This is a genomic window from Caulobacter sp. FV1ye6ST, assembly GCF_058681225.1.
In genome coordinates, this window is sequence record NZ_CM178733.1 from 2,009,856 (window position 1) to 2,067,526 (window position 57,671).

Genomic DNA, 57,671 nt, shown 5'->3' on the forward strand with positions numbered 1-57,671 from the left:
GGCCGCCTTGCCCAAGCACGAGGACGGCGGCCGCCTGGATACTCGCGCCCTGGCCGGCCTGGCGGCGGTCTTCCTGTGGATGGCCTTTATCGTGGCCCTGTGGGTCTATCTGGAGCCGTTGGCGGCCCAGGCTGGCCTGTCCCCGCGCGAGTCGGGCATGGCGATCGCTCAGGCGCTGGGCCTGCAAGTCCTGGGCGGCGTGGCCGCCACCGTGGTGGGCGATCGCGTTCCGCCGGCCCGGATGCTGATGGGCGTCGGCGTGCTCAACGCCATCATCCTGGCGGTGCTTTGGAGCGGACCGGGCCGCTTGCCGTTCGCCGCCTGCGTGGCGGCGTTCGGGTTCCTGTGGCTGTTCGCCCTGCCGTTCCAGACCCTGATGCTGATCCGCATCGATCCGACACGGCGCGCCTCGATGCAGCTGGGCGCGGCTCAGCTGCTGGGCAGCAGCGCCGGGCCATTGGCGGCGTCCATGGTCGTCGGCGACGGACCCGTTCGGAGAGCGTTGATCCTGTCAGCCGCTTGTCTGGTTCTGGCCCTGGCGCTGATCAGTCTTTTGAGGCCGAAGTCGCCCGCGTGAGGTTCTGGTAGTACAGCCCGACCATCCAGCAGATCTCTTCATTGATCTTGTCCTCGTCCTGGTCCGGCTCCTCCAGCACCATTTCGGTGGCGGCGTACATCATCTGGGTCGTCAGGCGCGTGGCCGTGCGCAGGCGATCTTCGCTGGCGTGCGGGTTCTCGGCCTTCAGGATCTCGAACAAGGCGTGGGCGACCATGTCGCGCGAGGTGGTTCGCACCTCCTGCAGCATCGGTAGGGCGCGCAGGGCCCGCAGGATCCAGTCGCCGCCCGGGAAGTCGCGGGTGATAGCGTTGACCTGCTTTTGCAGATCGCGGTTCTTGGCGACCGACTCTTCCAGCGAGGCGGCCTTGATACCGCCGTCCTCGAGCCAGGCCAGGACCACCTTGTCCTGGGCGTCCATCAACCGGTGCGCCAGCTCCTTCAGCAGCGCGTACTTGTTGGGGAAATAGCGGTAAAGCGCCGGCGGCGTCAGGCCCGCGCGCTCGCACACCAGGTTGGTCGTCAGACGCTCGAAGCCTACCTCGGCCAGCAGTTCGCCGGCGGTGGTCAGGATCACCTCGAACGTGTCCTTACCCCGTCGCCGCGAGGGGCGCGACTTGGTGTCCAGCGACGGCGCGGCGGTCTTGTTGGCGGGGGTCTTCGCGGCGGTGCTTCTTGCCATGCGATCCTGATAGCAAGATTGACCGCCGCCGACCAACTCCAGCTAGTAGTGATAGCGCAGGAAGACGCCCAGGCTGCGCGGGCGGTTCATGCTGAGCAGGTCCTCGCCCAGGCTGTCGATGTTGGAGATCGACACGACATAGGTCTTGTCGAACAGGTTGCGGGCGAAGGCTCCGGCCTCGATCTTCCGGTCCGGCGAGCGCCAGCTGAGCTCGGCCCCGGCGACCCACACCGCGTCTTGTGACAGGCGCGGAGCGTTGGAGTTGTCGAAATAGACCTTGGAAGAATAGTTGGCGTCGACATTGGCCACGATCGACGATCCGTTGGCCAGCGGGGCCACATAGGTGGCGGACGTGTTGAAGGTCACGCTCGGCGACTGCGGCAGCCGGTTGCCGGTGAAGTCCTGTCCTTCGCTGAAATAGTCGCCGTATTTGGCGTGCAGCAGCGAAACGCCGGCCGTCAAGGTCAGGGGCTGAATCGGTCGCGCGGTGATCTCGGCTTCGCCGCCATAGACTTTCGAGTTCGCGGCGTTGTCCAGCACCAGCACGGTCAGGCCATTGCGCAGCGCCTGGGCGAAGACCTGCTGGTTCTTGTAGTCGTAGTAGAAGCCCGACAGGTTCAGCCGCAGGCGGCGGTCGAAGAACTCGGACTTCATGCCGACTTCGTAGGCGTCGAGCGTCTCGTTGTCGTAGGGTTCCACCTCTTCGGGCGTGGTGGCCAGACCGCCGAAGAAGCCGCCGCTCTTATAGCCGCGATTGTAGGTGGCGTAGACGTTGGTGTCTGGCGTCACCTCGTAACGCAGGCCCAGGCGTCCCGAGAGCGCCGAGAAGGTCTTCGTCTGATCAGAGGTCAGCAAGACGATCAGGCCGTCCTCGATCTGGCTCTGGTAGTTCATGTGCTTCTTGTCGGCGGACCAGCGCAGGCCAACCGTGCCGGTCAGCTTGTCGGTGATCTTGTAGTCCGCCTGGCCGAACGCGGCGTAGCCCTTGGTCGTCTGGGTGTAGGGCCAGCCGAATACGGCCACGCTGTTTTCCGGGCTCAGACCTGTCGGATTGTCTGGCGTGGCGAATAGCGGTCGAAGGTCTCGCAGAGTGTCCTGACGGGTGTTGTCGCGGACCGTCTCGTCCATGAAGTAGCCGCCGATCACCCAGTTCAGGCGGCCTGACGGCGTGTCGGACTGCAGGCGCAGTTCCTGGGTGAACTGGTGCTGACGAGAGCGATAGTTGATCTCCAGCATCTGGGCCGGGCTGCCGTCGGTATTCTCGACGTCGTTGCGGTGGGCCCATTGCCAGGCGGTGACCGACACCAGCCGCAGGCCGTTGAAGGACCACGTCGCCTGGTTCGAGGCGCCGAACAGGTCGACCTTGTCCTTGCCTTCCAGGTTGGCGTCGATGGCGCGCGGGTTCTTGTCGGTGTCGGCATAGCCCAGGAGGTCGGCGCAGGCGCCGCTGGCATAGGCGTTGGGCGCGCAGAAACCGTCCGGACCCGTGGCGGCGGCGCTGGACGGGAAGAGGGCGCGGTGCTGCGGGGCGATGGCGTCGCCGCGGTTCACGTAGCGATTGACCTGGGTCAGCATCTCGAAATTGTCGGTCGGCGTGAACAGCAACGACAGGCGACCGGCCCAGTGGTCCGCGGCGTTGACGTCGTTCCCGGTGATCCGGTTGTAGGTGTAGCCGTCGTCCTTGACCCACTGACCCGCGGCGCGGAAGGCCAGTTTGTCGGCGATGATAGGGCCGCCCACCGCGGCTTCGGCGGTGATGGCGTTGAAGGTGGCGTACTCTAGAGAAGCATCGGCGCTGAAGCTCTGGGTGGGGCGCTTGGTGGTGATATTGATGGCGCCGCCATTGGTGTTGCGGCCGTAGAGCGTGCCTTGCGGGCCGCGTAGCACCTCCACCTGGGCCAGATCGAAGAAGCCGGCCATCTGGGCCAGCGGCGAGCCAATGTAGACGCCGTCGACATAGACGCCGACGCCGCTGGAGGCGTTGGGATTGAAGTCGCTGAGGCCCACGCCGCGAATATAGATCTTAGGATTGGCGGCCGCGTCATTGGCGCTGATCCGCATGCCGGGCGCCATGTTATTGAGGGCCAGCACGTTGTTGACGCCGCGGGCGGCCAGGGTGTCGGCGGTCAGGGCAGTCACCGAGACAGGGACGTCCTGCAGGTTCTCCGCGCGCTTCTGGGCGGTGACGACGATCTCGGCGATCGCGGTGTCGCCGTCGCTCGGCGCCGCGGTCCGGGATGACGTCGCCTGGGCCGAAGCAAGGCCCGGCGAAAGCGCCAGCATGGCGCAGCCCATGAACATAGCCGCTTTCATTTTCCAATCCCTTTAGCCCGGCACTTCGACCGTTGGTCACATTACGATAATAAAAACTATCGCAATGCAAGCGCGACGAGGGCAAGCGGTAGGCGTCCGACGAGCCCGCTCAAGTCGGCGCTGTATGCTTTGCGGGCTGGAGCGATGGCAAAGCGCTCAAAAGTGCTGGTCGGTCGCGGCATTCGCCTCCCGATAGACGGCGAGGCCGCGCATGGTCTTGCCGGTCGGATCTCGGGCGTTCCGGAGCGAAAGCAGCTCCTTAAGTCTCCCGCCGAGCTTCGTCGGAGATCCATTCCGCGAAGATCCTGACCGGACCTGCTGGCGCTCGCGCGTCAGGACGCAGGAGCCAGTACGCGGCCTTGGCAGAGCGCGCCACCGTCGCGAACGGCGCGACGAGCTGGCCCTTGGCGATCAATGGGTCCACGAGGCTCAATCGCCCCAAAGCCAGCCCCTCGCCAAGTAACGCCGCCTGGAGCACGACATTGTAGTCGTTGAGTTGCACCTGCCGCCGGACCGACAGGCCGAACCGTTCGGCCTCGGCCCAGACCTTCCAGTCGAAGGCCTTCTTCGCGGCGGAACAGGCCATGGTGGTGGGCGCCTTGGCCTCAAGCCTGGGCTTGTTGGCGCGAGGGGACCTGACGGGCCGTATCGAGGCCGAATTCGGCGGCGAATATTCGCGGATCAAGGTCGATTTCAACGCCGCCGTGGACAGCTTGCACGAGGCGATGAGCGCGATCTCCGGCGCGACCAGCGGTATCCGCGGCGGCTCGGACGAGATCGCCGCGGCGTCCGAGACCTGTCGCGCCGCACGGAGCAGCAAGCCGCCAGCCTTGAAGAAACGGCCGCCGCGCTCGACGAGATCACCGCGACCGTTCGGCGCAGCGCCGAGGGCGCCAAGCGCGCTTCGGCCGCGGCGACGGGCGCCAAGTCCGACGCCGAGAAGTCAGGGGCGGTGATGCGCGATCCAGGGGCTTGGTCAGAACATCGTTCATGCCGCCACGTCGGCCTTGCGTCCAGGGCGTCGGTCGCGGCCTTCGAGTTGTTCAGCACCATGACCATCGCCGCGAGAGGCTGGTCATGATCGCGCGCGGCGAGCTCGCGGATGCGCGCGGATCCGGTCGCCCAGCGCCTGAAGCCGCTCGGCGCGCGATGCCGCCATCGCCACGCCGCTCGTCAGGGAGAGGATGACGGCCGGGCCGCTCTGGCGACGTTCCTCGTCAGTTTCGGTTGCTCACACCCTGGCGATCAAACCGCATGACCACGGCGCGCCCACTATAGGCGACCGCCCGAGCAGGCATATCGGCGGCATCGACAACGATCACATTGAGTGTCCGCTGCTTGACCATGCCGGCGAACGCGCCGTGACGTCGACCCAAAGTCAAGGTTCGCGTCGCATCGTTCCAATTGAGGTCGTAGCGCGCCGATTGGCCTTTCTCATAGGCATAGGTCTCGTTGTCGTCCTCGTAGAGCGTGAACTTGCCGTCCGCGCCGGGATAGACGCGGATCTCATAGGGCGCATCCGGGCGCTCCGTCGCATATTGCACGACCGGCCCCATGGGGATGATCGCTCCGGCCCGGACGTAGAGCGGCATGACGTCGAGCGGCGCCTGTCGCGCCACGGTCTGGCCGCCGCCATAGCGCTGGTTGCTCCAGAAATCGTACCAGTCGGCGCCCTTGGGCAGGTAGGTGCGCATCGTCAGGTCGCGCGGCGCGCTCAGCACCGCGGCGTCCCGCTTCAGCTCGCTTGGCTTGCGCCAGACGAAACGGAACACCCGGCCGCCCTCGGGGTGGGAGAACTCGAGCCGGACCGGCAGCTTTTCGCCAGCCCGGAGCGTGCGACGCACCAGCCGCGTGCGGGTCGCCGCGCGGTTCCACTCGTCGACCACCGTCTCACCGCCCAGAGCGAGGCGCATACCGTCATTGCCGGTCAGCCCGATCTCATATTCCCCGTCTTCGGGGGCGATCAACTCGCCCTCCCAACGCGCGGAGAAATGGCTCAGGGAGGGCAGGTCGGGCGGAAGTTCCGCCAGCGGCGGGTCTGGCCAGGTGTGATCGATCTTCTCGTCAACGGCCTTGCCGCGCGGCGTCTCGAAGTTCTCTCCCGAGAAATACCGCACGGTCAGGCCCGGCTTGCCGTCGGCGGTGCGCAGCTGTCGGCCTGGGACCGTCGTCGGGGAAGAGGGGAGGATATTGTACATCGCCCGCGTGACGGGATGGACCAGCAGCGACGGGCCGAACATGAAGCTGTCGTTGATGTTGAAGGTCGCCTGGTCGGTCGGGAAGTCCATCGGCAGGGCGCGCATCAGGGTGTAGCGGTCGGCCGTGACCTTGGCGCTCAGGCTGTAGGTGTAGGGCAGCAGCCGGTAGCGTAACTGCGTCGCCTCGAGCAGCGTCTTGTAGACCGGCGGATCCAGCGTCTTGAACAGATAGGGCTCGCGCTCGACGCTCGTGCCGTGGACGCGCATGATCGGATTGAAGGCCGCGTATTGAAACCAGCGGGCATAGAGCTCGCGCCAGGCGGGGTTCTTCTCGCCGCCCGGAAAATCGGTGACGAAGAAGCCGCCGGTGTCCTGGGTCCAGTAGGGATTGCCGGTGATCGTGACGTTGACGCCGCCCGCCACCTGCTGGGCGAAGGTCTTCCAGCTGGCATAGATGTCGCCCGACCATGAGGCCGCGGCCGTGCGCTGAGCGCCTGCCCATGCCGAACGTGTCAGCGTGAAGACGCGCTTGTCGCTGGTCGCGCGCTGACCCTTGTAGGTCCCTTCGGTGGTCAGCAGCGAATAGGGGTTCAGATACCGGGTGAAGTCACCCATCGCGTTGCTGCCCAGCGCCTTGGTGTCGCGGACATTGTCGACCGGGTTCCACATCGCCGAGCTGACCTCGACCTCGGTCCCGTCCATCCAAAGCGCGTCGACGCCCTTGTCGAGCAGGCCCGACTTGATGTGCTTGAAATAGATTTCGCGGCCCTTGGGGCTGTAGGCGTCGTAGACGCGCGCCTGCTTGGATATCCAGTGCACCGGCTTGAAGCGCAGATTGTACTGGTCGAGTTCGCGCCCGAGCGCCGTGTCGTCGCCGACCGAAGGCCAGATCGAGACCATCAGTTTCATGTGAAGGTCGTGGACCTGTCGCGTCATGCCGACCGGATCGGGGAACCGCTTGGGATCCCAGGTCATGCCGGACCAGCTACCGTCCTTGTCGCCGCCCCAGTATTGCCAGTCCTGGACGATGTAATCGAGCGGGAAGCCTTCTCCGCGGAAGGTGTGGGCGACCTCCAAGAGACGCTCCTGCGTGGGGTAGCGTTCCTTACTCATGAACAGACCGAACGCCTGCTTGGGATACATCGGCGCATCGCCGGTTAGCCACCGATAGGCGCCGACCACGCCGTCCATCGTATCGCCGGCCATGAAGTAGTAGTCGACGCCGCCCGGCGCGCTTTCCGCCCATAGGCGCGCGCCTTGGTCGTCGTCCTTGAAGCGCATCTGCGAATAGGTATCCCAGAGCACGCCATAGCGCTCGGTGGACACCATCACCGGAATGATGATGCCGACGTTTGTCTGGACCAGCAGCAGGTCCTTGCCCCGGCGGTTGACCTCGTCGTCACCGGTGAAGCCAAGGCCGTAGACGCCTTCATCGGGCTTGAGCGTGAAGCGGTTCTCGACTTCATAGGTCGGCGCGTCGGCGATGACGCGTTTGTCGATCGACTGGGGCGCATCGGCCTTCTCGCGCGTCAGCAAACGGCCCGAGGGGTCATAGTAGGTCAGCGCGCCGCCGCGCTTGTCGATCACGACGCGCAGCTTTGGTCCGATCAGGTCTAGCGTATCGGCTGTCTCTTGGAGGGTGAAAGGCGCGGCCCCGGGCTGGCGGATCACCACGAGGCTTGGCGCGGTCCAATAGCTTTGGCCCAGGTTGGCGTTCACCCGCACGATCGTCGGCGAATAGAAAACCACCGACTTGGTGACGCCGTTCAACTGAAACTGCACCCCGTTGCGGAGTCTCGAAAAGTGAAAGGCCGCATCGCCAGGCCGCGCCAGGGCCTGGAATTGGCCAAGAGAATCCAGGCCGGTGGGCGGTGTCGCCGGCCGCGCGACCGCCGTGGTGGCGGCGAACAAAGCGACCGCCACGGTCGTGAGCGTCCAACGCGCCGTCACCATACGAGTATTGACCTTCGGCACGCGTTTCTTCCCCAGTCACTCTCCCGCGAGTTTCTTCAGCGGGGGCGATTTGGGTTACCGGTACCACAATGACGCGAGGCGACAAGCGATCCGTCTTGCGGGACCTCGCTCTCGGCTTAGGCCGCCACGCGCGCGCCGCCGGGCATCAAGGCCCCGACGATCAATCGACTGAGCATCCGGCCTTCCAGCGGAATGATCGCGTCGACGAAGAGGTTGCCGTCCGTGTCCATCTCCGGCGGGGTTTGAAGCAGCGCGGCGTCGACCATGAAGGTTTCCTGAACCGCATCGACGAGCAGGCCGACCATGCGGACGTCTTGCTGCACCACGACGATGACGTGGCGCGAGGAGGGCTCCGTGCGCCCCAGCCCCAGACGGTTGCGAAGGTCGAGAACCGGCATGACCGTTCCTCGCAGATTGATGACGCCGCGGATGTAGTCGGGCGTCTGAGGCATGGCGGTGGTCGGCGTCCAACCACGGATCTCCCTGACCACGCTGATGTCGATGCAGTATTCCTGGCCGCCGATCTCGAACGAAATCAGTTCAAGCTGGCCGGGATGGGCGAGGGAGGCTGTCAAAACTCCTCCCAATTCTCTGTCTTGACCGCGACGGCGGCCGAGCCTGGGCGAGCGCCAGCGAAGGCGGCGATCTTGCGCTGGGCGGCGTGAACAGGGCTCGCGGCGGCCGGGGCATGGGCCGGGGCCGGACGTCGGATCTGCGAGGCGGCTTCGGTCCTTCCAAACTGGAACTTGCCGATCAGGTCTCCCAGGGCCTGGGTTTCCTCGCGCAACGAGTGGGCGGCGGCGGTAGCCTCCTCCACCATCGCGGCGTTCTGCTGCGTGACCTGGTCCATCTGATTGACCGCGGCGTTGACCTCGTTGAGGCCAACCGCTTGCTCCTGCGCCGAGGTGGCGATCTCGGAGATCAGGCTGTCGATGCGCGCGACCTTCTCCACGATGGTCGTCAGGGCTTGGCCCGTGTCGCCGACCAGCTTGACGCCTCGGCCGACCTGGGCGGTGCTGCTGGCGATCAGGGTCTTGATCTCCTTGGCCGCCTCGGCCGAGCGCTGCGCCAGGGCCCGCACTTCCTGGGCGACAACGGCGAAGCCTCGGCCGGCCTCGCCGGCCCGGGCGGCCTCGACGCCGGCGTTCAGGGCCAGCAGGTTTGTCTGGAAGGCGATTTCGTCGATCACGCCGATGATCTGCGTAATCTGCACCGAGCTTTGCTCGATTTCGCCCATGGCTTGAACCGCTTCGCGCATCACCGCGCCGGATTGCTCCGCGTCAGCCCGGGTTCCCGATGCGGCCGAGGAGGCCTCCTTGGCGTTCTCGGCGCTGCGCTTGACCGTGGCGGTGATCTCGTCGAGCGCCGCGGCGGTCTCTTCCAGGCTCGCGGCCTGCTGTTCCGTTCGCTTGGACAAGTCGTCGGAGGAGCTGCGGATTTCGTCGGTTCCCGCGCGGATGGCCTCCGCCGTGCGGCCCACCAAGGTCATCGTCCCTTGCAGGGTTTCAAGCGCGCGATTGAAATCCAGACGCAACTTGTCCAGTTCGGGGGTGAAGGCCTTGTCGATCCTCTGCTCGAGGTCGCCCGTGGACAGGGCCGTCAGGGCCGCGCCAATCTCGTTCACCGCCTCGACACGCTTGGTGACATCGGTGGCGAACTTGACGATCTTCACGACCTTGCCGCTCGAGTCGAGGATCGGGTTGTACGAGCCCTGGATGGTCACGATACCGCCGCTCTTGGCCATTCGCGTGAACTCGGCGGCCTGGTACTCGCCGCGCACGAGGCGCGCCCAGAAATCAGCGTAGTCCTGGCTGTCGCGGTACGACGGTTCGGTGAACATGCTATGTTTGCGGCCGACGACTTCGGCCAAGGTGTAGCCCATGGCCTTGAGGAAATTGTCGTTGGCGTTGAGGATCGTGCCGTCGACGGCGAACTCGATCATCGCCTGCGAGCGGCTGATCGCGGCGATCTGGGCGGTGTAGTCCAGATTCAGCAGGCGTTCCTTGGCGTCGGCCCACTCCACCACGAAGCCGACGATTTTTCCGCCCTCGCGCTGCGGCGAAACCATCAGGTCGAACGCCAGGGCGCCCACGCGAATGGTGGCGTTGTGCCGATCCGTCAGCCGCGCGAGCATGCCGCGCTGATGGGCCGGGTTCTTGTGGAAGACGTCGATATTGGCGCCGATCAGCCCGGCGACGCTGAAGTTGGGCAGCTCCTTGCGGATGTCGGCCTCATTCTCCTGCAATAACGCTCTAACCGCGGGGTTCATGTAAGTGATGTTGAGGTTAGCGTCGGCAACCATCACGTTGGCGCGCAAAACTTCAAGAACTTGTTTCCCAGGTTGGGAGGCCTTACCCCCCATCAGCGACTTGATCATTTCTTTGCCCAATCGGCCTTTGGTTGTATTTTGGACTGATACGCGAGACTGGGAACGCGGTTCACTGAAAGTAGCGTGCGGCGGGTTAAGTTAATCAGAGCTTACCAATCGCGGTCGCCCGCTTGCGCTGGACGATATGACGCAACTCGGCGCTCCGCCGTCGTCGAGGATCCAAACCGCTTCCCGACCGCGTGGCTTGAGCAGACGCATACGGGCTTGGATCGGAATTCCGTCATCCAGGCGCGTGGGCCAGCTCCCGGCCAGGCTCGACTTGCCGGGGCGGTCCAAATCGTGGGCGCGCCGCCCGCCAAGGCTCTGGCCGACAGGGGCGGTGGCAGGGCTTGCGGGTGGCGATCAGACCCGCGCCCAGGGGGGGGGGGCGGCTAGAGCGCCACGCGCCGCGCGCGGAATGCTCGCGCAACGGCGGCGAACAGGACCGCGACATGCTCCGTCAGCCAACTGACGGGGTTTTCGCCTGGGCGCTGACGGCTGGTCACCCAGGTGGCGACACACACCGTCGCGAAAAGCACGGCTGGCCCTCCGATCGTGACGATCGCCGGAAGATGCGCCGCCGAGACCATGGCCTGGCCGAGGATCATAGAGGTCTCGAACAGGAACAGCAGAACCCCGCCGGTGGCCATGGCCGAGCCGGAACCCGCGCGCTTGGCGCTCAGGCCGAACGGAACCGCCAGCAGCGGCAGCAAGGGCAGGATCAACGCCCGCGACGACCGGGCGAAGAGCTCGGCCAGCAGGACCTGTCGGGGGAGCGCGGGCGTCGGCTTGCCAAAGCCCTGTTGGGCCAGCTCGATCAGAGTCAGCTCGCTGACCTCGTCCCCCCGGAGTCGCAGCAGCTTGGCCGACTGTGACAGGGGCAGGTCGAAGGCGAAGCGCGAGAAATTGGTGACATAGACCTGGGCCTCGCGGGTCGTGCTGACCTGTCGGCCGTCCCGCAGCTCAAGCTTGACGATCTGATCGCCCGCGCCCTTGCGGACCACCGCCGAGATCGCCGTGAGCACGTCCTCGCGTCCATCGGGGCCGATCTTGCGGATGAAGACGTGCTCGAGCCTGCTCCCGCTGGCGTCGGCGTCATCGGCGGTGAGAAAGACATCGGGACTAGCCGTGAGCAGGGCCTTGGCCCTGACATCGCCGTTCCATCCGGCGTTCGCGGCCGCGTGCAGGACCGCGTGATAGGCGTAGCGGCTGTAAGGCTGGATGAAGCCGAACAGCAGAATGCTGAAGACCATCAGCACGACGCCGAGGCCGACGAAGGGCGCGGCGAAGCGGCCCAGTGACGTGCCGCTGGCCAGGATCGCGTCGATCTCGGAGCTTTTGTTGAGGCCGTTGACGACGACGAACAGGCCGATGAAGAAACCGCCTGGCAAGGTCAGCCCCACATAGTGCGGGACGAGGTTGACCAGCAGCTCTGTCAGGAACTTGAAACCGTCCGTCGTCTGAGAAAGCAACTGGAAGGAGCGCATGAGGCGCTCCATCAGAAACGCCACCATCGTGCTGATCAGGACGGCTGACATCGGCGTCAAGGTCCGCTTCAGCAGATAGCGGTCGAGTATGGTCGGGAACATGTCGCGGCTGCGCCTCAGAGGACGGGCAGGCCGGCCGGTTGCGGCTCGACCAGGACGCCGGAGCGGCGCACGGGCGCGCGCGGCGCTCGGAGTACAGGGCGAGCGTCCAGAGCCTCGGCATAGACGTCCAGCACCTCGTCCAGGATCTCCGTCCAGCGATAGGCGGCGCTGCGTTCGAGCGCCTCGGCGCCAAGCCGCAGCCGCTCCTCGCGATCGACCAGCAAGCCCGACAGGGCGTCGGCATAGGCGGAGGGTTGATCCGCGCAGAGCAGGGCGTTGCGGCCATGGCGCAGCAGCGCGCGCGTGTTGGGCGCATCGGCGCAGACCATCGCCAGGCCCGAGGCCATCGCCTCCAGATTGACGTTGCCGAAGGTTTCCGTGGTGCTGGGATTGAGGAAGATGTCGCCACTGGCCAGGGCCGTGGCCAGGGCCTCGCCGGTCAGGAAGCCGGTGAAGACCGCCGATGGGATTCGCTCCTGGAACCAGGACCGGCCAGGACCGTCGCCGATCACCACCACCTGCGGGGCATGGCCCGCCGCCTCTAGTCGGCCGATGGTCTCGGCGAAGGCCGCCAGGCCCTTCTCCATGACGATTCGCCCGAGAAAGACGATCACCGGACGGTCAGGCACGAAGCCCTGGCTCAACCGCCAGGCCTCGCTGCGGCGTCCGGGATGGAAGAGCTCCGGATCGACGCCGCGCGCCCAGGTGCGGATGCGGGCTGGCAGGTTCTGGGCGCGAAGCTCGTCGCCGATCGCTTCGGTCGGCGCCAGCACATAGTCGCACGCGCCGTAGAATTTCCAGAGTTGGCGACGCACCAGGGGGCGCAGCCGACCAAGCCCATAGTAGTCGAGATAGGTGTCGAACAGCGTGTGCAGGCTGGCGACGACCGGGACCTTCAGGACTCGTCCAAACTTCAGCGCCGCCGACCCCAGAAGGTCCGGCGCTGACAGGTGGATCAGGTCGGGCTTGAACGCCTCGACATCGCGCCGCAAGGCGCGTGGCAGGCCCAGCGCCAAACGATAGTCCCGCCGGAATGGGATCTTCACGGACGGCACCGAGATCAGTTCGCCCATCGGCTCGAACGCGGGGTTCGGTCCGGTCGGAGAATAGACCCGCACCTGTGCGCCCACCGTGCTCTGCAGGTGGCCGACCAGCCGGTTCAGCGACTTGTTCGCGCCATCGAGGGTGTAGTTGTAGTTCCCCGAGAACAAGGCAATCCGCAACGGGCGCGCACCGTCGGTGTGCGTCAGCGCCTTGATATCCATGATTGTCCTTCCATGAGCACGCCCTGGCCCCCCGGCCACTACGACGACGCGCTTGCCCCACCACCACAAGGAATCTCGAACTGGATGAGACCTACACCCGCTCACGTCGTCTTTTTGTGAAGGTGGCCAGCCGCACGACCGTCATGGTGATGCTTTAACGGTGAGGGCGGACTATTTTTGGGAAACGCGATGCGGGTAGTGGATGTCGCCGAGTTCTATTCGCCCACTGGCGGGGGCGTGCGGACCTATATCGACCGCAAGTTCGAAGCGGCGGCCCAACTGGGCCACGAGCTCTTCGTTATCGCGCCGGGGCCGGAGGAAAGGTTCGAGCCGCGGGGCTCGGGCGGCCTGATCCAGGTTCGCGCGCCCCGTCTGCCGTTCGACGCGAACTACCACATGTTCTGGGATGCGAAGCCCGTGCATCGCTGGCTCGATTCGTTGTCGCCGGATCTGGTCGAGGCCTCTTCGCCCTGGCGCGGGGCCTGGATCGTCGCCAACTGGCGCGGGCCCGCCGCGCGCGTCATGTTCATGCATGCGGACCCCGTGGCGACCTATCCTCAACGATGGTTGGCCCCGGTCGCCAGCCCTGAGCGGATCGATCAGCTCTTTGAATGGTTCTGGAGCTATCTGCGTAATCTGACCGGACACTTCGCTTCCGTCGTCACCGGTGGCCACTGGCTCGCGCAGCGCTTCGAGCACCAAGGCGTGAAGGCCGTGAAGGGCGTCCCGCTCGGAATTGATCGAGGCTCGTTCTCCCCTCGATTCAGGGACGAGCGCCTGCGATCGGAACTGCTCCGGGCGTGTTCCTGCCCCGACGATGCGAAACTGGCCCTGGCCGTGGGGCGGTTTCATCCGGAAAAACGCTGGCCGATGGTGATCGAGGCCGTGACCAAGGCTCGCGTTGACGGTCCGATCGGGCTCGTACTGGTGGGCGATGGTATCGACCGCGCCAGGGTCCTGCGCGCGGCCGCGGGCAAGGCTCATGTCCATCTGATCCCGCCGATTCTCGATCGAGGCTTGCTGGCCGCTCACCTCGCCAGCGCCGATGTCCTGGTGCATGGCTGCGACTCGGAAACCTTCGGGCTGCTGCCGGCGGAGGCCCTGGCCAGCGGTCTTCCCCTCGTGGGGCCCGACCGCGGCGGCTTCGCCGATCTCGCCCAGCCGTCGACCTCGGAGATCTATCGCGCCGGCGATACCGAAGCGGCGGCCGCCGCCATCCGTCGATTGTTCGCGCGCGATCCAGGCGCTCTAAAGGTCGCCTCGGTCGAGGCCGCGACACGGGTCCGGTGCGACAAGGACCACTTCGCGGATCTGTTCGAACACTATCAGGCGGTGGCGGGCAGAGCCTGGTCGATCGCGCCGCGTCCAGCGTCCCAGCCGCTCGAAGCGTTCGGCGCGAGCGCTTGACCCGCGTGACTCAAGCCGACACCCCCGATCCGAACGGCGCGAGGAGCAAGACCGCGCGCTGGTGGACCCTGCTGGGCGGCATGCTGTCCATCGGCCTTGTCGCCGCCATCGTCCTGCAACTCGGCGGCGCGACGTCGGACGTGCTGAAGACGATCGGCCGGCTGCCGCCCCTCGTCTGGCTGGTGCTCCTGCTGCTCTATTTCGTTCAGACGCTCTTCGACTTCGCGATCTTCCGGCGTCTTTGGAATATGCCCCTGGCCGGCATCGAGGCGCTGCTGCGTAAGAACGTCATCAACGAAGTCGTGCTCGGCTATAGCGGCGAAGCGTTCCTGTATGTCTGGGCGCGGCGAGCGGCCGCCGCGGTTTCGGAGCCGTTCGCGGCCATCAAAGACGCCAATATCGTCTCGGCTTTGCTGGGCAATCTCCTGACCCTGGCGCTCGCGGCGGCCAGCATCACCCAACTGCGCGAGCTCGATTTCGCTGGGCGGCTCGGGCCGGCCCTGTGGTCGGGGCTTATTCCGCTGGCGATCTCGGTTGGCGTTCTGGCCTTTGGGCGTCGGGTATTCTCGCTGCGCCCGCGGCAGCTTGCCTATGTCGCGATGGTCTGCGGTCTGCGCTTGATCGTCTGGACCGCGCTCACGGTCCTGATCTGGCGCATGGCGCTGCCGGACGTCGCCCCGGGGCTATGGATCGTCCTCCTGGCGATCCGCTTCCTGGTGTCGCGCATCCCGCTGATCTCCAACAAGGATCTGGTCTTCGGAAACCTGATGCTGCTTCTGCTGGGAGCGCACTCGGCCGTCGCCGTGCTTCTGGCCGCGCTGGCGGTCGTTACGCTGGGTATGCATCTGATCGTCATCGTCGGGCTTGGCGCGGCCGATCTGGCGCGCGGCATGCGACGCGCCTCCGCTTCTCTGGCGCCGATCGTCCCGGCGGCCGTCGAACCCCAGGGCGTCCATGACTAGCTGGCGCGTGACGATCCCGGGGCGGGATATCTGGCGGGTCGGTCTCGTCGAAACCCCCATCGCCGAGGTCGCTCGGCGCGGCTTCTCGCCCGACACGCCGGTCCACTGGCTGCCCGAGGAAGGTCGGCTGAAGTTCCTCGCCGATCCGTTTGGCGTCTGGCATGACGGCCGCCTGCATCTGTTCGTCGAGGCCTATGACTATCGGACCCGGCACGGCGTCATCGAGCTGATCGAGCTCGGCGCGGATTTCTCGCCGATCGGGCGGTCGGTGGTGCTGCGGGAGCCCTGGCATCTGTCCTACCCGCAGGTCTTCGAGGCGGACGGCGCGTATTGGATGCTGCCCGAGGCCTACCGCTCTGGCGCGCTGACCCTCTACCGCGCGGCGGAATTTCCCCGTGTCTGGGAGCCGGTCGCGCGTCTGGAACTGGATACGCCGGCCATCGACGCGACACCGTTCCGCCACGATGGCCTGTGGTGGCTGGCCTATTCGCCGACAGGGCCGCAGAGATGGAAGCAGGGGAGGCTGCATCTCGCCTTCGCCGAGCGCCTGACGGGGCCTTGGCGGATCCATCCGGGCAACCCGGTCCGCAACGATCTCGCCTCCAGTCGCCCGGGCGGCACGGCGTGGATCGAGCATGGACTGCCGCGCCTTCCGATGCAGGACTGCACGCGCACCTATGGCGGCGGCCTCCGCCCTCTGACGATTCTCAGGCTCGACACCGGGGGTTTCGAGGCCGAAGTTGGCCCGCCCCTGGCGCTTCCGCGAGGCGTAGGGGCGTACGCGAACGGCCTGCATACACTGTCGGCCTGCGGTCCGGTCACCCTGTTCGACGTCAAGCGCATCGACCGGTCGCTGTGGTAGCGTCGCGTCAGACTCGGCTGGACCATCCTTCGCGGGAGGCGCCGCCATGCGCATCCTGACGTTCCTGCATAGCTTCGAGCCTGGCGGCGTTGAACGCGTCGCTTTGCGACTCGTGCGGCAATGGCGAGCCCATGACGTCGACGCGCCCCTGTTCATGGGCCGAACGGACGGCGACATGGCCGGTGATGTCGGCGCGGATCTTGAGTTCATCCTGCCGCCCAATGCCGGTCCGCATAGGGCGAAGATGGAAACGCTCTGGATGATCCGGACGCTTCCCAAGGTGGTGCGTAGAGTCCGCCCCGACGTCCTGTTCTGCTCGGGCAATACCTACGCCGTCGTCGCCGTGGCGCTCAAATTTCTGCTCGGCCGCGATTGCCCGCCCGTCCTGGTCAAGGTCAGCAACGACCTTGATCGCCAGGACCAGCCAAGGTGGTTCCGTTTCTTCTATCGCCTCTGGCTCAGGACCCAGGGACGCCATCTGGATCATTTCATCGGCATGGAAACGCCGATGGCCGACGAGATCGCCGAAAGCCTTGGCGTGTCCGCGGACCGTATCACCATCATCCCCGATCCGGCCTTGTCAAAGCCGCTGATCGAAAGGTTGCGGGCCGAGCGCGGCGCTGGTCGGGGCGAGGGCACCGGTCGACGCTTTGTGTGCATTGGGCGGCTGTCGGCGCAGAAGAATATCGCCTTGATGCTTCGCGCCTTCGCTCGCGGCGCGCGCGGCGACGATACGCTGACCGTGATCGGCGACGGGATCGAGCGCGCGAAGCTTGAAAGCATCGCGCGGGAGCTCGGGATTGAAGCGCGCGTAAGGTTCCGGGGGTATGTCTCCGAGCCGGCGAGCCTTCTGCCTTCGTTCGATGTCCTGCTTCTGTCTTCGAACTACGAAGGCGTGCCCGCCGTCGTTCTGGAAGCGCTCGCGGCCGGACTTCCCATCGTCGCCACCGATTGCAGTCGCAGCATGGCGACTCTGCTCGGCCACGGCGCGATGGGCGACCTTGTCCCGGTGGGCGACGAGCAGGCGATGGCCGAGGCGATCGCAAGGGCGCGACCGTCTTCCCAGGATCAGGATCTCAGCCTCGCGCAGGCGCGGCGCTTCACGATCGAGGACGCCGCCGAAGCCTATCTTCGCGTCAAGTCCCGCCTTTGTCAGCCGCGCGCCCGTTAGGCCTTAGCGGACAGGATCGCGCCGAGCGATGGGGCCAACGCCGAGCCGAAGGCGCTGGCGGTCGGGTGTTCGTCCCGCAGCTTCGAGCGTTGGAAGAGCATAAGCTTGCGCCGGATCGTCGGCGCGGTCAGCGGGATCAGCCTGATCTTGTCGGTCTCGTAGCCCCGCGCGTAGAGCCAGGGGATGACGCCCAGGGCCATGCCCGCGCCGACCAGCCCGAACAGCGAGCCGACCTGATCCACGCGGAAGCGCTGGGACGGCGAGAGGTTGTTCTGGCGCATGGCCGCCGAACTCAGTTCGCCGATACTGCCGCCGGTGAAGTGGACGATCTCGTCGCCCTCCAGGGCGCTCCAGGGCAGGGCGGCGTGCGAGGCCAGGGGATGGTCGACCGGCGCGGCCAGCATCATCTCATCCTCGGTGATCAGGCTGGCATCGACATCGTCCTCGACACGCCCCAGCACGCCGACGACGAGGTCGAGGGCGCCGGACCGCAGGTCGGCCATCAGGCTGTCGTTCTTGCCGTCGCGCAGATGAAAGCAGATGTCGGGGCGCTCCTGGCCAAGGCGCGCGATGGCCTCGGCGGCGGCGGGCACCACCGAGGGAATGACGCCGACCCGCACGACCGCACGACCGCGCGTGGCCACGTCCGTCATGTCGACGAAGGCGTTCTCGGCGGTGGTCAGCAGGCGACGGGCATGCGGCAGGAAGGCGGCGCCCGCGTCGGTCAGGGCGACATGGTGGGTGCTGCGGTCGAACAGGCGCAGACCCATATGGTCCTCGACCTGACGGATCGCGGCGCTGAGCGCGGGCTGCGACACCATCATCCGCTCGGCGGCGCGGCTGAAGTTCGCCGACTCGGCCAGGGCCGTGAAGAACCTCAGTTGGCGGAGCGAAATGGCCTGGGTGCGGGTGGCGGGACGGGGGAGCGTGGCGATCGAAGACGGGGGCACAGGGGGCTTCCAGCAAGACTGGATCGCGTTTCCGAAATGGCTATAAGCGCGATCTATAGCGAGATAATTACAAAGAATTTCCCTTTCTAAGGGGGCTCGCTAGCGTCTCTTCATCGCGCTTCCGCCCAGCAGTATAAATATAGGGCAGGGAAGATCGAAGTCGTGCTCAACGGAGTACGGATTCTGATCATCTCCACCTATCGGGGTGAACAACAATAAATAGAAACGGCTGGGGAGGGCTGTCGGCGGAGCGCGCCAACAACCAAGGGGGTTCTTCGATGTCGTCCTTTTCCGGTTCCGCGCTCGACGCGACCCACGGCCGCCGCAAGCGCGCGTCGTGGTTCGGACTAGCCTCCACCGCCGTGCTGGCCGCCGTGGCCTGTGGCTCCGTCGTCAGTGCCCAGGAAGCGCCGTCCGACCAGGTCGAGGCCATCGTCGTCACCGGCTCGCGCATCAAGAGCCCCGACGCCACCAGCGTCAGCCCGGTCAGCACGATCGGCGACAAGGAAATCGCCCGTCGCGGCGTCGTTCGGGTCGAGGACCTGATCAACACCCTGCCGCAGGCCTTCGCCGACCAAGGCAGCGGCAATCGCGGCGGCACCGTCGGCGCGAGCGGCACGGCGACGATCAACCTGCGCAACCTCGGCAATCAGCGGACCCTGGTCCTGATCGATGGCCGTCGCTTGATGCAGGGCGATCCGGCCCGCTCGGCGGCCCAGGCGGCCGACATCAACAACATCCCGGCGGCGCTGATCCAGCGCATCGACGTGGTCACGGGCGGCGCCTCGGCCGTCTACGGCTCGGACGCCCTGGCCGGGGTCGTCAACTTCATGCTCAAGCGCGACTTCGACGGCGTGCAGGTGGACGCTCAGGGCGGCCTCTACATGCACTCGAACGGCAACCCGATCGCTTCGGCGGCGCGGGCGGCCGGTCAGCTGCCGGCGTTCGGCCGCAGCTTCGACGGCGAGCAGCAGAGCTATTCGATCACCGCCGGCAAGAACTTCGCCGAGGGCCGCGGCAACGTCACCGGCTTCTTCAGCTACAAGCACATCTCCGGCGTCGGCACCAAGGATCGCGACTTTTCGACCTGCAACCTGTCGGCCACGGCGACCGGCTATGCCTGCTCGCTGTCCAGCGCCACCTATCCGGTGCAGTTCCAGCTGACCAACCCGACCACCGGCGCGACGCGGGGAAGCTACGCCCTGGAAGGCAATACGCTACGCACCTATCGCAGCACGGACGGCTTCAACAACGGCAACACCTACGACCTGCAGTCGCCCGACAAGCGCTACAACGCCGACCTGTTCGCCCGCTACCAGTTCTCGGATAAGGTCGAGGCCTATGGCGAGCTGATGTACATGCGCGACGAGGCGGACATCAAACTGTCGCCGACCGCCGTGTTCACCGTCTCCGAAAAGATCAACTGCAACAACCCGCTGATGTCGGCTCAGGAGAAGAACCTGATCTGCACCTCGGTCGGCCTGAACGACGCACAGAGCGCCAATGTCATCGTGTCGCAGCGCAACGCGCTGGGCGGCTCTCGCCACGACTACACGAACCACACCTCGTATCGCGGCGTGGCGGGTCTGCGCGGCGACCTGAACTCACACTGGCGTTACGACGTCTATGCGCAGTATGGCCGCACCGACTACAGCTCGCGCCTGACCGGCGACTACTCGCTGGCCAAGTTCGCCAAGGCCCTGCGCGCGGTGACCGACAGCAGCGGCAAGGTCGTCTGCGAGTCGGTGGTCAACGGTACCGATCCGTCGTGCGTGCCGATCAACCTGTTCCAGGTCGACGGCATCACCCCGGCGGCGCTGAACTACGTGCAGAACGTCGTCTATCGCGACGGCTACACCGAGGAGAGCATCCTCAGCGGCGCCTTGACCGGCGACCTGGGCGTGACCAGCCCGCTGGCGTCGTATCCGATCGGCGTGGCCATCGGCGCCGAATACCGCAAGGAAAAGATCAGCTTCCAGCCGGACAGCTTCTACAGCAGCCGCGACGTGGCCGGGAACTCGGGCGGTGAATTCCCGATCGCCGGTTCGTTCGACGTCAAGGAAGTCTACGGCGAGATCCGCGTCCCGCTGGTCGAGAACAAGCCGTTCTTCAAGAGCTTGTCGGTCGAGGGCGGCGTCCGCTACTCCGACTACAGCACGGCCGGCGACACCTGGGCCTACAAGGGCGGCGGCGAATGGGCGCCGATCAACGACGTGCGCCTGCGCGCCAGCTATCAGCGCGCTGTCCGCGCGCCCAACCTGGTGGAACTGTTCGGTCCCCAGCGCGTCGTGACCGCGGCGATCACCGACCCTTGCGAAGGCGCGACGCCCAAGGCGACCGCCGCCCAGTGCGCGCTGTCGGGCGTCACCGCGCTGCAGTACGGCTCGATCGCGCCGGCGGCGGGCCAGCAGTCGGGCGCCATGGTCGGCGGCAATCCGAACCTGGATCCCGAAACCTCGAACACCAAGTCGTTCGGCGTCCAGTTCACCCCGCGCTTCGTGCAGGGCCTGAGCGTCTCGATCGACTATTTCGACATCGACGTGAAGAAGCTGATCACCACGGTGCCGGCCAGCATCGAGCTGAACCAGTGCATCAACTCCGGCATCTCGTGCGACCTGATCAAGCGCAACGCCGCCACCGGCTCGCTGGTGACCAGCGGCTATGTCGTCACCACCAGCATCAACGCCGGCTACCTGAAGACCAAGGGCCTGGATTTCGCGGCCAGCTACGCCCACGACCTGCCGGAGTTGTTCGGTCGCAACACGGGCCGCCTTGGCCTGAACTTCGCGGGGACCAGGACCGACAAGTACGAGGTCCAGATCCTGCCGGGCCTGGCCCCGTATCGCTGCGACGGCTATTTCGGCGTCACCTGCGGCCAGCCCATTCCCGAATGGCGTCACCGCCTGGTGGCGGATTGGACCCTGCCCAGCGGCGTCAACCTTTCGACCACCTGGCGCTACATCGGCGGCACGAAGAACGACAAGTCGAGCACCTCGATCTATCTGGCCGGGACCTATCAGCCCTACGATCTGAAGATGCCCAGCGTCAGCTATGTCGACTTCGCCGCCTCGGCCAATGTCACCGAGAAGGTCACCCTGCGCCTGGGCGTGAACAACGCCTTCGACAAGGATCCGCCGGTGACCGCCAGCACGGGCGGCCAGACCTCGAACGGCGCCTTCTTCGCGGGGATGTACGACTCGCTGGGTCGCTACATCTTCGTCGGCGCCACCGCCCGATTCTGATCAAGTCCCGTTTCGACCCAGACGCGGGAGGGGCGTTCTTCCTCCCACGTCCAGGCCAAGGATCTCCCATGCTGCCCTGTCGCTTCTCCCCTTATTTGCGCCACGCAGCCCTTGGCCTGGCGGCGCTGCTCGCGAGCCAGTCGCTCGCGGGCGGCGCAACCGCCCAGACCGCTTCGCCCGTCAGCAAGGAGAAGGTCCAGATCTTCTTCGACAACGACTTCCTCGGCCCTGGCCAGAGCAACATCCAGTCGCTTATCCCGCTGCTCCGGGACGACCGGGTCAAGCTGCTGGGCATCGGCGTCGTCACCGGCGACGCCTGGCTGAAGGAAGAAGCCGCGCACGCGCTCCGCTTCCTCGAAATCGCCAAGCGCCCTGAAACCCCCGTCCACCTGGGCGCGCAGATGCCGCTGATCCGCACCCAGGCCGAGATGGCCAACTGGGAGGCCCGCTACGGCAAGGTGCCGTTCAAGGGCGCGTGGAGCACGCCGCGTCCGGGCCGCACCTATCACCCACAGGATCCCGACCTGATCCCGCCGATGCCCGAGGGCGAGCCGAAGCTTAAAGCCTCCGACGAGGATGCGGTCCACGCCCTGATCCGCAACGTCCGCGCCCATCCTGGCGAGGTGACGATCGTCAGCGCCGGCCCGCTGACCAACATCGCCCTGGCCCTGCGCATCGCGCCCGACATCGCGCCGCTGGCCAAGGAGATCGTTATCGAGCCCGGCAAGCTGGACACCGCCGTGGCGCGGGTGACCGGCAACACCGACTACGCCACCGACTTCAACTTCATCTTCGATCCCGAGGCCGCGCACATCGTGCTGACCGCGCCTTGGAAGAAGATCACCGTGATGGGCAACGTCACCGCCGCCGCGAAGGCGACACAGGAGGTGGTTGATCGTATCGGCGCGTCCGGCACGCCGGTGGCCACGTACGTCAAGACCTACGCCCGCATCGGTCAGCCCCTGTGGGATGAGATCACCGTGGCCGTCGCCATCGACCGCTCACTGGTCACCGAGGAGCTGGTAGCGCGGATGGACGTCGACACCTTCGCCGGCCCGTCCTATGGCCAGCCGGTTGTCTGGAAGTCGGACATGGCCCCCAATGCCGGCGAGCGCGAGGTCCACATCGTGCGGGCCATCGACGTGCCGCGCTTCGTCGAGACCTTCGTGGGCCTGGCCTCCAAATGAGCCGCCTTCACACCTTCCTCGACCGCCGCTTCGCCCTGGACGCGCGCGAGACGACGATCAGCCGCGAGATGGTGGCGGGCCTGACCAGCTTCCTGGCGGCCGCCTATCTGATCGTGGTTATTCCGTCGCTGCTGTCGACCGGCGGCATGGACCGAGGCGCGGCGACCACGGCGGCGATCCTGGTGATGGCTCTGGGCAGCCTCCTCATGGGGTTCTACGCCAACCTGCCGTTTATCGTCGGCCCTGGCATCGGCGGTTCGGTGATCCTGGGCGTGACCTTGGCCCACACCGAGCATGTGCCGTTCGCCACCGGCCTGGCCATCGCCATGACCTCCGGCCTGCTGTTCATGGTCCTGACCCTGACCGGCGCGCGAGAACTGGTCGTCAAGATGATCCCGCCGCAGATCAAGCTGGGCCTAGGCGCCTCGATCGGCCTGTTCATCGCCATGCTGGGATGCCGCGACGCCGGCATGGTCGCCGTCAACGCCAAGACCCTGGCCCTGAAGCTGGGCGACTTCTCCCAGCCCGGACCCGTGGTGGCCCTGATCGGGTTGGCCGTCGCCTTGGCGCTGCAGGCGCGCAAGGTCCCCGGCGCGGTGCTGGCCGGCATCGCCGCCGCCGCCGTGGCGGGCATCCCGCTGGGCCTGACCAAGCTGCCGCCGAGCCTGCTTTCGCTGCCGCATGGCCTTGGACCAGTCGCCCTGCAAGTCGACTTCGCCGGGGCGTTCAGCCTGGCGGCTCTGCCCTATGTCTTCGCGTTCTTCGCCGGCGAGTTCTTCTCGACCCTGGGCACCACCCTGGCCATCGGCGCCAAGGCGGGGCTGACCGACGCAGAGGGTAACCTGCCGGGCATCGAGCGGCCGTTCCTGGTCGATTCCTTCGCCGCCGCCGTGGGGCCGCTGATCGGCGTCCCGGCTGGCACCGCCTTGGTCGAATCCGCCGCGGGCGTCGAGGCCGGAGGCCGCACCGGCCTGACGCCGGTCACCGCGGCCGTGCTGTTCCTGGGCGCGCTGTGTCTGCTGCCTCTTGCCATGGCGATCCCCAAGCAGGCTACGGCGCCGGCGTTGATCCTGATCGGCGTCTCGATGCTGGGCACCGTCCGCCACCTGCGCGGCGAGGACGTCACCGATCTCTTCCCCGCCATGGCCATGGTGCTGCTGACCCTGATCTCCAACAGCTTCGGCACCGGCATCGCCGGTGGCCTGCTGGTCCACGTCATCGTTCAGGTGCTGGCCGGCAAGGCGCGCGAGATCCCGATCGGGCTGTTCATCCTGACCATTCCGCTTGGCTACTACTTCTACACGGCCGCCACGCACTGATGACCGACTCCATCCACTCCATCGGAGCCGTCCCCGCGTCCACGCTGGGGCGCCAGACGACCGACGCCCAGCGCGCGGTGTTCCGCGCCCTTCCCAAGGTCGAGCTGCACTGCCACCTTCTGGGCTCGGTGCGGCGCGAGACCTTCACGGACATGGTCAGCCGTCGCGGCGCGCCCATCACCGAAGCCGAGATCGCCGCCTTCTACGAGCGGGGCTCCAAGCCCGTTGGGGTGCTTCGCGTGCTGCGCGCGCTGGAGCGTCACCTGCTGCTCGAACCAGACGACTTCCGCCGCATCACCTATGAGTACCTCCATGACGCGGCGACCGAGGGCGTCCGCCATGCCGAGTTCTTCTGGAACCCGACAGCGACCGTCCGCGACACCGGCCTGGCCTATCGCGAGGCCCAGGCCGGTATCCTGGCGGGCATTCGCGAGGCGCGCGCTGATCTCGGCGTCAGCGCGCTGCTGATCCCAAGTATTGACCGCGAGGCCGAGGCCTCCAGCGCGCTGGAGATGGTCGAGCTGATGCTCGATTGCCGCGATCCCGCCGTGCCGGGCATCGGCATCGACTACCGCGAGAACGACCGCCCGCCCGAGCTCTTCGCCGAGGCCTACGCCCTGGCCCGTCGTAACGGCCTGAAGGCCACGGCCCACGCCGGCGAGTTCGGCATGCCCTGGACCAACGTCCAGACCGCCGTCGACCTGCTGAACGTCGACCGGATCGACCACGGCTACACCATCGTCGACAATCCGGACCTGGCCCGGCGCTATGCCGAGCAAGGCCTGGTGTTCACCATCGTGCCGACCAACTCCTACTACCTGCGCACGCTGGAGCCCGAGCGGTGGGCGATCGACCATCCGATCCGCGCCATGTCGGCTCTGGGCCTGAAACTGCATCCCAACACCGACGACCCGACCTTGCACAACGTCACCCCCGGCGGCGCGTGGGAGCTGATGCACAGCCATCTCGGCTACGACATGGCTGACCTACGCGCGATGATGCTGAACGGCGTGGACGGTTCCTGGGCCGACGACGATCAGAAGGCCGAATGGCGCGCGCGCTGGCCGGCCGAGTTCGACGCTCTGGTCGCGACGACGGATTGGCCCGGTCCGGCGGTATTCGCCCAGTGAGCGGGCTGACGGCGGCGATCATTCGGCAAAGCCGCGCGGCGGCCGTCGACATCCCGCCCGCCACGCTCGACATGGCGGGACTCTGCGTCCTCGACTGGTTCGGCCTGGCGATCGGTGGAGCCAAGGAGCCCGCGACGCGGTTGATCCGCGAGGTGGCGCTCATCGAGGGCGCGGCGCCGGCAGCCTCGGCGGTCGGTGGGGGAAAGCGCTTCAGCGCTCGTCAGGCAGCCCTGGTCAACGGCGTGGCCGGCCACGCGCTGGACTATGACGACGTCAATCTGGCGATGCATGTCCACCCGACGGCGGTGATCCTGCCCGGATTACTGGCCCTGGCCGAGGCCGAGGGGCTGTCGGGCCGCGCGGTGATCGAGGCCTTCGTCGCCGGCTACGAGGCCGCCGGCATGATCGGGACCCTGATCAGCGCCAGCCACTACGCACGCGGCTTTCATGCCACCGGCACGATCGGCGCGTTCGGGGCGGCGGCGGCCTGCGCGCGCCTCCTGGGTCTCGACGAGGAGGCCACGGCTCGCGCCTACGGTCTGGCCGGCTCCCAGGCGGCGGGGCTCAAGGCGCAGTTCGGGACCATGGCCAAGCCGCTGCACGCGGGGCGCGCCGCCGAGGCCGGGGTGATGGCGGCGCTGTGGGCGCGCGCGGGCGTGAGCGCCCGGACGAACATCCTGGAGCATCCGCGCGGTTTCGCCGCCACCCAGAGCGATGGGCTGCCGGCGGAGAGGCTGCGCTGGGACGGCTACGCCTTGGACAAGAACCTCTTCAAGCACCACGCCGCCTGTTTCGGCACGCACGGGACCCTGGAGGCGATCGGAGCCCTGCGTCGCCAGGGCTTGGTCCCCGAGGCCGTTCGCGCGATCCGCCTGAAGGTCGACGCCGGCGCCGACGCGATGTGCAACATCGCCGAGCCCAGGACTGGGCTTGAGGCCAAGTTCAGCCTGCGCTTCAACGCCGCCCTGGCTCTGCACGGCGTCGATACTTCGGACGTGGCCGCTTATGCCGATCCCACTGTCCAGCGCGCCGAGCTGCGCGCCGTCCGGGCCATCACCGAGGTCGAGTTGGCGCCGGGCGGATGGCCCGAGGACGTCACGGAAGTCACCGTCGAGACCCGCGATGGCCGGATGCTGATGGCGCGCCACGACGTCTCCAAACCCGCCGGTGATTTGAACCTCCTGAGAGGGAAGCTGCGGACAAAGTTCGTGAATCTGGTCGAACCTCGCCTTGGCGCTTCGCAGGCGAAGGACCTGATGAGCCACGTCGAGACCCTCGCGTCGAACGAGGATCTCGTCAGGTTGCTAGCGGTCGCATGCGCGGACGTAGGCCCCTAGGCGGCTGAAGCCCGACGCCGCGTCCGGCTCGCTTCGAACACGGCGAGATAGGCGTCCGCCACGGGCGTGATCCGATACGCCCCAACCGCCGCGATCAGAGCCGAGGGTTCTGGCGGCGCAGCGGAGAGTTCGGCTTCGAGCGCCCTGGCGAGGCCGTCCACATCGCCCGGCGCCGCGACGCGTCCGCGCCCGGGCGTGTCGAGAAGGTCCCGGACCGCTGGCGTACAGTCCGTGGCGACGACCGGGCGGCCGCGCCCCAGGGCCTCGACAATGACCGCGCCGAAGCCCTCGTGCCAGGAACTGAGCAGCAGCAGCCGCGCGCGATCCAGCCATGGCCCGATGTCGGGGGCGTAGCCGGCGAAGGTCACGCGATCGTGGATGCCGAGCCTGTCGGCCAGCGCCTCCAGTTCCGCGCGCAGCGGGCCATCGCCGACGAAGGCCAGGCGGGCTTCAGGATCGGCGATCTTGGCGAAGGCCTTCAGCGCAATGTCGTAGCCCTTTTCCGGCGCCAGGCGCCCGGCCGCGACGATCAGTTTGCCGGAGGCGATATCCGCCTGGTGGACGGTGTCGTCGAGCGCGGGCAGGGGGATGGCGGTGGCGATGCGGCGGCCCAACAATTTGTCCGTCTCGGGAACGGTCCGCGGCGACAGCGTCACCATCGCGTCGACGTCGCGTAGCCGGCGGCGAGCGTAGGCTTCGAACGTCCATTGTCTCAAGCCCTTGCGGCCATGTTTGAAGATCGGGGAGCTGACCTGGGCGACGATGGCCGGACGGTCGCCGCCCAGGCTCTGGGCTACGGACCGGCAGACCGACCAGTGGAAGTTCCCCGGCACGAACAGCACGTCGGCGGCGTGGCGGCGCAGATGCTCGGCCACCGCGCGACCCAGGCGGATCCGTGAGCCGAAGCCGCGCGGGATCGGCGGAGCGCATTCAACCAGCTCGACCGCCTCTGACACCAAGTCGGCCTGGGCGCCCGTCGCCGAGCCGCACAGCAGGGTGACCTGATGGCCCGCCCGAGCCCAGGCGTCGGTCAGGCGCAGGGCGACGCGCTCGGTGCCGCCCACGGGCAGGTCATGCAGAACGACGATGATCTTCACGTCAGGCGACCGCTCGCTTCAGGCGCTGCACGATGGCCGCGCCTCGCGCCGCGAACTGCTTGGCGCCGAACCGCGTTTGGACTCGGGCGCGCGCGGCGAGGCCCATGCGCGCCAGGCGCTCCGGTTTCGACAGCGCTTCAGCCAGGGCGGCGGCCAGCGCGGCAGGGTCGCGCGGCGGTACGAGGAAACCCGTCTCGCCGTCGACGATGCTGTAGGGCAGCTCGCCGACCGCCGAGGCCAGCACTGGCAGGCCCGCCTGCATCGCTTCGTGGGCGGCGACGCAAAGGCCCTCCGAACGCGACGGCTGCAGGTAGAGGTGCAAGGTCGCCAGGAAGCTGGGCGGATCCTGGCTGAAGCCGACGAACTGGACGTTGTCGAGGCGGGCCGTCGCCCTTTGGGCTTCCAGCCGCGCGAGCTCGCCGCCATCGCCGGCGATCAGCACCTCGAACGGCGTGGCGGGCCTGAAGCCCTGGGTCTTCAACTGCGCCAGGGCGTCCAGCAGGACGTCGTAGCCTTTTACCGGGTGCAGCCGGCCCAGCGCGCCAAGGCGCAGGATCTCGCCGGGGCGCCACGGCAGGGCTTGCGGCGCGTTGGCGTTGACCGAGAAGATCGGCCAGCAGACCAGCTTGTCCGGATCGGGCGCGATCCGCTCGGCGGTCAGGGCGGTGACGCTCTCGGAGTCACCGATCCACAGCGCCGAGGCCGAACGACGCCAGCGCAGCAGCGCCCGGTTGGCGGGCTTGAGGAAGGCGGCGTGCTGCCAGCTGACCACCGGCTTGCCCAGCCAGCCGCCAACGATCTGGCCCATCAGGGTGGCGCGGGTCAGGGAGGTCCAGACGACGTCGGGCTTCCACGCCTTCAGCTCGGCGTGCAGCCAGCGCAGCGCGGTGAGCTGTTGCTTTTCGCTGGCTGGACAGACGCGCACGTCCAGGCCGGCCGCCTCCATGGCGATGGCGCCGCGACCGTCGCGGCGGCTCAGGGCGAAGACCGCGACCTCGGCGCCCTCGTTGCGCAGCACCGTGGCGATGGCGGGCACGGGCGACTGGGCGCCGCCGCCTTCGACGGAGTTGATCACATAGGCGATACGCATGTCAGGCGGTCATACTCGGGCGGCCATGTTAGGCGGTTCGCGGCGTGCTCGCGGTCGAGCGGGCCTGGGTGGCCAGCGCCGCTGCCAACAGGGCCATGGTCAGCACCGCCTGGGCGACGATGCAAGGGCCGATGGCGCTCTGGCCCCAGGCCGGCAGGGCGACCGACAACAGGGCGATCAGGCCCAGGCTCCCCGCTAGGTTCATGCTGGCAGACAGGCTGGGACGGCCCAGGGCGGTCAAGGCGGCGCTGAGCGGCGGGGCGCAGAGCAGGAGAGTGCGGGCGATGGCCAGCCACAGCATCAGCCCGCCGGCCGCGGCGAAACCGTCGCCGCCCATCAGCTTGGCGAAGGTGTCGCCGAACAGGCCGAACAGGATGCAGACTGGGACGGCCACGGCCATGGTCACGCCGCTGGCCTTGGCGATCGTCGAGATGACCAGCGCCGTCTGGCCCTTTGCCGCCAGCTTCGCCAGTTCGGCATAGGCCGCCTGGCCCAGGCTCTGGGCGGGCTGTGCGATCACGGTGGTGGCGCGCTGGGCAATGGCGAAGAGGCCCGCGGCGGTCGGGCCGCCCAGCCAGCCGATGGCCAGTGGTGTCACGCGCGCCGCCAGTTCCGCGAAGGTCACATCGGCGTTAGCGCCGAGCATGAAGCGGACGATGCCCGGGTTCTCGGCCCTGACGCCGCGCAGGTCGATGCTCATGGTCAGCTCGCGCAGCGAGGGCGGCATGGTGGCGAAGGCCATGATCCACATGACCGCCCACTCCAGCACCGCCGCGGCCAGCCAAGCCCACAGGAAGCCGACCAGCCCCCAGCCGCCGGCCCAGGCGACGACGGCGCCGATCAACCGCACGACGGGCGGGACCAGGCTGTGGGCGCCCAGCAGGCCGAATCGCCCGGTGACCTGCAGGTAGCCGGCGGCCGTGGCGCGCACGGTGGCCAGCACCGCCAGGCTGTAGGGCAGGCTCAGTTCGATGGCGCGCGGCGACCAGCCGAGCTTGGCGCCGATCCACGGCGCCAGCAGCGCCGCGACGACGACGGCGACAACGCCACAGGCCAGTTCCAGCGCCGCGGCGCATTTCAGCAGGCGGGCCAGCCGTCGCTCGTCGCCGGCGAGCAGCGCTTGCGCGCCATAGCGCACGACCGCGTGCCAGCCGGGGAACTCGATGATCCCGCCGACGGCCAGCACATAGGTGTGGACCAGCACTAGAATGCCGTAGTCCCTCGGACCCAGGGCATGGGCCGCCAGGGCGATATAGACGAGGCTGATGATCCCGGCCCCGGCCTTGCCGCTGAGGAGACGAAGCGTATTGCCGAAGATGCCGCGCAGCGCGCCGCGATCCTCAGCCATAGGCGACACGGGCGAAATCGGCGATCGGCTGCAGTAGCGGCGCGGCCAGGCCGGCGAAGGTCGCCACAGCGCGCGCCGCGCGGCGCGCCGAGGGCTCTTCGGTCAGGTCGAAACTATTCTCGAACTGCTCGCGCTGGACGTGGCGATAGCCGTCGGCGTGGTCGGCGGAGGCCGTCTCCAGCGCGCTGCCAAGCTGGTCGACGCCGTTGATCACGCGGCCCAGGTTCCAGTGATTGAAGTTCTTGTCATCCCGCCAGTCGTGGCCTTGCGGGTTCAGGAAGATGCAAGGCCGCGAGCGCAGCAGGAACTCATAGACCTGGCTGCTGGCGTCGCCGAGATAGATGTCGGCGGCCTGGGTGTAGGCCATGGTGGTCGAGGCGCGGCTGCCGAGGTCGATATGGATGTTCGGCGCGTTCAGGTGGCGCGCCTCCATGCGGCCGGGACGGTCGATGCGCAGCTTGTCGACGCTGATCGTGAACGGGCGCTCGAACAGCATGACGTGCGGCGCGAAGATCAGTTGGTACTCCGGATGGTCGACGAACCAGTCCAGCACCTGGCGGCCGACGGTGAACCATGACGAGAGATGCGGCGAGACGTGCGGGTTGTACAGCACCAGCGGACGCCCGTCGTTCGGCAGCGGCCGCTCGGGGGTGGCCGAGGCCAGGTCGAACTTCGGATAGCCGACCACCGAGATCGCTTCCGGCTTCACGCCGGTGTCGCTGATCAGGCGCTCGCGGATCTTCGGGCCCGAGACCAGCACGTGGTCGAAGAGGGCGCTGGCGGGGTCGAAGCCGACGGCCCGGTCGCCGGCGCCGTGGCGGGTGTGTACGATCTTCAGGTGATCCAGGCCGAACTGGGTCTTGAGGATCAGCGAGGTCTTCTCGGCGACCACCAACACGTCGACCGATCGGAAGAACTCGAGATTGTCGCGGTAGAACAGCAGTTTTCCGGCCGGCAGAAGGCGTTCCAGCATCCGGTGCGCCAATTGACTGGACTTGCGCGTCAGGCCGAGTTCCACGACGGGCAGGGCGGGCCTGCCCCCGCTGAGACGGGTCACCTCGGCGGTCAGTCGGGCGTTCGACGTCGCGATGACGATCTCGGCGTCGAGATTGGCGTCCAGCATCGCCAAGGCGATCGGCAGGCTGTGAGCCACCTGATGAACTTGGTCGTGATTGAAGAGGAAACAGATCCGCATACGACTCTGACGCCGCCGATCGAACGGGGCCGTAACGGATATTTCAATATTGTGACCGCGGCGTCTCGCCGCGCGGGGCGGGAAACGCTAGGCCGAGCGCCCGGCCTTCGCCTTGCGCTGGCGGATCTTGCGGGCGACGTCGATCGCCAGACCGTGGGGCGAAGCCTTGATCCACTTGGCGTCGAACAGGGTCACGGGTCCGCAAGCGGCCAGGGTGTGGCGCCCGCCGGTGTAGCGACCGGCGTTGGCGGGGGCTTTGAGCATCGCCGTCGCCTCGGCGTCGAAGTGGTCCGGTGTCAGGACGTTGATGACCAGCAAGCGCAGGTCGCCGCCATAGGTGCGGGTGCAGTCCTGGACCGGCAGATGCAGGCGGCCCTCATGGACGAAGGGCGTGCCGCCGGGCCGACTGCTGCTTAGGTCGATCCGCACCGGATTGCCCGGATGGGGCGTCCAGGGACCTTCGAGGCGGTCGGCATGGGCCAGATGCAGCTTGCCCTGCTTGTCCCGTTGGTCGCCGTCGGGCGAATAGGCGCACCACCAGCGGCCGTCCCACTGGAAGAAGGTCGGATCGATGGCCGGAGTGTCGAAGGCGATCTTCGTCACCGGCTCCCAGGTGTCCGGGAAGCGCTTGGCGCGGTAGAGCGTGAAGGTTCCCGACCGGTAGGCCTCTGGCGTCATCCAGGTCTCGCCCTGGGCCTCGAACACCACGGGGTAGGAGAGGTGCCAGGGCTCGCGGATCACCGTGCTCCGGCGGGCCGGCCGGTAGTCGGCGTCCAGCTCGATATGATCGATGACGCCGTGACGCGTACGGTAGTCATAGGCCTCGGCGAACAGATGCAGGCGGCCGTCGCGCCATAGGCCGAACGGGTCGGCCAGGAAGGTGTAGGACGGCTCCTCCGGCAGCCAGCGCACCGGCGCGGCATGCAGTCCGCCGGCCGCGGCGACTTCCTGGATCGAGCTTTCGATCACGCCGACGCGCCAGATATCTGAAAACAGGGGCATGCTCCTGCGCTAGCGCGACGTCGCCCCGATTGGCAAGCGTCGGCTTAGCGCTCGGCGGAGCGCAGGCCTTGGGCTAGGGACTGCGCGGCGATCGCGGCCTGGGTGCGGTTGTGGACATTGAGCTTGCGCATCAGCGCGGTCATGTGCGCCTTGACCGTGGCCTCGGCGATGCCGAGGTCATGGGCGATCTGCTTATTCAGCAGCCCCAGATTGACGCCCTCCAGAACCTTCATCTGGGTCGGCGTCAGCGCGCCGAGCCCCGTCTCGATGTCCCGGTCCGATCTGCGGATATCCATCATGGTCATGCGGCAACCCCTCTGTCTCTTCCCCTGACCTCCGTCTTCGGAGGCGCGGCTACCGGTTTTTCTCGCTGCCGTTCTTGAGTCGGCCGGTCCGGTTCGCTGATTTCGGATGTTATCGTTATCTGTTGGACTAATTCAAGAGATTTCAGAGATGTGAGCGTGAACATCGCTTCGGATCCATGATATCCATGAAACCTGTCATACAGCTTTTGACTGTATGGGCGATAGTTCGGCGCAGAGGTTGGCCTCAAGACGCGAATGGCCCGATGGTGGCGTGAGACGAGGGGAGACTTATGAGCGAAGGCCGCCTAGCCGACCGGGCCTATACGGGCATCGTCGAGATGATCAACAGCGACGGCTTGGAGGTCGGCGACCGGCTGCCGTCGGAAGCACGGCTCGCCGAGATGTTCGGCATGTCGCGCACGGTCGTGCGTGAGGCCCTGGTGCGTCTCGCCGCTGACAGTATCACCGAGGCGCGGCGCGGGGCGGGGTCGTTCATCAAGAACCGGCCTTCGGACAAGCTGAGCGCCTATATGCCGCTATCCGAGCTGCCCTCGACCATGGGCAGCTATGAGGTGCGCTTCGTTCTCGAGGCCGAGGCCGCGCGACTGGCGGCGGTGCGGCGATCGGCGGAGGAGATGGCGAGCATAGAGGCCGCGCTTTCGAAGCTGCGCACGGCCCTGATGTCCAGCGCGCCGGCGCACGCCGAAGACATGGAGCTGCATCGCCAGATCGTGCTCGCCACGGCCAACCCCGCCTTCCTGGTCGCGTTCGAGGCGTTGGAGGCGGATGTCGACCGCATCATGCGGGCCGGCGTCGACATCTCCCGCTCGCGGCCGCCGGAGGCGATCGCCGAGATGATGCGTGAGCACGAGATGATCGTCGAAGCGATCCGGGCCCAGGACGCCGACGGCGCGGCCCTGGCCATGCGCTGGCATCTATCGCGGGGGAGAAAGCGGCTCATGCCCTAGGCGCGCGGCGCCGAGCGGTCGCACCGCCGTTTCCAGCCAGGTCTGGCTCAGCGCGCGGAGGCGTTCGGGCGAGGTGACGGCGTCGAGCGTGAGGATGGCTTCTTCGGGGGCCGGGCGTTCCATAGTGGCCAGCTGGCTGTCCAGCAGACTGGCCGGCATGTAGTGGCCCGCGCGCTGGCTGATGCGGCGCAGAAGCTCGTCTGGCTGGGCGTCCAGAAGGATGAAGCGTGTGGGAGCGCCGACGGCCGCGCGCAGCCGCTCGCGATAGTCGCGTTTCAACGCCGAACAGGCCGCCACGACGCCGCCTTGCGTCGTCAGCGTCTCGCCAATGGCCGCGCCCAGCCGATCCAGCCACGGCCAGCGATCATCGTCGACCAGAGGCTGGCCCGCTCGCATCTTGGCGACGGCGCTTGCGTCATGGAACGCGTCGCCTTCCAGAAAGGGGCAGTCCAGCGCGCCCGCCAGCAGGGCGCCCAGGGTCGACTTCCCGCAACCGCTGACGCCCATGACGACAACGGCGAAACCCGCGGAGCGTGCTGGGCGCGATGGCGGCAAATGGGGTCCCCGACCGGACGGTGTCGAAGATCGACACGCCACGGCTGATTTTCTAGCGGTGTGTCGGCGGGCCGTAACTACGACCATGGTCGCGGTGGTCGCCGACGCCGACGGCTCTATCACTAGTCCCAAAGTAGATTTGGGAAGCAGCATGAGAGCGATCCTGTTGTCGGTGATCCTGGTGGCGGCGTGCCCCATCGTGGCGGAGGCCGCGGCTTCGACCTCCTTCCTGCCCCAGGCGCCAGACGATCCCAAGGCGATCACGGTCAAGGGCGTGGGCGATGGCAAGGCCGACGACACCGAAGCCGTCCAGAAGGCCATCGACGCCGCGCGCGACGGGACGGGGCATGGCCTGGTCTTCCTGCCGTCGGGTCGCTATCGCATCAGCCGAAGCCTGCTGGTGCCGCCGGGCGTCCGCGTTTTCGGCGTTGGTCCGACCCGTCCCGCCTTCGTGCTCGGCGCCAATACGCCGGGCTTCCAGGAGGGCGTGGGCACGATGATCGTGTTCACCGGCGGCGACCAGTATCAGGTCGGCGCCATCCCCGTGCCGGTCCCGACCGTGCGGCCCGCGACCGCCAAGGTGCGCGACGCCAATTCGGGGACCTTCTATTCGTCGATGAGCAATGTCGACATCGAGATCGGCGACGGCAATCCGTCCGCCGCCGGCGTGCGGTTCCGCATGGCCCAGCACGCCTTCCTGAGCCACATGGATTTCCGCCTGGGTTCGGCGTTCGCCGGCGTCTACCAGGCCGGTAACATCATGGAGGACGTCCACTTCCACGGCGGCCGCTACGGCATCGTCACCGAGAAGACCTCTCCGGCCTGGCAGTTCACCCTGGTGGACTCGACCTTCGACGGCCAGCGCGACGCGGCGATCCGCGAGCACGAGGTCGACCTGACCCTGGTCAATGTCGCGATCAAGAACACTCCGGTCGGCATCGAGATCGACAAGGGCTACAGCGACAGCCTGTGGGGCAAGAACGTCCGCTTCGAGAACGTCTCCAAGGCCGGCGTCGTCATCTCGGCCGAGGACAACGTCTTCACCCAGGTAGGCTTCGACAACGCCGTGGCGTCCAATACGCCGGTGTTCGCGCGCTTCCGCGATAGCGGCAAGACCGTGGACGGGAAGGGTAAGGCCTATCGGGTCGCGAACTTCACCTACGGCCTGACCCTGCCGGGCTTGGGTCACGTGGGCGAGTACAAGACGATTTCCGATATCGCGCCGCTGAAGGCGCTGCCGGCCGCCGGCGCGCCGGCGCTGCGGGCCGCGCCGCCGATCGGCGAATGGACCAACGTCAAGACGCTGGGCGTCGTGGGCGACGGCGCGACCGATGACACTGTCGCCCTGCAGAAGGCGATCGACAGCCACCGGGTGCTCTATCTGCCGGTCGGCTTCTACATGGTCAGCGACACGCTGAAGCTCAAAGCTGACACCGTGCTGATCGGCTTGCATCCCGCCCTGACCCAACTGGTCATTCCCGACGGTAATGCCCGCCATGCCGGCGTCGGGATGGTGAAGCCGATCCTGGAGACGCCCAAGGGCGGCGACAACATCCTGTCCGGCATCGGCCTGTTCACCGGCCGTGTGAACCCGCGCGCCTCGGCGCTGCTGTGGCGGTCGGGCGAGAAGTCCCTGGTCACGGACGTCAAGATCATGGGCGGCGGCGGCACGCCCACCGCCGACGGCAAGCCGCTGGGCCCGGCCCAGGCCCGCAGCGGCGATCCCGTGGCCGACGGCCGCTGGGACGCGCAGTATCCCAGCATATGGGTCACCGACGGCGGCGGCGGCACCTTCGCCAATGTCTGGAGCCCCAACACCTTCGCCTCGGCCGGATTCTACATCAGCGACACCAAGACGCCGGGTCACATCTACGAGGTCTCGGTCGAGCACCACGTGCGCAACGAGTTCGTGCTCGACAATGTCGAGAACTGGGAATTCCTGGCGCCGCAAACCGAGCAGGAGGTCGGCGACGGCCCCGACGCGGTGTCGCTGGAGATCCGCAACTCGAAGAACATCCTGTTCGCCAACTATCACGGCTACCGGGTCACGCGCTCCTACCACCCGGCCGAGACGGCGGTGAAGCTGTTCAACTCGACCGACATCCGCTTCCGCAATGTCCACATCAACGCCGAGAGCGGCGTGGCCCTGTGCGACACCATCAGCTGCGGGACCTATCTGCGGGCCAGCAAGTATCCGTTCGAGAACGCCATCCAGGACAAGACCCGCAAGCTGGAGGTGCGCGAGCGCGAGTTCGCGGTGCTGGATATCAAGGCCGACCAGCCAGCCCCGCCGCCGGCCAATCCGAATGTCAGGAAGCTTGAGACCGGGTTCTGGTCGATCTCGGGCGCGACGGTGGGGGCGGACGGGGCGCTGTACTTCGTCGAGAAGCGGTTCCAGCGGATCTATCGCTGGACGGCGGCCAAGGGTCTGGAGATTGTCCGCGACAGTTCGCTGGACCCCACGAACCTGGCCGTTGACCGCTCGGGCAACCTGCTGGTGGTGTCCTCGCTTGGGCCGCAAGGCGCGGTCTATTCGATCGATCCGAACGGTCCCAAGGACCAGATGACCCTGATCTCGCCGACGGAGGTGGCGCAACGCACCGGCGCCAAGACGCTGCTGCCCGTCAACTGGTGGAACAACGGCGAGTTCCGCGACGAGTACGATCCGGTCAAGGGAGAGTTCACCACCCTGGCCGAGATGTTCGCCCGCGATGTCGGCGCGCCCAAGGCCCAGGAATATGTCTCGCCCGACGGCAGTGTGTCGCTGCCCGCCTTCCGGGTGTGGCAGCAGGGGCCGCCGGACCACGTCGGCTGGCGATGGTCCGACAGCCTGCAGACCCATGGCCTGATCGGCGGCGCGGTCGGCGAGCGGTTGTTCTTCACCAACGGCTCGGAGAACAAGACCTACAGCGGCCAGGTCGGCGCCAGCGGGACGCTGACCGACCTGAAGGTCTTCGCTAATCGCGGCGGCGAGAGCGTCGCGGTGGACGCGCTGGGTCGGGTGTTCGTCGCCAATGGCCAGATCTTCCAGTACGGCGCCGATGGTCAGCCGACCGCTCGCATCGACGTGCCCGAGCGGCCGCTGCAACTGATCTTCGGCGGGGAGGGCGGCAAGACCTTGTTCGCCCTGACCCACCATTCGCTCTACGCTGTGAACCCGTAGGTCGGGTGAGGGAGGCTGCCATGAAGCAATGGCTTGTGTTGGGCGCGGCTTCGATCGCGCTGAGCTTGGCGACCGGTCCTGCCTGGGCCTCGACCTCGGTGCTGGCGACGCTCCCGGACGACCCGGCCGCCATCGTGGTCAAGGCCAAGGGCGACGGGAAGACCGACGACGGCGCGGCGATCCAGGCGGCGATCGACGCGGCGGCGGTCAAGCCGGGAGGGGGTCTCGTCTTCCTGCCCTCGGGGCGCTACCTGATCACCAGGACTCTGTTCCTTTGGCCGGGTGTGCGGGTGTTCGGCGTCGGCGCCACGCGGCCCTTGATCGAGCTCCCCGACGCCACGCCGGGATTCCAGAAGGGCGTGGCCAACATGGTGATCTTCGCCGGCGCCAAGCGCGATCCGGCGGGCCGTCCGGTGGCCTTCCCGCCGCCGGGCAGCGTGCCGTTCGACAAGGACGTGCCAGACGCCAATCCCGGCACCTTCTACAGCGCGATGAGCAACATCGACTTCAAGATCGGCAAGGGCAATCCGGCCGCGACGGCGATCCGCTTCCACGCCGCCCAGCACGCCGTGCTGACCCACATGGACTTCGACATTGGTTCAGGGTTGGCGGGCCTCTACCACGTCGCCAACGAGGCCGAGGACCTGCACTTCAAGGGCGGGCGCTATGGCATCCTGGCCGAGAAGCCGTCGCCGGCCTGGGGCTTCGTGCTGCTGGACTCGACCTTCGAAGGGCAGCGTGAGGCGGCGATCCGCGAGCACGAGGCCGGCCTGACCCTGGTCAATGTGGCAATGAAGGACACGCCCGTCGGCATCGAGATCGACAAGGGCTATGGTGACTGGCTGTGGGGCAAGGACGTCCGCTTCGAGAACGTCTCCAAGGCGGGCGTCGTCATCTCCAACGAGGCCAACGTCTACACCCAGGTCGGCTTCGAGAACGCGGTGGCGTCCAACACCCCGGTGTTCGCCCGCTTCCGCGACAGTGGCAAGATGGTCGCCGGCAAGGGGGCGACCTACCACGTTTCCGCCTTCAACCACGGCCTCACCGTGCCAGCGCCCGGCGAGATGGGCGAGTATCGTACGAACCTCCAGGCCGAACCGCTGAAGGCCTTTCCCCAGCCCAAGGCGCCCGCGATCCGGGCGCTGCCGCCGACCGCGGACTGGACGAATGTCCGCACGCTCGGCGCCAAGGGCGACAACGCCACCGACGACACCGCCGCGATCCAGAAGGCGATCGACGCCCATCGCGTGGTCTATTTCCCGACCGGCTTCTATCGCGTCACCGACACCCTGAAGCTGAAGTCCGACACCGTGCTGATCGGTCTGCATCCCAGCCTGACCCAGATCGTGCTGCCCCATGGCACGCCCGCCTACCAAGGCGTCGGCGCGCCCAAGGCGCTGGTGGAGTCGGCCAAGGGCGGGGACAACATCGTCTTTGGCCTGGGCCTCTACACCGACGGCGCCAATTCGCGCGCCACGGCCCTGCTGTGGACGGCCGGCGCGACCTCGATGGTCAATGACGTCAAGTTTCAGGGCGGGCACGGCACCAACCTGTTCGATGGTACGCGGTTCATCCCCTACAACGCCAACGGCACGGGCGACGCCGATCCGGCCAAGCGGTGGGCGGGGCAATATCCCAGCCTGTGGGTGACCAATGGCGGCGGCGGGACGTTCTCCAACGTCTGGAGCCCCAATACCTACGCCTATACGGGCATCTACGTGTCCGACACCACGACGCCGGGCCACGTCTACCAGGCCTCGGTCGAGCACCATGTGCGCACCGAGATCACCCTCAACCGCGTCGCCAACTGGGAGTTCCTGGCGCCTCAGACCGAGGAGGAGGCCGGGGAGGGCGAGGACACCGTCTCGCTGGAGATCCGCGACTCCCACAACATCCTGCTGGCCAACTATCACGGCTATCGTGTCACCCGGACGCGCAAGCCGGCAGCGGCGGCGGTGCGGGTCTACAACTCGCACGACATCCGGTTCCGCAACGTCGCGGTCAACGGCGAGAGCGGCCTGGGGACCTGCGACGAGAACGGCTGCGCGACCTTCACGCGCCTGACCAAGTATCCGTACGAGAACGCGATCCAGGACGTGACCAACGGCCTGGAGGTGCGCGAGCGCCAGTTCGCGGTGCTGGACCTGCCGGCCGTCTCGAAGCCGGTCGCGCCTTCGGTCTTCCGGGCCGGCGCGACGGTGGAGAAGCTGGCCGACGGCTTCTATTCGCTGGGCGGCGGGGCCGTCGACGCGGCCGGGACCCTGTACTTCGCCGACCGCAAGCATCAGCGCATCTATAGCTGGTCGGACGCCCGAAAGCTGTCGATCGTGCGCGACAACACCCTGGATCCGGTCAACCTGGCGGTCGACGCCTCGGGCGACCTGCTGGTGCTGTCGTCGGACGGCCGCAACGGCTCGGTCTACAGCTTCAAGCCCGGTAGCCCTGACAACGCGGTGACGGTGATCGCCGCCACGCCGACCGCCGACCATTCCGGCGCGGCGACCGTGTTGCCGGTCAACTGGTGGAACAACGGCGAGTTCAAGGACCAGATCGATCCCGAGACCTACCAGTACCAGACCCTGGCGGAGCTTTTCGTCCGCGACATGGCCGTGTCCAAACCGAAGGAATATGTCTCGCCGGACGGCAGCCTAGTTCTGCCTGCCTATCGCGTCTTCCAGCAGGGGCCGCCGGACTATCGCGGCCTGCGCTTCTCGGATTCGCTGGACACCTATGGCTTCACGACGGCGAAGGCGGGGCAGCGGGTCTTCCTGGCCAACAGTTCCGAAAACAAGACCTATAGCGGTGTCGTTGGGAAGGGCGGTTCGATCACCAACCTGAAGCCGTTCGCCGACCGTGGCGGCGAGAGCGTCGCGACGGACGCGCAGGGTCGCGTCTATGTCGCTAACGGCCAGGTGTTCGTCTACGGGCCCGACGGCCAGGAATTGGGCCGCGTCGACGTGCCCGAACGGCCGCTACAGCTGCTGTTCGGCGGCGCCGACAAGCAGACGCTGTTCGTGCTGACCCACCACGCGCTCTACGCGGTTCGCCCCCGCTAGGACGCCGAAGACGGACGACGATAGGCCCGGAACGCTTGGCGTTCCGGGCCTTGTCTTGCGTGCGATCCCAGCGCCGGGAGCGCATACGACCATGGTCGTATAGTTAGCGGTCCCATCGTCTGACACAGTCCCCCTCAGATCATCGAACGATGGTCTCAATGAAAAATGGGAGGGTGTAGGATGAGCGCTGTCGGTAGTCTGCGGGGGCGATCGCCCGTTTTGAGCATGTTGCTCGCGACCAGCGCGGTCGCGATGGTGATGGCGGCCGGAGCAGCCAACGCACAGACGGCGCCGGCCCCGGCAACGGGATCGTCCGACGCGACCGCTCTGACGGAAATCATCGTCACCGGCACGCGGATCCGGTCGACCGGCTTCACCGCGCCGACCCCGACCCAGGTGCTGGGCCAGGCCGACCTTGAGCGCGCCGCCCAGCCGAACATCTTCACCGCCATCACCCAGCTGCCATCGCTGCAGGGCTCGAGCGGCGCGACCACCGGCACGTTCAGCACATCGAGCGGCCAGCAGGGCCTGTCCTCGTTCTCGCTGCGGGGCCTTGGCACCATCCGCACCCTGACCCTGCTGGACGGCCAGCGGGTCGTGCCGGCCAACGTCACCGGGGTTCCCGACATCAGCCTGTTCCCCCAACTGCTGGTCGAGCGGGTCGACGTGGTGACCGGCGGCGCCTCGGCGTCCTACGGCTCGGACGCTGTCGGCGGCGTGGTCAACTTCATCACCAACAAGAAGTTCGTGGGTTTCAAGGCCAACGTCATGGGTGGCGTCACCACCTATGGCGACAACCACCAATGGCTGGCCCAGGTCGCGGCGGGCAAGAACTTCATGAATGATCGCCTGCACGTGCAGGTCAGCGGCGAATACGACTGGGAAGAAGGCGTTCCGGCGGGCGGCTTTGGTGAAGACGCACCCGGCAGCCGTGACTGGTACACGACCGCCACCCTGGTCAATCGTGGCGTCACCAACGACGGCTCGCCCCAGTATCTCTATCGTGAGCACGCCCAAGCCTATCAGTACACCAAGTACGGTCTGATCAGCGCGGGTCCGCTGCAGGGCACGGCCTTCGATCAGGCCGGCAACCCGTTCCAGTTCCAGTACGGCAGTAACGGCGTGCCGACCAAGGCCGCCAACGGCGCGGTCACCGGCTGCTACTCCAACGGCGGCTTCTGCGTCGGCGGCGACCTATCGGGAAATGTCGGCGTCGGCACCTCGCTGCAGTCGAGGATCAAGCGGATGGGCAGCTACGGTCGCATCGGCTACGATCTGGACGACAAGAACGAGATCTACGCGACCCTGAACGTCGCCCGCGTCGAGAGCAGCAACCAGCCCAATCCGGGCGGCGCCACGACCAACCTGACGATGTCGTGCTCGAACCCGTATCTCCCGGCCTCGGTCGTGGCCGCCTGTGCGGCCAATAACATCACGACCTTCAGCTTCGGCACCAGCAACGCCCTGCTGCCGCGAAACATCAATGTTCACCCGACGCGGACCCAAGTCCGGGCAGTGATCGGCGCCGACGGCCGGTTCGACGCCCTGGGCAAGGAATGGCGCTACGACGCCTACTACACCCACGGCCAGAACACGACGAACATCCACGTTCGCGATATCCTGCTGATGCCGCGTTATCGCGCGGCCATCCAGGCCACGACGGTTGGCGGCCAGATCGTCTGCGCCGACCCGATCGCCCGCGCCAACGGCTGCGTGCCGATCAACATCTTCGGCGGCAAGGCGCCCAGCGAAGCGGCCCTGGCCTACATCACGCCCACGAACGGCCCCTATCAGCACTCGGTGCAGAAGCAGGATGTCGCCAGCGTCAACTTCAGCGGCGAGCCCTTCTCGCTGTGGGCCGGTCCGGTGTCGCTGGCCTTCGGCGGCGAGTGGCGCAAGGAGCAGTACCACGTCCAAGGCGACCCCTATGGCGATGGCAATACCGACTCGCCCAACACCGCCGACTATCCCGCCGATCCGGTCCTGACTCCGTCGGGCGCCAATTGGTTCGCGGGCAACTACCACTCCGGCGCCGGCAAGTACTCGGTGAAGGAAGCCTATGCCGAAGTGAACATCCCGCTGGTCAATTCGGAAGCCGTGGGCAGGGCCAATCTCAACATGGCCGGCCGCTGGACCGACTACAGCACCTCGGGCACCGTCTACACCTGGAAGGTCGGCGCCACCTGGGACACGCCGATCGATGGCGTCCGCCTGCGGGCCGTCACCTCGCGTGACGTGCGCGCGCCGAACCTGTCGGAACTGTTCGCCGCGCCGGTCACCACCACGCTGCCGAACTTCACCAACCCGTTCACTGGCGGCGCGCTGACCGTTCTGCAGAACGTGGTCGGCAACCCGAACCTGAAGCCCGAAATCGCCAAGAACGTCACCATCGGCGCGGTGCTGTCGAACCCGCAATGGCTGCCGGGCTTCAGCGTCTCGGTCGACTGGTACAACATCGTGCTGAACGGCGGCATCTCCAGCCTGGGCGCTCAGCAGATCGTCAATTTCTGCTATGCGGGCCTCACCCAGTTTTGCGGCGCCTTCAACTTCACGCCAGCTCAGGGCACGGCCTTCGTCAACTCCCAGACGTTCAACCTAGCCTCGATCAAGACCAGCGGCTTCGACATCGAGAGCAGCTACCGCTTCGAACTGCCCAGCGTGCCCGGCCGCTTCACGGTGCGGGGCCTGGCGACGAACACGCACAAGTTCGTCACCAACCCTGGCATCCCCGGCGCGATCGCTGTCGACTCCGCCGGCCAGAACTCCGGCGCCACGCCGGACTGGAAGTTCCTGGCCATCCAGTCCTGGGACAACGACCGCTTCGCCTTCAGTGTCCAGGAGCGCTGGTTCAGCGATGGCCGGTTCGGCGGCACGACGACCGACTATGTCGAATGCAAGGCTGGCAGCTGCCCAGTCTCGACCGGCACCAACCCGACCATCGACTACAACCACATGAGCGGCGCGACCTATGTCGACATCAGCGCCTCGTACAAGTTCGGCAAGGGCCTGCAGATCTACGGCAAGGTCGACAACCTGCTGAACCGCGATCCGACGCCGTCGCCGCAGACCAATACGGGCCTGGACGCCAACCCGGCGCTCTATGACCTGCTGGGCCGCTTCTACCACGTCGGTCTGCGATACAGCTTCTAGTCCGCATCTCCGCCTCTCCTTCCCCTGGGCGGCCTCGCCCGGGCCCGGAAGCGGCCAAGCGCCGCGCCGTGGCTCGGGCGTCTTTCTTTGCGCTACAGATTGAGACCGGTGGAGTCGCCCAATAGCGGCTACAGACGGTAGATCGAGTGGATGATTTCGGTGACGACAGCGATCAGCTTAGGGGGCGACCGTTGAACCGGCCGGACCGCGTCCGGGACGCCACCATGGCCGACGTCGCCGAGCGGGCGGGCGTCTCGCGGATGACCGTCTCGCGTGTCATCAATGACGGCGCCAAGGTCCGGGACGACACACGGCGGGCGGTGCTGGAGGCCATCCGCGACCTCAATTTCCAACCCAACCTTGCGGCTCGCAATCTCGTCACCGCCGGCGAGCTGCGGATCGGCGTCGTCTATTCCAATCCCAGCGCCGCCTTCATGAGCGACTTCCTGGTCGGCGTGTTCGAGGAGGCCACCAGCGCCGGCGCGCGATTGATCCTGGTCCGCGGCGAGAACGGGGCCGCTCCGTCGCTCCAGGAACTGCAGCGACTGGTGAGCGGCGGCGTTCATGGCGTGGTGCTGGCGCCGCCTCTGGGCGAGTCCGCCGTGGTTCTGGATGTTCTCCGCGCCGCCAATCTGCCCGTCGCCGTGGTCGCCGCGGGACTTCCTCCGGCGTACGCGATCAGTGTCAGGATCGATGATCGCGAGGCCAGTCGGGCCATGACCCGCCATCTGCTGGACCTGGGGCATCGCCGCATCGGCTTGATCGTGGGCAATCCCAACCAGACCGCCAGCGCCTCGCGCCTGGACGGCGCCCGAGCCGCCGTCGCGACAACCGAGGGCGCCGAGCTCGTCGTGGCGCACGGCGCCTTCACCTATGACTCCGGCCTACGCGCCGCCGAGATCTTGCTGGACGATGAGCGGCTGCCGACCGCCATCTTCGCCAGCAATGATGACATGGCCGCCGCCGCCGTGTCGGTCGCTCACCGCCGGCGCCTGGACGTGCCGGGCGACTTGACCGTCGTCGGGTTCGACGACACGACCGTGGCCACCACCTTGTGGCCGCCGCTGACCACTATTCGCCAGCCCGTCCGCCAGATGGCGTCGATGGCCCTCGATCTCCTGCTCCGCGCGTTGCGTTCGCCCGGGTCTTCGGCGGAGATCTATGCGGATCACGTACTGGACCATGTGCTGATCCAGCGGGACTCCACCGCTCCACCCCGACGCGCGCCCAGTCGGGCCGAGAAGAGGCCCTCGAATGTCTGATCCGTCTCCCGATCTGGAAGTCGCGACCGTCCGGCGGGTCACCGCGCGGCTGATGCCGTTGTTCTGCCTGATGTACCTGATCGCCTATATCGACCGGCAGAACGTCTCCTACGCCAAGCTCGAAATGGTCCAGGCCCTGGGCCTCAGCGAAGCCTCCTATGGCCTTGGCGCGTCTCTATTTTTCATCGGCTACTTCCTGTTCGAGGCGCCCTCGAACCTGATCCTGGCCAAGGTCGGCGCGCGCGTATGGTTCGCGCGGATCATGTTCACCTGGGGGCTCGTCACCCTGGCGCTGGGCTTCACCCAGAACGCGACGATGTTTTACGTCCTGCGCTTCCTGCTCGGGGTCACGGAGGCCGGCTTCTTCCCCGGCGTGCTCTATGTCCTGACGCTCTGGTATCCGCAGTCGCACCGGGCGCGGATGGTGGGTCTGTTCATGATCGCCAGCGCCATCGCCAACGCAGTCGGCGCGGTCGTCGGCGGCATGCTGCTGGATCTGGACGGCCTGCTGGGCCTCGCGGGCTGGCAATGGGTGTTCCTGGCCACCGGCGCGCCGGCGATCCTGTTGACGCCCTACGTACTCTGGAAGCTGCCCAATGGTCCGGCCCATGCGCGGTGGCTGCTCGACGATCAGAAGGCCTGGCTGGCCAAGGCGCTGGACGCCGAGCGGGGCGGGGTGGTCGACGACCATCGCGGCGCGTGGAAGGCGATCTTCGATCCGCGTGTCCTGCTGCTGGCCGGCCTCTATATCGGCATGCCGCTGGGGGCATACGGCTTGAGCTACTGGTTGCCGACGATCGTCAAGTCGTTCGGCGTGTCCAATACCGTCAACGGTCTGATCAACATCATCCCCTGGCTGTTGGTCGCCGTGGCGCTGTGGTTCGTGCCGCGCCATGCCGCGCGCCACGGGGCCAGCGCCTGGCACATAGCCGGACCTGTGTTGCTGGGGGCGTTCTGCCTGGTCCTGAGCGTCATCCTGCCCGGACCCGTGCTGAAGTTCGCCGCGCTGTGCGTCGCCGCGCCAGCCATCTTCGCCGCCCAGCCCGTGTTCTGGAGCCTGCCGCCCAGCTTCCTGAGCGGACCCCGCGCGGCGGCCGGCATCGCGGCGATCAATGCGATCGGCAATCTGGGGGGCTTCATCGCCCAGAACATGGTGCCGATGGTGCGGGACGCCACGGGCAGCAATCTGGCGCCCATGCTGGCCCTGGGCGCGGTGCTGTTGGTGACAAGCCTGCTGATCTTCTACGCCATGCGGAAATTGGGCCGGCAGAGGTGATCGCCGGATAGTCTCTGGCCACGGCTCGTTCGCGAAGAAAGCGCCGCTCCTGGGAGGCAGGAGCGGCGCCCTAATGCTAGGCGGTGAATGAAGAAGGACGCCTAGAAATACCGGGCCTAGAAATTGTAGCGGAGGCCGACAATGAACTGGCGGCCGCTGTGGGTGTAGACGTTCAGGCGGTCGCTATCGCCGACGTACTGGTCGTTGAACTCGTCGGTCAGGTTCACGCCCTCGACCGAGAGCTTCAGGTTCTCGCGGATGTTCCAGCTGGCCTGCATGTCGACGTTCAGGGTCTCGTTGGTGCCCTGGACGGTGTTGCCGTCGCTGCCCGGGACCTGGGTCAGGTAGCCGGCGCGATAGGCCAGCGAGCCCCGGACGCTCCACTTGTCGGTCTCGTAGTAGAGCGTTGCGTTGGCGGCGTTCTTCGACAGGCCGATCAGGTCGTTGATCACCACCGGCGCGCCGGCGGTCGACGAGGTCGGATATTCGATCTTGGAAGCGACATAGGTGTAGTTGGCGATCACGCCGAAGTGGCTCAGCCACCCAGGCAGGAAGGTGAAGGGCTGCTGGACGTTCAGTTCGAAGCCCTTCAGGTCGCCGCCCTTGGTGTTGATCGGCTTGGAGACCTGGAACAGCATGTCCGGCGTGGCGGTGGTGCCGGCGATCAGCGAGTTGGGCAGGCCCAGGGTGTTATAGGCGCGCAGCTCGCTCTGGGTGGCCACGAAGGTGTTGATCTTCTTGTAGAAGATGCCCGCCGCGAACATCGTGCCCGACGACGGATACCACTCCAGCGACACATCGAGGTTCTTGGACTGGGTCGGGTTCAGGTACGGATTGCCCGAGCTGAAGCTGCGGTTCGCGCCCTGCACGGCGACGTCCCCACCGGGCGACAACGAGCCGATGCCCGGACGGGCGATCGTCTTGGCGGCGCTGAAGCGGGCCACGAAGGTGTCGGTGACGTCGGCCGCCAGGTTGAACGACGGCAGGGTCAGGTCGTAGTCGCGCTTGACGTCAACGCGCTGGATCACGCCGCCGACGGCGGCATAGCCGGCCGATTCCTGCTCGGTGTGGACGCGGCGCAGGCCGGCGTCGCCGCGGAAGGGTAAGCCCATCGCCTGGAAGCGAAACTCGGCCTGGACATAGGCGCCGGTGTCCTGCTCCTCGACCGCGCCGTACTGGCCGCGGGCCGAGGTGTTGTTGGTGCCGGTCAGGGCGTAGATACCGGTGTTGCTGTAGATGTTCAGCAGGGCGGCGTACTTGTCGATGTCGGGGACCAGCCAGGCGGTGGCGTTGCCGGACGGCATGTCCAGCCCCTTGCCGAAGCCGCTGAACACCTTCGACACCGAAGCCAACTGGTCCGGGGTCAAGGTCTGGCTGACGGTTTCGGTCGTGCGGTACAGGCCGTAGCTGTCATACTCGAACTTGCGCCAGTCCACGCCGGCCTTGAGCTTCAGGTTCTCGTTGGCTTCCCACTCGCCATAGACCTTGGCGGTCGAGAACTGGTTCTCGACGAAGGTCGGGCGCAGCCGGACTTCCGACGTGCCGTTGGTCGCCGACCAGTTGGCTGGGTTGGTCGCGTCGAAGCCCAGCAGGATCTGGGGCGCGCGGCCCTTGCGGAAGTCGTAGCTGTAGTTCTGGCTGTTGGCGCGGTCGAAGGTGACGATCGTCGAGACCGGCTGGGTGAAGGTCGAGTCCGCATAGCCGGCCAGGGCGCCGACGACCAGGCGGTCGCCGAAGTTGTGCTTGGCCGACAGGGTGAACTGCTTGAACTCGGTGTTCAGCTCGTCATAGGCCGACTGGGCGCGCAGATCGACATTGTCCATTCGGGCATAGACCAGGTCATTGCCCTGGACGACGCCGTCCCGAATGATCGTTTCAGGCTTGCCGGTGGTGGCGCGCGACAGGCCGATGGCCTGCAGCTGGGCTTCCTTCCGCAAGCCCTTCAGATAGGCGTACAGCGTGTCCAGCGTGATCTCGGTATTGGTGTCCGGCTTGAACTGCAGTGAGCCGGCCAGGCCCGTGCGTTTGTTCTGGATGTCGTAGCTGACATAGGCCGGGATGCGCGGGGCGAATATGCCCGTCGTCGTGCTGGTGTTGTTGATCTGGGCCAGCGTGTAACCGGGCACGGTCGAGGCCGCGTTGAAGCCGCCGTTGCTGCCGCCGACGGCCCAGCGAGTGATGTTGGCGCCTTCTTCCTTCAGATGCCGCTCTTCGTAGGCGGCCGAGATCAGCACGCCCAGCTTGCCGTCGAAGAAGGTGCGGCTGGCCAGGGCCGAGAGGCGCGGCGTGGTCTTCTCGGACAGGTCATTGTAGCTGCCGCCGGCCGACAGCACGAGCTGGGGCTTGCGGCTGTCGAAGGCGCGCGAGGTGTTCAGGTCGACCGTGGCGCCCAGCGAGCCTTCCTCGACATCGGCCGAGGCGGTCTTGCGCACCGCTATGCTGTTGAAGAGATCCGAGGCGAAGACGTTGAAGTCGAAGCCGCGACCGCGGTTGGTGCCGCCGCTGTTGGCCGTGCCGCCGGTGGTCGAGATGGCCTCCATGCCGTTGATGCGGACGCGGGTGTATTCCGAGCCAAGGCCCCGAACCGTGATCTGGCGGCCTTCGCCGTTGATGCGCGAGATCGAGACGCCCGGGATGCGTTGCAGCGACTCCGCCAGGTTCAGGTCGGGGAACTGGGCGATGTCCTCGGCCTTGATGGCGTCGACGACGCCGCTCGAGCCGCGTTTGATGTTGATGGCGCTCTGCAGGCTGGCGCGGAAGCCGGTGACGACGACGGCCTCGACCTCGTCGGACGCCGGCTGGGCCGGCGCGGCCTCTTGAGCGGTCGCCGCGCTGGCCATCGCCATCGCCAGGGCCGAGGCGCTCAGCGCCAGGGCGGCGCGCAGGGCGGTCGTGTGGTTGGTCGACATGGTTCCCTCCCGGTGCCCGCGTTTCGCGGGTCTCTTTCGTACCGAAGACGATCTGGCCGCCTTCTTCGTTGCCGTGAAGATAGGTGTGGATTTTCGTCCAGGGCCAATCCCAATCGGGTATGAACCTATGCGCGTTCGGCACGGATCGAGCCTGTCATCATCCCGTGCAATCGAGTGCATAGGGCGCGGTAGAGACCAGCCCGCGCGATATTCGTGTACGGAGCGGGTTTGATGCCGAAAGCGGTTCGATCCATGTCCGCCTTGGATCGGTCCATAGGCGAATTGACTTAGACCTGGCGAACGGGCGCCTCTAGCGTTCCCCTGCCCACACCGACGTCAGATCGGTTTCATGAGGGGAGGGGACGAAGGATGACCGAAGCCGACAAGCGGACGCGCGTGCGTTGGCTGATCATCACGGTGCTCTTCATCATCACCACCATCAACTACGCCGACCGCGCGACCTTCTCGATCGCAGGCCAGTCGGCGTCGAAGGAGCTGGGCCTGGATCCGGTGGCGATGGGCTACATCCTGTCGGCCTTCGCCTGGGCCTATGTCCTGGGCCAGATCCCGGGCGGGGCGCTGCTGGACAAGTTCGGCTCGAAGACGATCTACGTTATCTCGCTGTTGGTTTGGTCGCTGTTCACGGCGCTGCAGGGCTTCGCGGGCTTCTTCACCGGCCTGATGGCGGCCGCGGTGCTGTTCGCCATGCGCTTCGCCGTCGGCCTTGGGGAGTCGCCGTCGTTCCCGGCCAACGCCCGCATCGTCGCGGCCTGGTTCCCGAGCTCCGAGCGCGGCACGGCCTCGGCGATCTTCAACTCGGCCCAATACTTCTCGCTGGTCGCCTTCGCGCCGCTGATGGGCTGGCTGGCCCACAGCTTCGGCTGGCGCTCGGTATTTTGGGTGATGGGCGTGGTGGGCATCGCGGCCGCCGCCATCTTCGCCAAGCTGATCCACAGCCCGCTCGCGCATCCGGCCGTCAACAAGGCCGAGGTCGACTATATCGAGGCCGGCGGCGGCCTGGTGCGGATGGAAGAGAAGAACGCGGCCAATGGCGCGGCCTTTACCTGGCCCAACGTCAAGCAGGTTCTGACCAACCGCATGCTGCTGGGCGTCTATCTCGGCCAATACTGCATCAATGTCCTGACCTATTTCTTCGTCACCTGGTTTCCGATCTACCTGGTCAAGGAGCGCGGCCTGTCGATCCTGCAAGCCGGCTTCACCGCTGCCTTGCCAGCCCTGTGCGGCTTCGCCGGCGGCATTCTGGGCGGCATGATCTCGGACGGCCTGCTGAAGAAGACCGGCAACCTGGACATCGCTCGCAAGACCCCGCTGCTGCTGGGGATGGTGCTGGCCACCTGCATCATCCTCTGCAACTACGTCGAGCAGGAGTGGCTGGTCATCGTGATCATGGCCGCGGCCTTCTTCGGCAAGGGCGTGGCGTCGCTGGGCTGGGCGGTGGTGGCCGACACCTCGCCCAAGGAGATGGCCGGCGTCACGGGCGGCATCTTCAACACCTTCGGCAATGTCGCCGGTATCGTGACCCCGATCGTCATCGGCTACATCGTCAAGGCGACCGGCTCGTTCGACGGAGCGCTGATCTTTGTCGGCGTCCACTGCCTGATCTGCATCCTGGCGTATTTCGTGATCGTCGGGAAAATCCAGCGTCTGGACCTGAAGGCCGCCTGAACATGACCACCCGCCGCTCCATCCTGGCCGGCGCCTCGGCCCTGGCCTTCGTCGCCCTGGCCAAGTCGGCGAACGCCGCTCCGCTGGTGACCGTCTCGACGCCAATGGCCCCGCCCGAGTGGGCGCTGCTGCAGCGCGAACTGCTTAAGGCCAATGAGGAGGCCTGCGCGGCCTTCTTCGCGCGCTATTTCGACGATCGCGGCTGGCTGCGGGCGGTCGAGCGCTGGGGCGCCAATGATGGTCCTGACGACGCCATCGAGAACGTCAACGACTGGCCGACCCTGCATGCGCTTGGGGCCGGAGATAGCCTGCTGGCCATGGCTAAGAAGGCCTTCGACGGCAACGTCGCCCAATATACGGCGGCCAGGACGAAGGAGGTGCCGTTCGCTCGCGAGGGCATGTACTACCGCGAGTTTCCGGTCATGACCGATTGGCAGCACCTGTCCGAGGGGCTGTCGGTGTTCAACCTGCTGGGCCTGTCGGACCCCTATGACGCCAGGTATCGCGACCGGGTGAAGCGCTTCTCGGGCTTCTATACCGGCGAGGACAAGGCGGTCGCGAACTACGACCCGAAGCTGAAGATCATCCGCAGCATGATCACCGGCAGCAAGGGGCCGATGTTGCGCCCGGCCACGCCGCTGGACTGGGCCGGCGACCGGTTCGACCCGACCAACTTCTTCATGGAGCACGGCGAGAGCAGCTATGAAGAGACGCTGCACCACTACGACGAATATGGCGACGTGGTCGGCGATGCGCCGCTGAACCTCCAGGCCACCAGCTTGGTCATGAACGCCTACATGCTGGATCACGAGCCGAAGTACCGCGACTGGATCGTGAGTTACGTGGACGCCTGGATCGACCGCGCCAAGGCCAATGGCGGTGTCCTGCCCAGCAAGATCGGCCTGGACGGCAAGATCGGCGGGCCCAAGGGCCAATGGTGGAGCGGGACCTACGGCTGGGGCTTCAGCCCCCTGGCGCCCCAGACCGGCAAGCGCGAGGATCGCAACCGCGTGCCGCGCGCCGTGGTCGGTTTCCTCAACGCCTATCTGCTGACCGGCGAAGACAAGTATCTCGACGTCTGGCGTCGTCAGAACGACGTGATCAACGCCCAGAAGAAGACCGTCGACGGCAAGGTCATGACCCCGCGCATGTACGGCCCCAAGGGATGGTACGGCTATTCGCCCGGCGAGTACCGGCTGAACGGCCTCGAAATCTGGTACATGTCGCAGAAGGCCAGCGACCGCGCCCGCGCCGCCGAGCATCCCTGGCTGACCTATCTGGAGGGTAAGGACCCCGGCTTCCCGGCCAAGGCCTTGCGCGCTGATCTCGAGCGCGTCCGCGCTCGCGCCCAGGCCCAGCATGACGACAAGACCACGCCCGACACCCGCCTGGCCGACGCGGCCCTGGACATCAATCCGGCCAGCGTCACGGCCCTGATCCACCTGATGGAGGGCGGCATCCAGATCGCCCGGCCGCCGTGGTCGGGAACCTCGCCGGCCCAGGGCGGGGCGCTGCGCTATGCCCGCCTGCGCTGGTTCGATCCCGCGCATCGCCGCGCTGGTATCCCGCCGGACGTCGCCGCCCTTGTCGAGAAACTCGGCGAGGAGGAGACGGTTGTCACGCTGGTCAACACCAACCAGGTCGCGGCGCGCACCTTGACCGTCCAGGGCGGCGCCTATGCCGAGCATCAGATCCTCAGCGCGGCGATCGGTGAGGGGGCCGCCCTGCCGGTCGATTCCTCGGCCTTCACGCTGCGCCTCGCCGCTGGCGCCGGCGCGCGGCTGACCTTGAAGATGAAGCGCTATACGAACGCCCCGACCCTGACCTTCCCCTGGGACCGAGCCTGACGCGTCGGCGTCAGGTCCCTTCCTTCAAGAACGGCGCGACCGCGAAGATCTCTCGCTCCTCCTTGCGGGGATCATCCACCATCGTCGATGTCTCGTTGATCACCAGGGTCGACCGCCTCGGCAGTGTGTACTTCTCCCAAGCCGGGATCGCAGGGCCGTTGGGATTCCCCGTGCGCGCCAGCGACACGAACGCCGCGCTCATCTGGTCCCGAACCTTTCGCGCCGCCGGCCCCGTCCCGGTCATCGAGCCCTTGGCGTCCAGCGTGCCGAAGACCAGGGCGATGTCGTAGCTGTGATAGGCGCCCATCTTCGGATCGGTCTGGGCGCCGAAGTCCAGCTGGTACATCCAGACCGGCGCCTCGATCTGTGCGCGTCGCTCGGCCTGAATCAGGTGGCCCGGCCACGACCGCCCCGCCGTCGTGATGGCGAAGAAGCAGTCCGAGGGGCTGTAGTTTGGATAGAGCGCCCGGTACTTGGCCACCAGGTATTCGGGCGACATGTCCAAAACGAGCTCGTTCTCCAGCCGGCCCGGCAACTCCTCCCAGGTCAGGGCGAAGTTCCGGGGATCACCGCCCAGGAAGGCTTTCGTCTCGTCATGGGTGTTGCCGATGATCATCGGAATGTGGCCGCTCTCGCACGGGGCGTCGGGATAGAACGGGTGGCGGGCCAGGACGCCGTGGTCCAGCACCGACCAGAAGATGATCCCGCCCTTGCGCTCCAGCGGATCGCGCATCTTCAGGGCCTCGACCAACTGGGCGGCGGGCAGGGTCTTGAGCGTCTCGACCTGGTCGGGCTTGAGGCCCAGCTTCTCCATGAAGGCCTTGGCGCGGATCGTGGCGTGCAGCGGGCCCATGGCCGTGACGTGCTGGCCGCTCATGGTCGCGACCTTGTGGTACAGGCCCGCCGCGCGCGGCATGGCCATCAGCGTCACCACCTTGCCGCCGCCGCCCGACTGGCCGAAGGCCATGACGTTGCTGGGATCGCCGCCGAACGCGCCGATGTTGTCGCGCACCCACCGCAGCGCCAGGATCAGGTCGAGATTGCCGACATTGCCGCTGTCGGCCAGTTCGGCCCCGCCCAGCCGCGCCAGATAGGCGTAGCCGAAGCAGTTCAGCCGGTGGTTCACCACCACCACCACCACGTCATGGGTCTTGGCCAGCCAGGTCCCGTCATACAGCGGGCTGGACCCGGAGCCATTCGCGTGCGCCCCGCCGTGAACGTAGAACATCACCGGCCGCTTCTTCCCGTCGGCCACGCCGGGCGTCCAGACATTGAGGAACAGGCAGTCCTCGCTGGTCGGCTCGTCGGCTTTCAACTGGGGGCTGGCCGGGCCATAGGCGAGGGCGTCGGCGATCCCCTTCCAGGGTTGGGCGGCCTGCGCCGGCTGGAAGCGCCGTGACGCGGTGTCGGCGCCGTAGCGAACACCCTTGAAGATCTTGACGCCGTCGACTTCAGCCCCGCGCACCCGGCCGGCGGTGGTGGTCGCCACGGGCGCGGCGAGCCCGGCTGCGTTGACGCGGGGCGCGGCGGCGACCGCCAGGGTTCCGGCCAGCACGGCGCGGCGATCGAGGGTCATGAACGTCTCTCCCAGGTCTCTTGTCGTTGGGCCTCAAGCCCACCGGGAGAGGGACGCGTCAGCGCGCGCCGGACTCCGACGGCGGGGCCTCGGCCAGGCAAAGATCGATGAAGGTCTGCAGGATCGGGCTCTCGTTGTCCTTGCGCCAGGCCATGTAGAGCTCGACCGGGCGGTCGGGCGTGGTCTCCACGGGCCGGAACTGCACGTCGTCGAAATGCAGGCTCATGGCCGCCTCCGGCACGATCGCCGCGCCGAGGCCGGCATGGACCAGGGCCAGCATCGAGTGGATCTGGGTGACGTGCTGGATGTAGTTCGGCGACACGCCGTTGGCGTCGAACAGTGTGGTCAGCATATTGTAGAAATAGCCCGCGCCCTCGGGCGAATACATGATCAGGGGCTGTCCATCGAAGTCGGCCAGGGTCAGGGACGCCTTGGCCAGGCGCGCGTCGCCGGTCGGCAGGGCCGCGACCAGCGGCTCGGACAGCACGCGGGCGGTGGCGAATTCGACCCGCTCCATCGGCGGGCGGACCAGACCTATGTCGATGCGGCCGGTCAGCAAGGCCTCGACCTGCTCGCGGGTGACCATCTCGCGCAGGGTCAGGTCGGCATTGGGCAGGCGGGCCTTGGACAGGATCACAAGTTGCGGCAGGAAGTTGTAGCCAGAGGCGGCCGTGAAGCCGATGGCGATCTGGCCGGCGTCGCCGCTGGCGATGCGGCGGGTGGCCAGGGCCGCGCTCTCGGCCAGGCGCAGGATGCGGCGGGCTTCCAGCAGGAAGGCTCGGCCGGCGGGTGTCAGGCGCACCGACCGGCTGGTGCGATCCAGCAGGGTTACGCCCAGGATCCGCTCTAGCAACTGCACCTGCCGGCTGAGCGGCGGCTGGGTCATGTTCAGCCGCTGCGCCGCGCGGCCGAAATGCAGCTCTTCGGCCGTGGCCACGAAGCAGCGCAGCTGACTCAGTTCGAACATCGGAAAACGCCCATCGACGACACCCTGGAGGCGTGAAGCTAGACGCTCGTTCGGACCGATCGCCAATGTCTTCTTGCCGGGCAGGGCGTTCATCGTGTGGGCGGACGGGTCGATGCGTGGCGCGCATCGACCTTAAGTCCCTTAGCCGTTCGCGGCGCGGCGCTGGTCGCCGCCATGCGCGCGGCCGATCAGGCCCTGGAGTTCGGCATATTCGGCGGCCGTCAACTCGGTCAACGGAAGGCGTACAGGGCCCGCGTCGCGGCCGATGGCCTTCATGCCCGCCTTGACGATCGAGACCGCATAGCCTTTGCCCCTGTTGCGCAGGGTGATGTAGGGCAGCACGAAGTCGCGCAGGCCGGCCATGACCGCCTCGCGGTCGCGGGCGCGGACCGACTTGTAGAACGCCAGCGCCCATTCCGGCATGAAGTTGAAGATGGCCGACGAATAGGTCGTAACGCCCATCTCCAGATAGGGCAGGGCGAAGGTCTCGGCCGTCGGCAGGCCGCCGATATAGGTCAGGCGGTCGCCCATGCGGGCATAGACCCGCATCATCAATTCCAGGTCGCCGACGCCGTCCTTGAAGCCCACGAGGTTGGGATTGCGCGCGCACAGCTTCTCGAGCGTGTCCTCGTTGATGATCGCGTTGTCGCGATTGTAGACGATGACCCCCAGCTTGGTGGCCTTGCAGACCGCCTCGATGTGGGCGGCCAGGCCCTCCTGCGTCGCGTTGGTCAGGTAGGGCGGTAGCAGCAGCACGCCGTCGGCGCCGGCGGCTTCCGCGTCAGCGGCCAAGTCGGTGGCGATGGCCGTGCCGTAGCCGCAGCCGGCGATGACCGGGATCCTGCCATTGGTCTCGGCGACGGCCGCGCGGACCACCTGGCCGACTTCCGAGGGGCGCAGCGAGAAGAACTCGCCCGTGCCGCCGGCGGCGAACAGGCCGGCGAGGTCCCGCTCCAGCATCCAGCCGCAGTGCTCGCGGTAGGGCGCTTCCACGAACTGGCGCTGGTCATCGAAGTGGGTGACGGGGAACGACAGCAGGCCGCCGCCGAGCTGGCGGGCCATTTCCGTCGGCGACATTCGGCTCATGAAGTCCTCTCCGAGCGGCGGCCCTTGGCGCGGATCATTCGCGCGGGGCCGCTTCTTGATCATCACGGTAGAGAGGGCCGCCGTCGCGGTCTAAGCCAAAGGTGCTATGGACCGATGCGGGAATTGGCTTGATCCGCCTCGGGCGGTCCCAACTTGCTCAGGAGCCTATGCTATGACCGACGAAGCCGACCTCAACGCCAGGCACAACGCCAAGATGGCCAAGATCCAGGTTGCGCGCGCCAAGATGATGGCCGAGCGGCAGATCGAGAAGGGCCTGCTGATCGTCAATACCGGTCCCGGCAAGGGCAAGACCACCGCGGCCCTGGGCATGGTCTGCCGCGCCATCGGCCACGGTCAGAGGGTGTCGGTGATCCAGTTCGTGAAGGGCGCGCTGCAAACGGGCGAGAAGGTGGTGTTCGACGCCTTCCCCGACCATGTGGAGTTCAAGCCCATGGGTGAGGGCTTCACCTGGGACACCCAGGACCGCGCCCGCGACATCGCCGTGGCGCGCGAGGCCTGGGAGGCGGTGAAGGCGCGCATAGCCGATCCCGAGATCGACATAGTGGTGGCCGACGAACTGAACATCGTCCTGCGCTACGACTATCTGCCGGTCGAAGAGGTGATCGAGGCGATCGTCAGTCGCCCCGAGGGCAAGCATGTCATCGTCACCGGCCGCAACGCGCCGCAGGCCCTGATCGACGTTGCCGACCTCGTCACCGAGATGACGCAGGTCAAGCATCCGTTCCGTTCAGGCGTGAAGGCCCAGGCGGGGATCGAGTTCTGATCCCGACCTTTCGGACGGCCGAGCGTTGTATCTGACCGCCAACGCGACGCGTTGAAGCCCTGGCGCGCGGCCTCGACGCATAGCCTCCGCAGTCGCCCTCGCGCCATCGCAATGAGCGAGCAGCGTTTTTTGGTATAGTCCAAATTCTGAGAACGGGTGCGGCTCGGACGGTCTTTAGGGGCCGTCGCCTCTCGGCCGGCCTACAAGGTCGGCCGATCGATCCAGACACGAACACCCAACCCCTGGTGTCGTATCCGCGAACGTCGTCGTCCGGATGAGCGCTCGTTCCGAGCAAATTCCCGGGTCGAGGCCGGCCACTGTCACGCTGATGTCGCCACAGCTGTTTAAAGCACTCTGGTCCATACCAGTTGGGGCAGGGGAACCACTCATGTCGATCCGATATCCCGTTCGAGCCGCGGGCCCGAACCTGAAGAGCCTTTTGCTGGCGACCGTTGCGGCGCTGGCCGTCGGCGCCCATTCATCGGCCGCTTTCGCGCGGCAGACCGCCAGTGAACCGGCCGCCGCCGACACGGTCGACGCTGTGGTCGTCACCGGCTTCCGCAAATCGCTGAGCGATGCGCGCGCCATCAAGCGCGACTCCGTCATCCAGAAGGACGCCATCGTCGCCGAGGACATGGCGAAGTTCCCGGAACTGAACCTAGCTGAGTCGCTGCAGCGCCTGCCGGGCGTGCAGATCAGCCGCGAGGCGGGCGAAGGTCGCCGCATCTCGCTGCGGGGCCTGGGTCCCGACTTCGCCCGCGTGCAGCTGAACGGCATGGAAGTGCTGGGCAATGTCGATTCGGCGCAGGACAGCCGCGGCCAGCGCTCGCGCGACCG

Annotated in this window: 40 protein-coding genes (2 of these 40 cut by a window edge); 20 read left to right on the forward strand and 20 right to left on the reverse strand. The window is 66.9% G+C overall.

Features of this window, described 5'->3' with window-relative positions:
- A protein-coding gene (locus ACW175_RS10015) for an MFS transporter (protein ID WP_492104337.1) crosses the window boundary here: on the forward strand, nucleotides 1-577 show its final stretch. It extends 584 nt beyond the left edge of the window; the window shows 577 of its 1,161 coding nt (coding positions 585-1,161); its start codon lies off the left edge, out of view; the stop codon is at nucleotides 575-577.
- On the opposite strand, the gene ACW175_RS10020 is transcribed toward ACW175_RS10015, so the two are convergent.
- The 8 genes from ACW175_RS10020 to ACW175_RS10055 form a co-directional block, all read right to left on the reverse strand.
- Nucleotides 546-1,238 carry a TetR/AcrR family transcriptional regulator gene (locus ACW175_RS10020; RefSeq protein WP_492104338.1) on the reverse strand — a complete coding sequence of 231 codons (693 nt, stop codon included), beginning with the start codon at nucleotides 1,236-1,238 and terminating at the stop codon, nucleotides 546-548. The two genes, ACW175_RS10015 and ACW175_RS10020, sit on opposite strands and share 32 nt — an antisense overlap.
- A 42-nt stretch (nucleotides 1,239-1,280) precedes the next feature.
- Nucleotides 1,281-3,551 (reverse strand): TonB-dependent receptor, encoded by a 2,271-nt coding sequence (locus ACW175_RS10025; RefSeq protein WP_492104339.1) that lies wholly within the window; start codon nucleotides 3,549-3,551, stop codon nucleotides 1,281-1,283.
- A gap of 259 nt (nucleotides 3,552-3,810) precedes the next feature.
- On the reverse strand, nucleotides 3,811-4,371 hold the full coding sequence (locus ACW175_RS10030) for a LysR substrate-binding domain-containing protein (RefSeq protein ID WP_492104340.1): 561 nt from the start codon (nucleotides 4,369-4,371) through the stop codon (nucleotides 3,811-3,813).
- Between the two features lie 397 nt (nucleotides 4,372-4,768).
- Nucleotides 4,769-7,723 (reverse strand): TIM-barrel domain-containing protein, encoded by a 2,955-nt coding sequence (locus ACW175_RS10035; RefSeq protein WP_492104341.1) that lies wholly within the window; start codon nucleotides 7,721-7,723, stop codon nucleotides 4,769-4,771.
- Nucleotides 7,724-7,839: 116 nt separating this feature from the next.
- Nucleotides 7,840-8,298 carry a chemotaxis protein CheW gene (locus tag ACW175_RS10040; protein WP_492104342.1) on the reverse strand — a complete coding sequence of 153 codons (459 nt, stop codon included), beginning with the start codon at nucleotides 8,296-8,298 and terminating at the stop codon, nucleotides 7,840-7,842.
- The gene (locus ACW175_RS10045; RefSeq protein ID WP_492104343.1) at nucleotides 8,295-10,100 is read right to left on the reverse strand and encodes a methyl-accepting chemotaxis protein; all 1,806 of its coding nucleotides are present in this window, start codon (nucleotides 10,098-10,100) and stop codon (nucleotides 8,295-8,297) included. Before ACW175_RS10045 ends, ACW175_RS10040 begins: the two co-directional genes overlap by 4 nt.
- Before the next feature lie 383 nt (nucleotides 10,101-10,483).
- Nucleotides 10,484-11,680 carry an LptF/LptG family permease gene (locus tag ACW175_RS10050; RefSeq protein ID WP_492104344.1) on the reverse strand — a complete coding sequence of 399 codons (1,197 nt, stop codon included), beginning with the start codon at nucleotides 11,678-11,680 and terminating at the stop codon, nucleotides 10,484-10,486.
- Nucleotides 11,681-11,694: 14 nt separating this feature from the next.
- Complete coding sequence (locus ACW175_RS10055) at nucleotides 11,695-12,945, reverse strand: glycosyltransferase family 4 protein (protein ID WP_492104345.1); 1,251 nt, start codon at nucleotides 12,943-12,945, stop codon at nucleotides 11,695-11,697.
- 189 nt (nucleotides 12,946-13,134) lie between these two features.
- On the opposite strand from ACW175_RS10055, the gene ACW175_RS10060 reads away from it, so the two are divergent.
- The 4 genes from ACW175_RS10060 to ACW175_RS10075 are packed head-to-tail and all read left to right on the forward strand — an operon-like array spanning nucleotide 13,135 to nucleotide 17,347.
- Nucleotides 13,135-14,352 (forward strand): glycosyltransferase, encoded by a 1,218-nt coding sequence (locus ACW175_RS10060; protein ID WP_492104938.1) that lies wholly within the window; start codon nucleotides 13,135-13,137, stop codon nucleotides 14,350-14,352.
- Nucleotides 14,353-14,357: 5 nt separating this feature from the next.
- Nucleotides 14,358-15,314, forward strand: coding sequence for a hypothetical protein (locus ACW175_RS10065; protein ID WP_492104939.1), 957 nt, complete (start codon nucleotides 14,358-14,360; stop codon nucleotides 15,312-15,314).
- The gene (locus tag ACW175_RS10070; RefSeq protein ID WP_492104346.1) at nucleotides 15,307-16,176 is read left to right on the forward strand and encodes a glucosamine inositolphosphorylceramide transferase family protein; all 870 of its coding nucleotides are present in this window, start codon (nucleotides 15,307-15,309) and stop codon (nucleotides 16,174-16,176) included. The genes ACW175_RS10065 and ACW175_RS10070 overlap by 8 nt, the downstream gene beginning before the upstream one ends.
- A gap of 46 nt (nucleotides 16,177-16,222) precedes the next feature.
- On the forward strand, nucleotides 16,223-17,347 hold the full coding sequence (locus ACW175_RS10075; RefSeq protein WP_492104347.1) for a glycosyltransferase: 1,125 nt from the start codon (nucleotides 16,223-16,225) through the stop codon (nucleotides 17,345-17,347).
- On the opposite strand, the gene ACW175_RS10080 is transcribed toward ACW175_RS10075, so the two are convergent.
- Nucleotides 17,344-18,297: a LysR family transcriptional regulator gene (locus ACW175_RS10080; RefSeq protein WP_492104348.1), complete on the reverse strand. Its 954-nt coding sequence runs from the start codon at nucleotides 18,295-18,297 to the stop codon at nucleotides 17,344-17,346. The genes ACW175_RS10075 and ACW175_RS10080 overlap by 4 nt on opposite strands.
- 278 nt (nucleotides 18,298-18,575) lie before the next feature.
- Between ACW175_RS10080 and ACW175_RS10085 the strand changes: the two genes are divergently transcribed.
- The 5 genes from ACW175_RS10085 to ACW175_RS10105 all read left to right on the forward strand — a co-directional run bounded on the left by ACW175_RS10085 (nucleotide 18,576) and on the right by ACW175_RS10105 (nucleotide 26,512).
- Nucleotides 18,576-21,539 (forward strand): TonB-dependent receptor, encoded by a 2,964-nt coding sequence (locus ACW175_RS10085; protein WP_492104349.1) that lies wholly within the window; start codon nucleotides 18,576-18,578, stop codon nucleotides 21,537-21,539.
- A gap of 68 nt (nucleotides 21,540-21,607) precedes the next feature.
- Nucleotides 21,608-22,726 carry a nucleoside hydrolase gene (locus ACW175_RS10090; protein ID WP_492104350.1) on the forward strand — a complete coding sequence of 373 codons (1,119 nt, stop codon included), beginning with the start codon at nucleotides 21,608-21,610 and terminating at the stop codon, nucleotides 22,724-22,726.
- On the forward strand, nucleotides 22,723-24,045 hold the full coding sequence (locus ACW175_RS10095; RefSeq protein ID WP_492104351.1) for an NCS2 family permease: 1,323 nt from the start codon (nucleotides 22,723-22,725) through the stop codon (nucleotides 24,043-24,045). Before ACW175_RS10090 ends, ACW175_RS10095 begins: the two co-directional genes overlap by 4 nt.
- The gene (gene add / locus ACW175_RS10100; protein WP_492104352.1) at nucleotides 24,045-25,175 is read left to right on the forward strand and encodes an adenosine deaminase; all 1,131 of its coding nucleotides are present in this window, start codon (nucleotides 24,045-24,047) and stop codon (nucleotides 25,173-25,175) included. The genes ACW175_RS10095 and add overlap by 1 nt, the downstream gene beginning before the upstream one ends.
- Complete coding sequence (locus ACW175_RS10105; protein WP_492104353.1) at nucleotides 25,172-26,512, forward strand: MmgE/PrpD family protein; 1,341 nt, start codon at nucleotides 25,172-25,174, stop codon at nucleotides 26,510-26,512. Before add ends, ACW175_RS10105 begins: the two co-directional genes overlap by 4 nt.
- Here the strand turns inward: ACW175_RS10105 and ACW175_RS10110 are convergent.
- The 6 genes from ACW175_RS10110 to ACW175_RS10135 all read right to left on the reverse strand — a co-directional run bounded on the left by ACW175_RS10110 (nucleotide 26,509) and on the right by ACW175_RS10135 (nucleotide 32,549).
- Nucleotides 26,509-27,609 (reverse strand): glycosyltransferase, encoded by a 1,101-nt coding sequence (locus ACW175_RS10110; protein WP_492104354.1) that lies wholly within the window; start codon nucleotides 27,607-27,609, stop codon nucleotides 26,509-26,511. The two genes, ACW175_RS10105 and ACW175_RS10110, sit on opposite strands and share 4 nt — an antisense overlap.
- A gap of 1 nt (nucleotide 27,610) precedes the next feature.
- The gene (locus ACW175_RS10115; RefSeq protein WP_492104355.1) at nucleotides 27,611-28,699 is read right to left on the reverse strand and encodes a glycosyltransferase; all 1,089 of its coding nucleotides are present in this window, start codon (nucleotides 28,697-28,699) and stop codon (nucleotides 27,611-27,613) included.
- Between the two features lie 28 nt (nucleotides 28,700-28,727).
- Complete coding sequence (locus ACW175_RS10120) at nucleotides 28,728-30,047, reverse strand: lipopolysaccharide biosynthesis protein (RefSeq protein ID WP_492104356.1); 1,320 nt, start codon at nucleotides 30,045-30,047, stop codon at nucleotides 28,728-28,730.
- Nucleotides 30,040-31,242, reverse strand: a complete 1,203-nt coding sequence (locus ACW175_RS10125) for a CDP-glycerol glycerophosphotransferase family protein (protein ID WP_492104357.1) — start codon at nucleotides 31,240-31,242, stop codon at nucleotides 30,040-30,042. The genes ACW175_RS10120 and ACW175_RS10125 overlap by 8 nt, the downstream gene beginning before the upstream one ends.
- A gap of 87 nt (nucleotides 31,243-31,329) precedes the next feature.
- Complete coding sequence (locus ACW175_RS10130) at nucleotides 31,330-32,244, reverse strand: glucosamine inositolphosphorylceramide transferase family protein (protein ID WP_492104358.1); 915 nt, start codon at nucleotides 32,242-32,244, stop codon at nucleotides 31,330-31,332.
- Nucleotides 32,245-32,288: 44 nt separating this feature from the next.
- On the reverse strand, nucleotides 32,289-32,549 hold the full coding sequence (locus tag ACW175_RS10135) for a response regulator transcription factor (RefSeq protein WP_492104359.1): 261 nt from the start codon (nucleotides 32,547-32,549) through the stop codon (nucleotides 32,289-32,291).
- Between the two features lie 290 nt (nucleotides 32,550-32,839).
- Between ACW175_RS10135 and ACW175_RS10140 the strand changes: the two genes are divergently transcribed.
- Nucleotides 32,840-33,517, forward strand: a complete 678-nt coding sequence (locus ACW175_RS10140) for a FadR/GntR family transcriptional regulator (protein WP_099577286.1) — start codon at nucleotides 32,840-32,842, stop codon at nucleotides 33,515-33,517.
- Here ACW175_RS10140 and ACW175_RS10145 read toward each other — a convergent pair.
- The gene (locus ACW175_RS10145; RefSeq protein ID WP_492104360.1) at nucleotides 33,485-34,024 is read right to left on the reverse strand and encodes a gluconokinase; all 540 of its coding nucleotides are present in this window, start codon (nucleotides 34,022-34,024) and stop codon (nucleotides 33,485-33,487) included. The two genes, ACW175_RS10140 and ACW175_RS10145, sit on opposite strands and share 33 nt — an antisense overlap.
- Before the next feature lie 199 nt (nucleotides 34,025-34,223).
- Between ACW175_RS10145 and ACW175_RS10150 the strand changes: the two genes are divergently transcribed.
- The 5 genes from ACW175_RS10150 (at nucleotide 34,224) to ACW175_RS10170 (ending at nucleotide 45,979) form a co-directional block, all read left to right on the forward strand.
- Nucleotides 34,224-37,235 carry a glycosyl hydrolase family 28-related protein gene (locus ACW175_RS10150; RefSeq protein ID WP_492104361.1) on the forward strand — a complete coding sequence of 1,004 codons (3,012 nt, stop codon included), beginning with the start codon at nucleotides 34,224-34,226 and terminating at the stop codon, nucleotides 37,233-37,235.
- 20 nt (nucleotides 37,236-37,255) lie between these two features.
- Nucleotides 37,256-40,291 carry a glycosyl hydrolase family 28-related protein gene (locus ACW175_RS10155; protein WP_492104362.1) on the forward strand — a complete coding sequence of 1,012 codons (3,036 nt, stop codon included), beginning with the start codon at nucleotides 37,256-37,258 and terminating at the stop codon, nucleotides 40,289-40,291.
- A gap of 180 nt (nucleotides 40,292-40,471) precedes the next feature.
- Nucleotides 40,472-43,441 carry a TonB-dependent receptor plug domain-containing protein gene (locus ACW175_RS10160; RefSeq protein WP_492104363.1) on the forward strand — a complete coding sequence of 990 codons (2,970 nt, stop codon included), beginning with the start codon at nucleotides 40,472-40,474 and terminating at the stop codon, nucleotides 43,439-43,441.
- Nucleotides 43,442-43,632: 191 nt separating this feature from the next.
- On the forward strand, nucleotides 43,633-44,703 hold the full coding sequence (locus ACW175_RS10165) for a LacI family DNA-binding transcriptional regulator (RefSeq protein WP_492104364.1): 1,071 nt from the start codon (nucleotides 43,633-43,635) through the stop codon (nucleotides 44,701-44,703).
- The gene (locus ACW175_RS10170) at nucleotides 44,696-45,979 is read left to right on the forward strand and encodes an MFS transporter (protein WP_492104365.1); all 1,284 of its coding nucleotides are present in this window, start codon (nucleotides 44,696-44,698) and stop codon (nucleotides 45,977-45,979) included. Before ACW175_RS10165 ends, ACW175_RS10170 begins: the two co-directional genes overlap by 8 nt.
- A 116-nt stretch (nucleotides 45,980-46,095) precedes the next feature.
- On the opposite strand, the gene ACW175_RS10175 is transcribed toward ACW175_RS10170, so the two are convergent.
- Nucleotides 46,096-48,888 (reverse strand): TonB-dependent receptor, encoded by a 2,793-nt coding sequence (locus tag ACW175_RS10175; RefSeq protein ID WP_492104366.1) that lies wholly within the window; start codon nucleotides 48,886-48,888, stop codon nucleotides 46,096-46,098.
- A 369-nt stretch (nucleotides 48,889-49,257) separates the two neighbouring features.
- On the opposite strand from ACW175_RS10175, the gene ACW175_RS10180 reads away from it, so the two are divergent.
- Together ACW175_RS10180 and ACW175_RS10185 are read left to right on the forward strand one after the other, a co-directional pair.
- Nucleotides 49,258-50,574 (forward strand): MFS transporter, encoded by a 1,317-nt coding sequence (locus tag ACW175_RS10180; protein WP_492104367.1) that lies wholly within the window; start codon nucleotides 49,258-49,260, stop codon nucleotides 50,572-50,574.
- A 2-nt stretch (nucleotides 50,575-50,576) separates the two neighbouring features.
- Nucleotides 50,577-52,421, forward strand: coding sequence for a DUF8034 domain-containing protein (locus ACW175_RS10185; RefSeq protein ID WP_492104368.1), 1,845 nt, complete (start codon nucleotides 50,577-50,579; stop codon nucleotides 52,419-52,421).
- Nucleotides 52,422-52,431: 10 nt separating this feature from the next.
- Here ACW175_RS10185 and ACW175_RS10190 read toward each other — a convergent pair whose 3' ends face one another.
- The 3 genes from ACW175_RS10190 to kdgD form a co-directional block, all read right to left on the reverse strand.
- On the reverse strand, nucleotides 52,432-53,997 hold the full coding sequence (locus tag ACW175_RS10190; RefSeq protein WP_492104369.1) for a carboxylesterase/lipase family protein: 1,566 nt from the start codon (nucleotides 53,995-53,997) through the stop codon (nucleotides 52,432-52,434).
- A 58-nt stretch (nucleotides 53,998-54,055) separates the two neighbouring features.
- A complete protein-coding gene (locus ACW175_RS10195; RefSeq protein ID WP_099577307.1) occupies nucleotides 54,056-54,964 on the reverse strand; it encodes a LysR substrate-binding domain-containing protein in 909 nt (302 codons plus the stop codon).
- Between the two features lie 141 nt (nucleotides 54,965-55,105).
- Nucleotides 55,106-56,050 (reverse strand): 5-dehydro-4-deoxyglucarate dehydratase, encoded by a 945-nt coding sequence (kdgD, locus tag ACW175_RS10200; RefSeq protein ID WP_492104370.1) that lies wholly within the window; start codon nucleotides 56,048-56,050, stop codon nucleotides 55,106-55,108.
- A 172-nt stretch (nucleotides 56,051-56,222) separates the two neighbouring features.
- Between kdgD and cobO the strand changes: the two genes are divergently transcribed.
- Nucleotides 56,223-56,834: a cob(I)yrinic acid a,c-diamide adenosyltransferase gene (gene cobO, locus ACW175_RS10205; RefSeq protein WP_492104371.1), complete on the forward strand. Its 612-nt coding sequence runs from the start codon at nucleotides 56,223-56,225 to the stop codon at nucleotides 56,832-56,834.
- A gap of 388 nt (nucleotides 56,835-57,222) precedes the next feature.
- Nucleotides 57,223-57,671 carry the 5' portion of a TonB-dependent receptor gene (locus ACW175_RS10210; protein ID WP_492104372.1) on the forward strand. Its footprint extends 2,353 nt past the window's final position, so only the first 449 of its 2,802 coding nucleotides appear in the window; its start codon is at nucleotides 57,223-57,225; its stop codon lies off the right edge, out of view.

What these genes read in the sequence shown, in the direction of transcription:
- ACW175_RS10020 (WP_492104338.1), bottom strand. Translation starts at nt 1,238, where the DNA reads ATGGCAAGAAGCACCGCCGCGAAGACCCCCGCCAACAAGACCGCCGCG.
- ACW175_RS10025 (WP_492104339.1), bottom strand. Translation starts at nt 3,551, where the DNA reads ATGAAAGCGGCTATGTTCATGGGCTGCGCCATGCTGGCGCTTTCGCCG.
- ACW175_RS10045 (WP_492104343.1), bottom strand. Translation starts at nt 10,100, where the DNA reads ATGATCAAGTCGCTGATGGGGGGTAAGGCCTCCCAACCTGGGAAACAA.
- ACW175_RS10050 (WP_492104344.1), bottom strand. Translation starts at nt 11,680, where the DNA reads ATGTTCCCGACCATACTCGACCGCTATCTGCTGAAGCGGACCTTGACG.
- ACW175_RS10055 (WP_492104345.1), bottom strand. Translation starts at nt 12,945, where the DNA reads ATGGATATCAAGGCGCTGACGCACACCGACGGTGCGCGCCCGTTGCGG.
- ACW175_RS10060 (WP_492104938.1), top strand. Translation starts at nt 13,135, where the DNA reads ATGCGGGTAGTGGATGTCGCCGAGTTCTATTCGCCCACTGGCGGGGGC.
- ACW175_RS10070 (WP_492104346.1), top strand. Translation starts at nt 15,307, where the DNA reads ATGACTAGCTGGCGCGTGACGATCCCGGGGCGGGATATCTGGCGGGTC.
- ACW175_RS10075 (WP_492104347.1), top strand. Translation starts at nt 16,223, where the DNA reads ATGCGCATCCTGACGTTCCTGCATAGCTTCGAGCCTGGCGGCGTTGAA.
- ACW175_RS10085 (WP_492104349.1), top strand. Translation starts at nt 18,576, where the DNA reads ATGTCGTCCTTTTCCGGTTCCGCGCTCGACGCGACCCACGGCCGCCGC.
- ACW175_RS10090 (WP_492104350.1), top strand. Translation starts at nt 21,608, where the DNA reads ATGCTGCCCTGTCGCTTCTCCCCTTATTTGCGCCACGCAGCCCTTGGC.
- ACW175_RS10095 (WP_492104351.1), top strand. Translation starts at nt 22,723, where the DNA reads ATGAGCCGCCTTCACACCTTCCTCGACCGCCGCTTCGCCCTGGACGCG.
- add (WP_492104352.1), top strand. Translation starts at nt 24,045, where the DNA reads ATGACCGACTCCATCCACTCCATCGGAGCCGTCCCCGCGTCCACGCTG.
- ACW175_RS10115 (WP_492104355.1), bottom strand. Translation starts at nt 28,699, where the DNA reads ATGCGTATCGCCTATGTGATCAACTCCGTCGAAGGCGGCGGCGCCCAG.
- ACW175_RS10120 (WP_492104356.1), bottom strand. Translation starts at nt 30,047, where the DNA reads ATGGCTGAGGATCGCGGCGCGCTGCGCGGCATCTTCGGCAATACGCTT.
- ACW175_RS10125 (WP_492104357.1), bottom strand. Translation starts at nt 31,242, where the DNA reads ATGCGGATCTGTTTCCTCTTCAATCACGACCAAGTTCATCAGGTGGCT.
- ACW175_RS10130 (WP_492104358.1), bottom strand. Translation starts at nt 32,244, where the DNA reads ATGCCCCTGTTTTCAGATATCTGGCGCGTCGGCGTGATCGAAAGCTCG.
- ACW175_RS10135 (WP_492104359.1), bottom strand. Translation starts at nt 32,549, where the DNA reads ATGACCATGATGGATATCCGCAGATCGGACCGGGACATCGAGACGGGG.
- ACW175_RS10140 (WP_099577286.1), top strand. Translation starts at nt 32,840, where the DNA reads ATGAGCGAAGGCCGCCTAGCCGACCGGGCCTATACGGGCATCGTCGAG.
- ACW175_RS10145 (WP_492104360.1), bottom strand. Translation starts at nt 34,024, where the DNA reads ATGGGCGTCAGCGGTTGCGGGAAGTCGACCCTGGGCGCCCTGCTGGCG.
- ACW175_RS10150 (WP_492104361.1), top strand. Translation starts at nt 34,224, where the DNA reads ATGAGAGCGATCCTGTTGTCGGTGATCCTGGTGGCGGCGTGCCCCATC.
- ACW175_RS10155 (WP_492104362.1), top strand. Translation starts at nt 37,256, where the DNA reads ATGAAGCAATGGCTTGTGTTGGGCGCGGCTTCGATCGCGCTGAGCTTG.
- ACW175_RS10160 (WP_492104363.1), top strand. Translation starts at nt 40,472, where the DNA reads ATGAGCGCTGTCGGTAGTCTGCGGGGGCGATCGCCCGTTTTGAGCATG.
- ACW175_RS10170 (WP_492104365.1), top strand. Translation starts at nt 44,696, where the DNA reads ATGTCTGATCCGTCTCCCGATCTGGAAGTCGCGACCGTCCGGCGGGTC.
- ACW175_RS10175 (WP_492104366.1), bottom strand. Translation starts at nt 48,888, where the DNA reads ATGTCGACCAACCACACGACCGCCCTGCGCGCCGCCCTGGCGCTGAGC.
- ACW175_RS10180 (WP_492104367.1), top strand. Translation starts at nt 49,258, where the DNA reads ATGACCGAAGCCGACAAGCGGACGCGCGTGCGTTGGCTGATCATCACG.
- ACW175_RS10185 (WP_492104368.1), top strand. Translation starts at nt 50,577, where the DNA reads ATGACCACCCGCCGCTCCATCCTGGCCGGCGCCTCGGCCCTGGCCTTC.
- ACW175_RS10190 (WP_492104369.1), bottom strand. Translation starts at nt 53,997, where the DNA reads ATGACCCTCGATCGCCGCGCCGTGCTGGCCGGAACCCTGGCGGTCGCC.
- ACW175_RS10195 (WP_099577307.1), bottom strand. Translation starts at nt 54,964, where the DNA reads ATGTTCGAACTGAGTCAGCTGCGCTGCTTCGTGGCCACGGCCGAAGAG.
- kdgD (WP_492104370.1), bottom strand. Translation starts at nt 56,050, where the DNA reads ATGAGCCGAATGTCGCCGACGGAAATGGCCCGCCAGCTCGGCGGCGGC.
- cobO (WP_492104371.1), top strand. Translation starts at nt 56,223, where the DNA reads ATGACCGACGAAGCCGACCTCAACGCCAGGCACAACGCCAAGATGGCC.